This window comes from Enterococcus lactis, from assembly GCF_015751045.1.
GTDB classification, from domain to species: Bacteria; Bacillota; Bacilli; order Lactobacillales; family Enterococcaceae; genus Enterococcus_B; species Enterococcus_B lactis.
The window spans coordinates 1-57671 of the sequence record NZ_BNJW01000016.1 but is presented as its reverse complement, the minus strand read 5'-3'; the positions used below and the strand labels follow the sequence as shown (position 1 = coordinate 57671).

The following is a 57671-nucleotide window of genomic DNA, read 5'->3' as shown; positions in this document are numbered from 1 at the left end:
AGGCAAAACAGTCAGAAAAATTATTGTGGTACCAAACAAGTTAGTCAATATCGTTGCTAATTAAATAACCTGATAAAAGCAGTTGGCAGAATCTCTGTCAGCTGTTTTTTTGTAAAAAAACATGAATAGGGAAAATAGTTGACAAGAAAATAACAACGTCATATGATGTTCCATAGTATTTACAACCTGTCATAGTTGACTGTGAAAAATATAGAAATAAAAGTAAAAGAAAGGACGACAACAGGTGGGTTTTTATCAGTCTCTGCAACTAGATCCGTTTATTTTAAAACAAAAAATACGAGAAGCAACTTCTAGAAAAGAAAAGCGCATGTATATTTGTTCATTGTTTTTACGATCATTATTTATCGTATTATTTGCCATTTGTTTTATTATTTTCATTACAACATTGTTTGAATCGACGCATAAACCATACGCTGTGGTTTTATTCTGTATGTTGATGAGTATTCGTTTTGTTGATTTTGGTTATAAGATTTCTCATTCGATCATTAGTTTAGCCATCGTTATGCTCTCACTATTAACAGCGCCTTATGTCCAACTGATCAAATGGTCAGGTATGGGCGTGTTGATTCATTTTATTTTACTAAGTAGCATATTACTGGCAACTGCTAGTGACCCTAAAATGGGAAATGCTTCTTTGTACGGTTTTTCTTATCTTTTTATTGTTTATTCGTTACCTAAAGATTTGTTGAACAAGGATTTCTTTACACAAACAGGTAGCTTATTGTTTTTATTTTTTTGTTGGTTTTCAGTTATCCTTTATAGAAAACATCGAGAAAAGAACAGAGGCAAAAGCTTATTCAGAAAGAATTTTTTGAAAGATATTTATTCGCAACAAAAAATTTGGATGCTCAGCTATGCGTTTGGTATCAGTCTTTTGATTGTCGCAGGAGAATATGTCCCTTTTCAACGATTGATGTGGGCAGGGTTTGCATTTTCTTCTATTGTATCTAGCTATGGATTGATGTCGATTGGTTTTAAAGAACGAGCAGTAGACAGAATTATCGGCTCATTGATCGGATGTGCTTTATTTATTGGTATCAGCCAATTTATTCCGTTTGTGTGGGTCGGTATATTGGGTGGACTAGCTTTAGGTATTTGTTCTACCTATAGATATAAAACAATTTTTAATTGCTTTGGTGCTTTGACAATCGCTGCAAGCTTATTTGGTGTTCCAGGAGCAGTAACGATCCGCATTTTTGAGAATATCCTTGGGGTATGTTTAGGAATCATGTATATTGGGGTGACTGAGATACTTATCCGCAAAATAAGAGAAAAACACGGTTTGAATCATTAGATGAGATCGAATAAAAAAATAAGGAAAAAGTGAAGATACACATGGATGAAAAATTGCTATCACTCCATGTGTATCTTTTTTACGGTAAATCAGTGAAATGCTCTACGTTCATTATTCAAGAGATGATACACATTTTTTCCGTAATGCTACGGAAATATATATTTTGAATAGAAAACGCTTACAAGTTATGCTTGGTTTATAAAAATAAAAGGAGTGATTGATTTATGAAAAAAGCATTGATTATTTGTGCAGCAGGAATGTCATCATCGATGATGGCCTCAAAGACAACGGATTTCTTTAAGCAAAAAGGAGAAGAGATACTCGTAGATGCAGTTTCAGCTACAGAAGGCGATAATATGATTAAGAATAGTGATTTTGATTTATTTCTGATCAGCCCGCAAACGACGATGTTTTTGGATAAATTCAAAAAATTAGGAGAATCTGTTGGAAAGCCTGTTGTTAGTATCCCTTTCCAAGCGTATGTCCCAATCCCTACAGGCATCCAGAAGTTAGCAGAGGTGATCGAAGAGAACATATGATGGAATAGGAGTGGATGATAATGAAACAGAAGGAAAAATTGCTGTTGAGATATTTGATTGATCACAGGAAGGAGTATGTCACCAGTCAACGTTTAGCTTCTGAATTGTTATTATCTGATCGGACAATCCGTAATTACTTGCAGCGGATCAAAGAGTTAGTAGAAGAAAACGGAGGTAAGATCATTGCTAAACCAGGTTATGGTTACCAACTGCATATTTTACAAAGACTGACATTTGATCTGTTTTTGAGTCGGCAAGAAATAGTACCGGGATATGCTAGAGAGCCTCAAGGATTTTATGAGTCGGAAGACCGACAAAAGTATATATTGAACCAACTGCTTTTGGAAGATGCCATTCTTTTTATGGATGATTTGGCAGAAGAGCTTTATATCAGTCGTTCTAGTTTGACAAAGGACATGCAAGAAATCAAAGAGCGGTTGATTTCTTATTCACTAAAAATTGTTTCTAAGCATGGTCAAGGGATATGGATCGAAGGGGAAGAAAGAAATCGACGGCATTTTATCATGGATACTTTTTTCGGGAACCATTATGGGAATTCATTGAAAGAATATTTAGGACAAAGTCGCTTTTTCACAGACATCAGTTTTGAAGAGCTAGTAATCATCATTCTCGATGAAACAAGAGAAGCTAAGTTAAAAGTTTCTGATTTTATCATACAGAATTTGTCCTTACACTTGGCTTTGGGAATCAAACGTCTACGAGAAGGGTTTGAAATCAAGGAACTAGGTATCGAACAAGAAGTTTCTGATCGAGTAGAGTATCAAGTGGCGCAACGCATTGTTCAACGTATTGAGGTAATCGCAGATGTATCGTTTCCCCAAGAAGAAATTGCTTATTTGACTTTACACCTTATGGCTAAGTCAAATCATAGAGAAAATAAAAATGATCAGGAACTATCAAGGGAAGTAGCGAAAGTTTTGAAACGATTGTCTCAGGAATTTCGTTTTTCATTAATAGAGGATCACCAGCTTTTCAATGGTCTACTCGATCATTTGTCACCAATGATGATTCGATTGAGCCGAGGCATTCGCATTGAGAACCCTCTGACTGAAGAGATAAAGGAAGAAAATCCCAAAGTTTTTGAAGCAGTAAAAACGCATTTCAGCAACATGCCGGCTTTGAAAAACTATACCATCAATGAAGATGAATGGGCCTATTTGGCTTTGCATCTCATGGCGGCATTGGAAAAAGAAAGAGCTACGCATAAATTGCATGCGTTAATCATCTGCGCAACAGGTTATGGCAGTGCCCAATTATTAAAGAATCGTGTAGTCAGTGAATTTGGAAAAAATATTACAGTGGTAAATGTAAAAGGCTATTATGAGATCAATGAAACAACTTTAAAAGGAATCGACTTGATTATTTCTTCTATTGATCTTTCGACAATGTTTTTTAAAATTCCAGTTTTACATGTCAGTATTTTTTTGAATGAAGATGATGTTCATAAAATAAGAAAGGTAATTGGTGAATCTATACCTTATCATTCCTCAGATCAACCGATACCAGTATTTTCTCTACAGCAAAAAAAACAGATTTACACCGGACAGCTGTCTGAAAAGTTTTTCAAGACTTATACGTACGAACCGAAAAAAGAAGAAGTTCTTCATGATTTGTTGCAAAAGCTGAGCATAAATGAAGAAGAAGGATATATAAGAGAAATGCGAAAGCAGATCCAGCAACGTGAAAGTATGGGACAAATCATATTCAGTGATACAGTGGCAGTCCCACATCCCGCTGTTCCAGTTGGAATCGAAACAAAGATAGCCGTTGCTTTGATTCCTTCAGGGATGCAATGGAATCAGTATCAAGGAATCCATTTTGTTTTTCTAGTTTCGCCTTCTTATATCGAAAATGAAGGAATTACGGTCGTGACCAAAGCAATCGTTAGGTTAGTTGACCAGCTAAACGTGCAACAGGAAATCTTAGCTGAACCTATTTTTGAGAATTTCAGCAGTAAATTTATCAAACTGATCGAATAAGGAGGAAAACAGATGGCTGAAAAAATAAACAGTGAAACGCTACAAGTGACGTCTTTTGATATCATTTTTCATAGCGGAAATGCACGAACACTGATACATGAAGCATTTCGCTCGATGCGTAAGGAGATGTTTGAAGAAGTAGAAGAGAAGTTGCGACAAGCAAATGAAGAGATTCTTCATGCGCATCAATCACAAACTCAACTTCTGAAAGAATATGCTAGTGGGACAAAAATAGAAATGGAAATTATCATGGTCCATGCACAAGATCATCTGATGACGACGATGACATTATTGGAAGTTGCACAGGAAATGAATTATTTGTATCAAAAAAATAAATAGAAAGGAAGATTTATTGTGCAGGATACAGTAAAAAGGAAAATCGAATTAGAAAAAAAGCAACTTAGTTTGAAAAACATGTATTTCAATCGTTATCTGTTCGTACGCTATCTGACTGCCTTTTTCTTTTTCATGAACATGCAATGGATGATTCTGCTTCTATCAGCTAAAAGTTTAGGAAGCAGTTTACCAATGGTTCTACTTTTAGCTATTTTGCCTGCAGTAGGAGAACAAGTAAAGCTTTATCGAAAGCACCAAACGAATGTTCCATGGATAAAGCGGTATTTTTTGTTTCAGGGTGTCTGCAATATATTATTGATTCCAGTGTTGTTCACCTCAGGATTTACACTCTTGTATCCTTTTATGGCAATTAACAATAGAGGACAGCTATTTGTTTTCATTCTTATTGTAAGCGGTATTTTTGTCAGTGCATTTATCCAGTATCGTTTAAAGAAAATTTCGCTCAATCAAGATCAGCAGTATATCCGTATAAAACAATATGAAAAAGCGTTGTATTTAGGAAAGGAGAATAATTAATGTTTGATTTTTTGCAGAAATACCTGATGGGACCTATGGGGAAAATTGCGCAACTTAAAATCGTTCGGGCTGTTATGGCAGCGGGGATGGCTTCTATTCCTTTCACGATCGTAGGTTCGATGTTTTTGGTTTTGAATATTTTGCCATTACCGTTCCCATTTTTAGAAGGATTTTTTAATGCAACTTTTTTCAAAGTTAGTGACTTGTACATGATCGTCAATACAATGACGATGGGTATTTTATCTATTTACTTTGCCATTGTGTTTGCTTATGAATTAACGTCAATTGAACGAGATGAACAAAAGTTGAATGTTAATCCGCTCACGGGGGCATTACTATCTGTTTTTGCATTCTTTATGTGTATCCCTGAGTTGATCATGACCGATGGTAAAATCAGCTTGATTGCTTCTATCAATGAGACAGAAACTGTAGTAAATGGGATACGGATGGGCTCTTTTGTCGAACGTTTAGGAACTTCAGGAATCTTTACAGCTATTATTATGTCGATTATTGCGGTCGAATTGTATTGTATGTGTGTCAAGAGAAATTGGGTCATAAAAATGCCAGATGTTGTTCCGCCAGGAGTTTCTCGTTCTTTCACCGCTCTGATCCCAACATTTGTCATTGCGTTTGTGGTGATGATCATCAATGGATTATTAGTTGCACTAGGAACGGATATCTTCAAAATGATTGCTATCCCATTTGGGTTTGTTACGCAGCTGACGAATACGTGGCTTGGTGTCATGGTGATTTATTTCTTGATCCATGCATTGTGGATCGTAGGTATCCATGGAGCGAATATCATCACTTCTTTCTTGACCCCAATCGTATTAGCTAATATGGCAGCTAACGCACAAGGCGCAAATTATCCGTTGGCAGGAGAATTCAACAATTCTTATGTAACCGTTGGTGGATCAGGCGCGACCTTAGGATTGATCATCTTTATTGCATTCCTCGCGAAATCGGATCAGCTGAAAGTGTTAGGAAAAGCCTCTCTTGTACCAGGACTATTCAATATCAACGAACCAATTATTTTCGGGATGCCAATCGTCTACAATCCCTATTTAGCGGTTCCGTTTTTCTTAGCACCGATGGCTTCTGCTACACTCGCTTATTTTGCCATTCGGCTGGAAATCGTTAAACCGATGCTTGCACAGATGCCGTGGCCTTCGCCAGTTGGGATTGGCGCATTTGTCGGCAGTGGGGGTGATTGGAAAGCGGCTGTGCTAGCTGTCTTTTGTGCAATCATCGCATTCATTATCTGGTTCCCATTTATTAAATTCTATGATAATAAATTATTGAATGAAGAAAGAGAAAAGGCAGCAGAATTAGCTAGTGAAAAGTCAGCTAACTGATTTCTAAGAAAATAGAGCGTGGGACAAAAGTAAAGAACACTTTTGTCTCACGCTCTAAACACGTATAAACGGCGGAAGCAGAAGCAACTCCTTCGGAAATAAGCTGAAATTCACAAAAATTTAAAAAGCAATTTTCGTGAATTCCTTCTTATTTCTTGGAGTTAAACACTTCTGTCCCAGCCTCTATTTATTATAGTCAATATGATTCGAACTAAGTATCAAGGCAGAATACCGAGCGACTGAAGCAAACCTAGACATGTGAATATCAGATAAACGACTAGAAAAAATAGAGCAACCCTTCCGCCTAAGCGCGCGAAAAACTTAGTCTGATGCTTCCGACTCATCAAGTAAGAAAAAAGTAGCAGTAACCATCCAACAATCGATGCATCAACTGGCAAATGTAGATTTCTAAAAATAACATCCCCCATTTTGCCGCTTTGCAAATCCAAAGTTAGAAAAATGACAGAAAAAAGAGAAAGAAAAAAGATACTGTTTGCTAAGTTGAAAATTTTTTTCATAATAACCACCTTTATATTATTGAAAAGACAGGAATAATAAACTAAAAGCAACGATAGAAGAGCCAATAATCAAAAGAATTAAAGCGCTATCTTTAAGAGGCGTGATAAAGAAACAATAAAAATTATTGTAGTTCCGGCAACTTTTCTTGATAATTCCATAGACGGGACGCTATGAAAAGTTTTCTTTTCATGGCGTCCCGTCTACTAGAATATAAATAACATTACTCTTCAATCAACCGCTTCACGATTGCATAATCCCCTTCATAAGGTTCATCTACACCATTGATTTTTTGATAGGGATCAACCCCTTTTCCCGCAATGACGACTGAATCTTGCGAAGTACTTTCTGCTAAAGCACGCCGAATCGCTTCAGGACGGTCCATTTCATAATGAACGATCAATTCTGGATTAGTAATTGCTTCATTGATTTCTTCCGCGATTTTTTGCGGATCTTCAAATGCCGGGTCATCTGCCGTTAAAAAGGCGACGTCAGCTGTTTCTGATAGCACTTTTCCAAAATCATGTCGACGGGAGATTGCTTTGTTCCCTGGGCTGCCTAATACAACAATTACACGACCGTCTGGATGTTCATTTTTGGCAAATTCCAGCAATGTTTTCAAACTTAGATAATTATGTGCGTAGTCCACATAGACATGCGCCCCATTTGATTGGATCAATTGATCCATTCGGCCTGGTACACGAGCTTCTTTTAATCCGGCTTGTGCATCTTGACTGGAGGCACCTGTTAGTGCTGCGGCAATGATCGCACTGGCTGCATTTTCTTGATTGAATCCTCCGGCCAGCAAAATATCATAAGCGGTATCGCAGATAGCTAAGTGATCTTGACGAGAAGATAAAGTAAACCCGTGGGTACCTTTGTCTGAATGGATCACTTGATAATTGCTTTTTTCCGAACGACCATAAGTGATCGTTGGGATCTGGAATAGATCGGCGGTTTCTTTAAGCAAATCAAAATAGTCACTTTCGTGATTCAAAACAACTGTTTTTGAGTTTAAGATCAATTGACGCTTGCAATAGAAATAGTCATCAAATGTCGGATGTTCGATCGGACTGATATGGTCAGGCGAGATATTCAAGAAGATTCCTACATCTAAAGTCAACCCGTACACACGTTGTGTTTTGTAAGCTTGGGAAGAAACTTCCATCACTAGATGAGTCATACCATTTTCAACTGCTTCTGCCATCATACGATATAAATCTAATGACTCAGGCGTCGTTAAATGGGATTTGAAATACGTTTTGCCATCTAGCGTTGTATTCATCGTAGAAAGCAATGCAGTTTTTTTATTCGTTGTGTGATCCAAGATTGCTTTAGTAAAATACGCAGCAGTTGTTTTACCTTTTGTTCCAGTGAATCCAATCACTTTCAATTTATTTTGTGGATAGTCGTAAAAGGCCATAGCAAGAAGTGCCATTGCTTTACGGATATCCGTCACAATGATGCCTACTGCTGAATTTTCATATGGCTGCTCTGATACATAATATTGGATACCTTGTTCGATCGCTGAATCCAAATATTCTTCTTTGAAATTCATTCCTTTACAGAAAAACAGAGTAGAAGCATCAGCTTTTCTTGAATCATAACTTAACTGAAGAAATTCAGCTTTTTCTGGTACATCAAGATGCCAGCCTTTTATTGAAACAAATTCTTTTAATAGATGTTCTTTTAATAGTAAATGACGGATGTCTTCTAAAGAGAAGCTCATTGATTGATCCCTCGCTTCATTCAATTTCTTGATTTATTATAGCACACTCTTTTCAATATATCGTTTGATTCCGCTGTGACAAAATCCAGCTTTATTCAAATTTTCTTGACACAGGGGACAAGCGGATGAGTATTTTCATAAACAATGAACTGACTGTAATAGATAGGAGAACGAACAGTGTCTCCAACCATCCAAATACATAATAATTCAAAAAGATGATAAGGCTATTCGTAAGTAACAGTCCTTGCGGCATTGGAAGCCGAAAAAATTTGTGAAAAATAATTGGCGGTATCGTTATCCCGCCATTTGAGGCTCCGACGGTTTACAATGTGTAAACGCCAAGACTGAACAAAAGACTTCCTGAAATCAGTGAGAAGAAATGAGAGGAGAGCATTTCCACTTTTGGAACGATTTCTAAAACAACAGGAAAAAGCAGACTTCCCGCTACAGTTTTAAAAAATATTGATTTTCCTAATAGAACAGCGGCTAGAAGCAGCATCATAAGATTGATGCTCCAAACAGTAACTGAGCGTTGGATAGAAAAGGCCGTTTCAACTAAATGTCCGATTGCGCCCACTCCGGCGGAAGCTATATCATGAGGGAGCAAGAACCAATTCAATCCAACTGTGATAAAGAAAAGACCTAAAAATATAACGGGTAGTTTTTTTATTTCTTGTGTCATTGATATCTCCTATAAATGTTAGCCATAAAAGGCTGTATATTTCTTTACTTTACCAAAAAAACGAAACCGAATTCAAAAAAACAATCGTTCTTATAAAAGTTATATAAAATCGATTGCCAGTTTCTGTTTTACCAATTAAAATGATAGTAATGTTTTGTAGAAAGTTGGAATCTGACCGATGGATAATCAAAGAAAACCAGCATTAGATCAATTATCACCGCAAGAAAAAATGGCACGAGGCTCTGCTTGGATGACCGCCAGTAATATCATTTCAAGGTTGCTAGGAGCTGTCTATATCATTCCTTGGTATGCTTGGATGGGCGAAAATGCTAAGGCTGCCAATGGATTATTCAATATGGGGTACAATATATATGCATTGTTTCTACTGATCTCTACAGCAGGAATACCCGCGGCGATCGCAAAACAAACCGCGCGATATAATTCGTTGAATGAATATGGCACTTCACGACGATTATTCATCCGGGCATTACAGATGATGGGCGGGTTAGGTCTGTTATTCGCTTTGTTCATGTACATCGCCTCTCCTTGGCTAGCTCATGCTTCTGGTGGCGGAGAAGAACTGATTCCAACGATGCGCTCTTTGAGTATCGCTGTATTGGTTTTTCCTTGTATGAGTGTGATACGAGGGTATTTTCAAGGGAACCAAGAGATGATGCCTTATGCGCTGTCGCAGATCGTTGAACAAGTGGCACGTATTTTTTATATGCTGTTGGCTACATTTATCATCATGAAAGTCATGAATGGCGATTATGTGACGGCGGTCACGCAATCAACTTTCGCGGCATTTATCGGTATGCTAGCAAGTATCCTTGTCCTTTTGTATTTTTTGAAGAAACATCAAGCGTATACATCTGCATTTATCCACTACAGCGAAAACAAAGTAAATATTGCAACGAAGGAATTGTTGTTAGATACCATTAAAGAAGCAATACCGTTTATTATCGTTGGTTCAGGGGTAACAATCTTCAAATTAGTCGATCAATTCACTTTTATGAAGGTCATGTCTGCATCCACTGAATATTCCAATGCACAGTTGCTAGATCTTTTTTCGATTTTTAGTGCCAATCCAGATAAATTGACAATGGTAGTTATCGCATTGGCAACATCGATCGCGTCTACCGGGTTACCGTTGATTACAGAAGCTGTTACGTTGAAAGATCGAGTAGGACTGGCAAAATTGACGAGCGGAAATTTACAACTGTTTTCATTTTTTATGTTTCCAGCGACATTTGGTGTCATGTTACTTGCCTATCCGCTAAACACATTATTTTATACACCAGATTCTCTAGGAAGCAATGTACTGATCCAAGCAAGTTTTGTAGGACTCTTCTTAGGGTTATATATGCTAGTTTCCAACATGCTGCAAGGAATGTTTGAAAACAGGGCGGCAATCAGTTATTTGGTTGTTGGGTTTCTGGTGAAACTACTTCTTCAATATCCAGCCATTCGTTTATTTGAAGTGTATGGCCCTTTATTAGCGACAATGCTCGGGTTTGCTGTGTCTTGTACCTTGATCTTAAAGAGGATCCATGAAGTAGCTCGCTTTAAACCAAGTTTTGTCTGGCGTAGGACATTACTGATCTTTATTCTTACCTTGATTATGCTTTTTGCTTCGTGGATCACAAAGATGATTTTTGGGACTTTCTTAAATGAAGATAGCAAATTCCAGTCTCTATTATTGATTCTTGCAGTAGCAGGTATAGGGGCATTGGTGTACGGTTATTTAGCTTTGAAAATCCGTTTGGCAGAAAGACTACTAGGACCAGGAATAGCGCGTTTACGACACAAATTAAAAATAAAATAAGTGAATGGGAAGAGCAGAATCAATGCTCTTTTGAAATGGGGGAAACGCATGCGTTTAGATAAATTTTTAGCAGATATGGGACTTGGTAGCCGCAAAGAAGTCAAAGGATTGATCAAAAAAGGAACGATTGAAGTCAATGGACAAGTGGTCAAAAGCGATAAAGCGCAAGTAAACGAGTTTGAAGATACGGTTACTTATTTAGGAGAAATCATTGCGTATCAAAAAGATTTTTATTATATTTTGCATAAACCTGCAGGAGTCATTTCTGCTACTCAGGATAATCATGATCAAACCGTAATCGATTTGTTGGAAGATCAAGATTATCGGGAAGATCTTTTTCCAGTTGGCCGATTGGATAAAGACACGGAAGGCCTCCTGATTTTAACGAATGATGGGGTATTTGCCCATCAGTTATTATCACCAAAAAAACACGTGGAGAAAGAATATCTAGCTGAGGTTAGCGGTATAATGACAGAAGAAGATATCCGTTTATTTGCAGAAGGACTGATTATTGATGGCGATGAGCAGACATTGCCGGCAAAACTCCAAATTGATCAAGTAGATCAAGAGTCAGAAACTTCAATTATCCGTCTGATTTTGCATGAAGGGAAGTTTCACCAAGTCAAGCGAATGGTCAAAGCAGTAGGAAAAGAAGTCTTATATTTAAAAAGAATCCGTATGGGGAATTTTTGTCTTCCTAAAGATTTGAATAGAGGGCAGTATCGCCCCATGACCAAAGAAGAGCTAGAACAAGTGAGAGAAAAATAATTGAATGGACAGCTAAAAGAATAAGTAGCGTAGTTGTAGCGACATCTGAAAAGCAGACTTATCCGTCTGACTTTGGATGGCTTTTTTGTGAAATTTCGGCTTATTTCCGTAGAAGCTACTTCTGGAACACCGTTTGTTCGGAATAAGGGACTGTGACAAGACTTTTGTCACAGTCCCCATTGCTCGTTGTGACTCGGAGTTAGATAGCAAGGTCACGATCTGTCTAATACTCAGGACAAAACGCTGATTTCACAACCTCTGATAAACGGTGTTCTCCTGCCAACTCTTCGGTCACAAGTTATAATATTCATAAAATATAAGGAGCTATTTTTTGAAATTACTCCTTGTGACTCAGAGTTAAACGGCAGGCTCACGACCTCTTGGTAAACGGTGTTCAAAAACTTGCATCTTCGGCAATAAGCCCAACCAAACGAAAAATATGAGGAGCTATTTTGGTTTGGCTGTTCTTATTGCTTGATGCAAGGCAGCTTTTTCACAATCTCTGATAAACGGTGTTCAATCAGCTGACCCTCGGTATTAGCTCAAAAAACGGCAAAATATGAGAAACTATTTTTCCGTTTTTTTCTCTAATACTCAGGACAAAACGCTGATTTCACAACCCCTCCTATACTTTGTTTCATTTTCCCTATACTTTGTTTATTTATTCTCATTATTGAAAGCGCTATAATAACGTTGCGAATGAATCGAAAGGGGTTTTTAGATGAAAAAACGAAAGGGGTTCAATCATTTTTTTATGAATCTATGGCGTTATAAAGCACTTGTCCTGATGGCTGTACCGGGTATGCTTTGGATGATTTTTTTCTTTTACATACCTGTAATGGCGAATGTCGTAGCATTCAAAAATTTTCATATTTCAGCAGATGGGTTCTTGGCTAGCCTGAGGGAAAGTCCTTGGGTGGGTTGGGAAAATTTCAAATTTTTATTTTCTTCGGACCAAGCATTTCTCATCACTAAAAATACAATTTTATATAATGTGACATTTATCCTTTTAAATCTGCTCATTTCAGTCGTATTTGCAGTCATTATGAGCGAGTTGAGAAATAAACGACTTGTTAAAGTTTATCAAACGATGTCGTTGCTCCCTTATTTTCTATCTTGGGTCATTATCAGTTACTTCGTTTACGCCTTTTTAAGTCCCGACAAAGGAATATTCAACCAGTGGATTACTGGACACGGAGGAGAAGCTGTCAATTGGTATAATGAACCGAAATATTGGCCATTTATCTTAGTATTCATCGGTACATGGAAAGGGATTGGTTATAACAGCATCATTTACTTTGCATCTGTTATGGGAATCGATCCGACTTATTATGAAGCTGCTATGGTTGATGGAGCTAGCAAATGGCAGCAAATCAAACATGTGACGATACCACAACTGATTCCATTGATGACGATTTTAACGATTTTAGCCGTAGGAAACATTTTTCGAGCTGATTTTGGCCTGTTTTATAACATTCCTAGGAATTCCGGTGCATTGTACGATGTGACTCAAGTTTTGGATACGTATATCTACAATGGGCTGACATCCACAGGAGATTTTGGTATGACGGCTGCTGCAGGCCTTTATCAATCAGTTGTCGGTTTTGTCTTATTGATGATCACAAATACGGTCGTCCGTCGTTTTGATAGCGATTCTGCATTATTCTAAGGAGGAAAAAAATGAAAAAAAAGAAAGTGGAGAGAGTCCAAGTCCGTTCTTTCAATAAGACGACCAATTTTTTCTCTAATATAATGATTGCACTCTTTGCTATTTCCTGTGTTTTGCCATTCATATTTGTTATTGCCATCTCTGTTACCGATGAGTCCATATTGTCGACGCACGGGTACAGTTTTTGGCCAGAAAAATTCAGTCTATTTGGTTATACGTATTTGTTCGACCAGATGCAGGATAAAATTTTGCAAGCGCTTTTCGTAACTGTACTTGTTACTGTTTTAGGTACCCTGATCAATAGCACGGCTACTTCTTTATATGCTTATGCGATTTCGCGGTCAAACTTTCCATTCCGTCGTTTTTTTACCGTTTTTTGTTTGATTACGATGTTGTTCTCACCAGGAATGGTAGCCAATTATCTTGTTATGACAAATCTTCTCCAGTTAAAAGATACGATTTGGGCATTGATCTTGCCAATGGCTGTTAGCCCCTTCAATATTATTGTGATGCGCACATTCTTTAAACGTTCGGTCTCTGATTCGATTATTGAATCGGCGCGGATCGACGGAGCTAGCGAACTTCGAATATTCGTTCAAATCGTTTTACCGTTAGCTGTTCCTGGTATCGCGACAATCAGCTTATTTGCCGCATTGGGCTACTGGAATGACTGGTTCAATGCTTTACTATACATTCAAGATGATAAGCTAGTTCCACTACAGTATCTTTTGATGAAAATCCAAAGTAATATTCAATATCTGACGCAAAATTCAGGAGCAGGAAGCCAATTGACAGGTGGGCTAGCTTCAGTTCCAGGAGAATCCGCCAGAATGGCGATCGTAGTTATCTCTACGTTGCCTATTGCGATCAGCTATCCATTTTTCCAGAAACATTTTGTCAAAGGTCTAACGATCGGTGGAGTAAAAGAATAAAAAAATATAAATCATAAAACTAGGAGGAAGAAAAATGAAGTTATGGAAGAAACTAGCCTTTACAGGTGTTTCAGCATTATTGGTAGGTACATTAGCGGCATGCGGAGGTTCTGGTTCTAAAGAGCAAGCAGAAGCTAGTGATTCGGACACTTTGCAGATGTATCAAATCGGTGATAAACCGGATAATTTCGATCAATTGATGGAAGTGGCAAACAAACGAATCGAAAAAGAGATTGGTGCAAAAGTCAATATCAATTACATTGGTTGGGGCGATTACGAAAAGAAAATGAACGTCATCATTTCTTCCGGAGAAAATTACGATATCGCCTTTGCGAACAACTATGTTTCCAATGCTCAAAAAGGAGCCTTTGCTGATTTGACTGAATTAGCGCCTAAGTATGCTGAAAAAGCGTATAATGATTTAGATGAAGCTTATATCAAAGGAGATTTGGTGAATGGAAAATTATATGCCTTTCCAGTAAATGGAAATGTCTTTGCTCAACAAGTACTTACTTTTAACAAAGCTTTACTAGATAAATATGATCTTTCAATTGATGGAATCCAATCTTACGCTGATGCAGAAAAAGTTTTGAAGGAATTCCATGAAAAAGAACCAAACACGGCCGCTTTTGCCATTGGACAAGGATTCAAAGTCCAAGGAAACTTTGACTATCCTTTAGGGAACACTTTACCATTTGCTATTGATCTGGATGGAGATGATTCAAAAATCATCAACCAATACGACAATGAAACGTATATCGGACTGTTGCGTACGATGCATAGCTGGTACAAACAAGGACTCATTCCAAGTGACGCTGCAACGAGCAATAAGGACTATCCACTAGAAGGAAATACTTGGCTGATGCGTGGAGAAACACAAGGCCCCTATGATTATGGCGATACGATTTTGACAAATGCAGCAAAACAAGAACTAGTTTCAAAAGCAATTACTGTTCCATTGAAATCTACAGCTCAAGCACAAATGGCAAATTTTGTCGTATCCAATACTTCAAAAAATAAAGAAAAATCAGTAGTACTTCTAGGCCTACTTAACAGTGATCCAGAATTATTGAATGGACTTGTTTGGGGAATCGAAGGAGAAGCATGGGAAAAAGTCGATGGTTCAGAGGATAAAATCAAATTGCTAGATGGTTATCAGCCAAACACACATATGTCTGCTTGGAATACAGGAAACAATAAGATTCTATATACACAAGAGTCCATTACGGATGACATGATTGCCAAACGCGACCAATCGATTGCTGAAGCAGAAACTTCACCGATTTTAGGATTCAGCTTCAACACGGACAATGTAAAAACAGAATTAAGTAATATTTCAAATGTCATGAACCAGTATTTGGATGGATTGAATACAGGAACTGTTGATCCAGATGAAACATTGCCGAAATTAAAAGAAGCTTTAGATAAAGCTGGTTATGACAAGGTATTGAAAGAAATGCAAAAACAATATGACGAGTTTCGACAAGAACAATAATGAATAAAGACAAAGAGGTTGTGACAAAAACGTGTCGCAACCTCTTGTTCCGAATGAATGGTGTTCAAAACCTTGTATCTGCGGCAATCAGCCCAACCGAACGAAAAACGTAGAGAGCTATTTTTGTTCGGCTGTTCTTATTACTTGATGCAGGGCAGCTCTTTTACAACCTTTAATACTCAGGCCATGGTGCTGATTGCCCAACCTTTTTTTGTATAATGAGAAAGTATAAACTTAATGTTTGGAGGAGAAGATATGTTAGGGAAGGTTTTGGAAGAGTTGTTTATCCGGATCTGGGTCGTTATAAAACTAACCTTATATTTCTGGATATACACGTTTGTCGGCGGAATCATCTTTGGATTAGGTACGGCATGGAAAACAGTCAATGAGTTATTTTATTTATATGGATTCGAGTATAAAGAAATCACGTTAAAAAGAGGCTGGAATATATATAAAAGAAATTTTTTAAGAGGAAATCTGCTATTTAGTTTATTTTTATCTAGTACTGCTTTATTGAGCTACAATCTATATCTATCTGTTCAAATCAAAGGGCTCATTTTTTTAGCTATTGATTTTATTTTGCTTTTTGCCTTATTTTGCCTATTTGCTACTTATCAATACAGTATGATTTTAGACAGTGAATATACGATCTCTGTTCCTAATCTGCTAAAGATGAGTTTTATTTCGGTTTTTTCCAGCTTTTCGTCTTTTCTAAAAATAATTATTGGTAGCAGTGTAATTATAGCTGTGACTTGGCAATTCAAAGGATTGATTTTATTTGGTGTCATTGGTCTTTTGACGGTTTGGAATGATACGATGACGAAACAGTGGCGTGAAGAGTTAGATAAACAGTTGGAAAGTTATGAATAAGATCCGTATTCTATTTTCAAAAGGAACCTTACTGAATCGGCTATTACGGAAATATGCGGTTATCATGATTGGTGTAACGATGACTGCTACTGTTATTTTTAGTGTCCATACGTGGGATCAAAACCAAAAGCAGGCAGAAAACATGACAAGTGATGCCGTTCAAAGTACAAGCAGAATGCTGAATGACAAAACAACTTTGAGTAGGATCATTAAAAACCAGCTTGTAGGTGATTCCGAAAAAATCGAAAATGTCACTACCTACTTAACAAAACCCATAGATCAGTATTTGATGTATGTATATGAGCAGCAAAACAGTACCGACGAATTAGTTTCTTTCCCAAATCAAATCAAAGATCTTTATATAAATTATGAAGAACTAAGTGCGATATATATCGTGTTGAATCAGCTACCGGAGTACTATGAATCCTCTAGAGAAAACAAAGGCGGAGAAGTAAAAGCAGGAACGCCGAAATTACTAGATGCCTTTTATATCAAGTTGCCTATCACCCAAGGAGGAGCTGAGTCAGGCAGTATTTTTATCGGTTTCCAAAAGAAAGAGCTAGATACGATTTTAGAGAATCTAACGTCATTCAATGGACTCTCTTTATACATGATTTCTGGCACGACAAATCGCTTGTATACGTTCCATGATAATAAAATAGCTAAAGAAACATTTGGAAGACAAGAAACGATTATCTCAGAGAGTCTTCAGAAAAATTCACAATTGCCAATTGCTAATCTGAGAAAAAATAATTTTGTTCAGCATCAAGAACTGTCGGATGATTACCGAATATTAGCTGTATTAGATAAAAAAAGTGTAAAAACCGAAACGGGGAAAAACCTTGCCCCTCTGATTGTCGGTATCATTGTTTTAGACAGTATATTGCTTATCTTTCTTTATAAAACATTCAAACGATATTCACAGCAAATATCCGTCGTCATGCAGGCAATGGAGCAAACAGCAGCAGGGAATTTAGAAACACGGATTGATACAACAAAAACGGAATATGAACTAAAGGAACTTTCGATCGGTATCAACGAAATGTTGGATAGCATCAATCAATTTGTCGAAGACATCTACAAACTAGAAATCAAACAGCAAGATGCACATATGCGGGCGCTTCAAGCACAGATCAATCCGCATTTTTTATACAATACATTAGAATATATCCGAATGTATGCAATCAGCGAAGGAAGCGAAGAATTAGCAGATGTTGTATATGCTTTTTCTGCCTTGCTCCGAAACAACACAAATCAAGAGAAGACGATCACTTTGAAAGAAGAATTGGACTTTTGCGAAAAATATGTCTATTTATATCAAATGCGTTATCCTAATCGAGTGGCCTATCATTTTATGATCGATCCTGATTTGGAAAAGATTGAAGTACCTAAATTTGTGATTCAACCATTAGTTGAAAATTATTTTAAACATGGTATTGATTTTACTCGATTTGATAATGCCATAAGTGTCAAAGTCTTACAGGAAGACAAGCGGGTAAGGATCATCGTCAAAGATAATGGAAGAGGGATGACTGAAAAACGGCTAAAACAGGTGGAAGAAAAACTGTCTCATCCCAAAGTGGAACTTCACGAATCAATCGGTCTGCAAAACGTGAATGAACGTTTACGTGCCAACTTCGGCAGCAGTTATTACATGTCGCTTGAGAATAATGAGACAGGTGGACTGACTGTTTCTATTACATTCAAGGAGGGGTGAACATGTACCAGGTGTTATTGGTAGATGATGAATATATGATTTTGAATGGGTTAAAAAAGATAATTGATTGGAAAGGTTTAGGGTTCCAAATAGTAGCAACAGCGGAGAATGCCAAAGAAGGACTATCTGTCCTTGAACAACAACGGATTGATCTAGTGGTAACGGACGTGACGATGCCAGAAATAAACGGACTGGAATTTATTGAAGCAGCTCAAAAAGAACATCATAATTTTGAATTTATGATTTTGTCCGGGTACCAAGAATTTGATTATTTGAAAGGAGGCATGCAATTAGGTGCGGTGAATTATTTGATGAAACCCGTGAATAAGTTCGAATTGATTGAAAGCCTCAAGAAAATCAAAACACGGTTAGACCAGCAAAATGAACAAAAAAATCAGCAAGAAATCTATCAGGAACTATTATTCAGTCAATGGTTGAATGAAGAGTTAGATGAAGCAAGTGAAGAAGAAATAATAGGACAAATCAGTGAGAAACAGCATAGAATAGTATTGATCCAATTATCAAGAATTCATGATCCTCTTATCAATACATGGTTGAAAGAACACCAGCAAATCTTTTATTATCAAAGAAATTATGGAGACCGTATATTGATTACGCTGTTGTTGGAGGCAGATGAAGTTGATGGATTCTGCTGTTTTGTCCAAGAAAACGTCCCTGATCAGGAATGGCTGATCAGTATCGGGGAAGAGACAGATTCATTGGACAAGATCCCTGAAACATTCCAACAAGCGAAAGACAATCTACAATTACATCAATTTTATGGAGATAAAGACGAGCATGTTTTTTACGCAATACAAGCAACAATAAAAGAGCAAACCATCGATTTTTCAAGTTTCAGACGTGTGTTGCAAAATAAACGATTAGATGATGCCCAAAAAATGATCACTGATTTTTTCGAGCAATTTCAGTTAGCAGCCATGATGCCGGAAGACATCCGGTACTCCAGCTTTTTACTGTTTATGGAGATTCAACGGGAATTGATTGATCTAGAAGATGAGGAATATTTACAAGGAATCGAAAAAATTCATCAGGCAAAAACGGTGCAAGAACTCCATCAGCTTCTTCTGTCGTTCGTCCAAAAGCACCAGAGACAGAAAAAATACAGTGGCAATGTAGAAAAAGTAATTGAAATCCTGCATCAGCACTATCAAGAACCACTTACACTCAAAGAAGTGTCAGAAAGTTTGCATTTAAATGTCATGTATTTAGGGCAGTTGTTCAAAAAAGAAACGAAAAAAAGTTTTTCAGCTTATTTGAACCATTTACGTATGGAAAAAGCAAAGCAGCTGCTTTTGCACAGTAATCAAAACGTCAATGAAATAGCAAGTGAGATTGGCTACAACAATACCACGTATTTCTCTAAATTATTCAAGAAGATTGTCGGCAGATCCCCTAAGGAGTATCGGGAAAAAAGAGGAGAATCCTAAAAAAAGAAGCGTATGGAATGAATCGATATTCAAAAGTTTGCATCTGCGGTAATAAGCCCAACCAAACGAAAATAGGAGGAGCTATTTTTGTTTGGCTGGACTTATTACTTGATGCAGGACAGCTTTTTCACAACCACTGAATCAGCTAACCCTCAGTATTAGCTCAACAAACGGCAAAATATGAGGAACTATTTTGCCGTTTGTTTCTCTAACACTCAGGTCAAAACGCTGATTTCACAACCTCTCAATAAACGGTGTTCAAAAGCTTGCATCTGCGGTAATAAGCCCAACCAAACGAAAAATAGGAGGAGCTATTTTTGCTTGGCTGTTCTTATTACTTGATGCAGGACAGCTTTTTCACATCCTCTTGTTAGTTATCGTTTGATAAGGAAAAAGGTAGATCTTTTGATCGATACTTCTTAGGATGAGGGACGATACCTAATTGGTAAGAGATCTTGCCGCCTTTCAACAAATCTTGATGGGTAAAATATAATTTCGTATATTCTTTGTCCATCCGATTGATTTTATGGATAAATTGCTGTTGCGGCCGATTAGGAGTGGCTTCAATCGTCAATTCCTTTCCATTTGACAAAAGCACAACAGCCTTGTCCATTAAAGGCATACCGATAACATATTCACCGGTCCCTGGTGTGACAGGATAGAATCCCAGACTATTGAAGATATACCAAGCAGCCATACTTCCGTTGTCCTCATCTCCAGGGTAACCCGTTGAAGAATCGTCGAAAGTTTGAGTCATCAATTGTTTAAGCAATGGCTGTGCCATTTCGGGTTGTCCAATATAGCTGAACAAGTATGGGTAATGAAAACTTGGCTGATTGGAGATAGCTAACTGCCCAAATTCTATCGCAGCCATCTCGCTCATTTCATGAATCTCAAAACCATATCCTCCTGTTTCAAATGTCGGAGATTGATTGCACAAATCAATGAGTTTTTCTTTGAATCTCTCACTGCCGCCATATTTTTCGATCAACCCTGCAAAATCATGATAAACAGCAAAGCTGCTTTGCCAAGCACTGCCTTCTGCATAATCTTGTCCCCAACGATGAGCAGAAAATGGTTCTCTGAATTTGCCATTTTTATCTTTGGAACGCATCCATCCTGTCTCATAGTCAAAAATATGTTGATAGTTCAATGATCGTTGCTGATATTTTTTCACCGTTTCGTCCTCTGCTAGTACTTTGGCAACTCGACTAATACAAAAGTCGCTATAAGCATAATCTAGCGTATGATTGACCGATTCATGGTAGTGATTAGGAACATAGCCGTATGTCAAGTAATCCTCTGTCCCTTGTCGTCCATAATTTGAATGATTACTTTGAACTGTAGCGCCTTTCTTCATTGCTGTTAGAAATTCCTGCATCAAGTCTGGCCGAATATCTTTCACAGCAGCATCTGCAATGACTGCATCAATTAATGTCCCAGGCATTAGTCCACGTTCGTCAGGAGACAGCCATTTTGGCAAATAGCCACTTTCTCTATAGCTGTTCAAAAAACCTTCCAGCATTTCTTCATACTTTTCTACAGCAATCAAAGAATAAAGAGGATAAACCGTTTTATACGTATCCCAGAACCCGTTATTTGTATAGAGAACGCCAGGTTTCACAGATCGACTAGTCGTATCATAGTGGATTTTTTGCCCACTAGGATCCATTTCATAAAATGTCTGCGGAAATAAAAACACCCGATAGAAGTTATGATAAAACGTCCGCAATTGTTGTTGATCATGGTGTGTGAGCTGTATACGATCAAAATAGGATTGCCATTGTTTCTGGCTGTTAGCAAGGTAAGTCTCTTTGCTTTGGTTTTGTTCTAGTTCCAAGTTATAAGCTGCTTGTTCCGGGCTGATAAAAGATGTCCCGAATCGGATGGTTTGTTTTTTTGTCTGTTCAAAATACAACGGGATCGAATCGCTATTTTTGTTGGAAACAGCTAGCTCATCAGTTGTTAAAGGATATTCAAATCTCAATATGAAATAAAAAGAAAAATCAGGATCTTCTGAACCAGCAAAATGTGTGATTTTTCCTTCCACTGTGTAAGGATCTATAACAAAGAGCTGATGACGTCCCGGAAAGGATAAAAGTAAACCGCTATCATTTCTGCTGTAATCAATAGATAAGATTCCGCCATACATACTGGGTATCAATGTAGAGCGGATGCCATAACGCAATTGACGGATCGACAGATGAGTCGGACAAAATATACTTTCTTCTGGGCGGTAAGAACTTTGCGCATGAAAAAGGGTATTTTCCTGTAATTTACCATTGATTGGCGTGAGCAGCATATGACTGAAATCGCCCATCCAAGGACTTGGCTGGTGGGTAAGTCGATAACCTTGAAAAATACGATCCTCAGGATGAAACCACCAGCTGCCGTTTTGATCGGTCGTTTGCGGTGCAAAATAATTCATCCCAAAAGGAACGCCAGTGTAAGGCTGGCAGTTCCCGTTAGAGAAATTTGGCTGATTAGCTGTGCCATGTCTAGTATCTATTTGACCGATATTCATTTTATTTCTCCTTTGTTGATTGTCTTTTGATAAATGAAACTGGAAATTTGCTGTCGGAAGGACGTTCGTTTGTCTCTAACCAAGTGATCAAAGCCTCTCCAGCAAGCTTGCCTAACTGTTCAAAATCTTGTGCAATGGTTGTCAGCGGTGGATCAACAAGAGCAGCTGCTTGGATATCATCAAATCCGATGATTGAAAAATCTTCAGGAACATGATAATCATGCTGTCTCAAGAAATTCATCGTCTGGATAGCGACAACATCGTTTTCGCAAACAAAAGCGGTCACTTCATACTTAGTGATATAAGAAAGCAATTCATCGAATGTCGCGCTTTTGTCATCCAGCGAAGTGTGGAAAGCCAAACCAGCTTTGTCCAATGCTTCAAGGTAACCAAGGTAACGCTGACGTACGGATTGTGGATGAGTCTGTGCACCAAATAAATAAGCGATTTTTGAATGTCCCTGTTCGATCAAATGAGAAGTAGCGAGCACACCACCTTGGAAGTTGTCGGAAAGCACGGTAGGAAAAGGCAATTCATAGATTTTTTTATCCAATATGATGACAGGGAATTCTTTTAATGACAGCTCAAAAAGCAAGTCAAGATGCTGTTCTGTATCAAAGGCATAATAAATTAATCCATCAAATTCATGGATGAGTTCTTTTGCCGTTTTATTTTGTAAAAAATCATGTGTCGTCATCATGACATCCATCTGTTTATCCTGCATCACAGGATTCAATCCCTTGGTAAAGTCACCAACAGATAAATCAGCGACATATGGAAGAAGAAACAGAATCCGCCGTGTTTTTGTAGGAGAAGGAAGCATCTGCTCCGGAGAAGCTGATTTAACAAAACTGCCTTTCCCACGTACGCGATAAATCAGCCCTAATTGCTCTAATTCAGTCAATGCACGTTTGGAAGTGATTCTGCTTACTTTATAAGTATGGGAAAGTTCCTTTTCAGTTGGTAGTTGGCTATCCACAGGTAATTCACCAGTTAAAATAGCCGTTTGCAAATCATTAAATATTGTCTGGTACAATGGTTGATTCATATAAACACCTCTTAATGATATATCATATTTAAATAATACCATAATAGATGAAAAAGTAAATAAAAAGTTATTTTTTTGAAAGCGTAGACATAAAATGCTGCAAGAGGTATAATCTTTAAAGATATATCAAATGAAAAGAGGGAATTTGTATGGTTTATAAAGATATACCAAAATCGGTGCAAAAATTTATGGATGATATCACACAAAAATGCGGGAAAACCCATGCGGACTGGGCAACGAATTTTACAGCAGCATTTGCCAACACGCTATTGACAACAGTCAAAAAGCAAAATGACGGTACTACTTTTTTATTGACAGGAGACATTCCTGCAATGTGGTTGCGAGATTCTACTGCACAAGTTCGTCCTTATTTAGTGATTGCAAAAGAAGATGAGGAACTAGCTGACATGATTAGTGGGTTGGTCAAAAAGCAATTTTTTTATATCAACATTGATCCATATGCGAATGCCTTCAATGAAGAAGCGAACGGTGCGGGACACCAAACAGATCACACAAAAATGAACGATTGGATCTGGGAAAGAAAATATGAAATTGATTCTTTATGCTACCCGATACAGTTGGCCTATCTTCTTTACAAAAATACAGGAAAAACGGACCAATTCAACCCAACTTTTATTGAAGGAATCAAAAAAATCTTAGGCGTGTTCGAAACAGAGCAGGAACATGAACACTCTCCTTATACATTTGTACGAGATACGACAAGAAAAGAAGATACGCTGATCAATGACGGACGAGGAGCCAAAACAACTTTTACAGGTATGACATGGTCTGGGTTCCGTCCTAGCGATGATGCTTGCCGTTACGGATATCTGGTACCATCCAATATGTTTGCGGTGGTCGTGTTAGGTTATGTGGAAGAAATTTTCCAAACGATACTCGATGATAAAGAAATTGTACAGAAAGTACAAATATTGAAGAAAGAGATCCAAGAAGGTATCCAAAATCACGGACGGACGGTTAATCAAAAAGGGCAAACGATTTATGCATACGAAGTAGATGGAATGGGGAACGCGACGGTCATGGATGACAGCAATGTGCCCAATTTGATCGCGGCACCTTATTTAGGATACTGTTCGGAACAAGAGGAAGATTATCTTCAAACAAGAAGAACATTGTTGAGTAAAGAGAATCCATATTTTTATGAAGGAAAGTACGCAAAAGGAATTGGTTCTTCCCATACGCCAAAAGAGTATATTTGGCCAATTGCACTAGCTATGGAAGGAATGACAACACCAGATAAATCTGAAAAAGAACGGCTATTGAATTTGCTTGTAGCAACTGATGCAGGAACACATCTTATGCACGAAGGATTTGATGTGAACAATCCTGAAAATTATACGAGAGAATGGTTTTCTTGGGCAAATATGATGTTTTGCGAATTAGTTATGGATTACTTTGATATTCGAGTAGAAAAATAGGAGGTACTGTAAATGAAAAAGAAAGTATATATCATTTCTCATAGCCACTGGGATCGTGAATGGTACATGGCTTACGAACAGCATCACATGCGGTTGGTTGAATTGATAGACGATTTATTAGAGCTATTTGAAGTTGATCCGTCCTTCAACAGTTTTCATTTGGATGGGCAAACGATTATTTTAGATGACTATCTTCAAGTAAGACCAGAAAAAAGACAGGCGCTCCAACAAGCGATCAATGAAGGAAAATTGAGAATCGGACCATTTTATATCTTGCAAGATGATTTTCTGATCAGTTCGGAATCAAACGTGAGAAATATGCTAATTGGCATGGAAGAAAGCCATAAATGGGGAACCCCCGTCATGTTAGGGTATTTTCCCGATACATTTGGAAATATGGGACAGACGCCTCAATTAATGAAACAAGCTGGTATTTCAGCAGCGGCGTTTGGCCGTGGGGTAAAACCAATTGGTTTTGACAATCAAGTTCTGGAAGCAGAAAACTATTCTTCTCAATACTCAGAGATGTGGTGGAAAGGACCTGATCAAACAGAAATTTTTGGTCTGTTATTTGCCAATTGGTATAGCAATGGGAACGAGATTCCCGTAGAAAAAGAAGCTGCTCGTGTCTTTTGGAAGCAGAAATTAGCAGATGCAGAACAATATGCATCTACTGATCATCTATTAATGATGAATGGTGTTGATCATCAACCAGTACAAAAAGATATATCAAAAGCAATTCATCTCGCAAATGAGCTGTTTCCAGATTACGAGTTCATCCATTCTAATTTTACTGACTATCTGGAAGCAGTTCGACAAGAGTTGCCAGAAGACTTAGGTTCAGTAGAAGGAGAATTGACAAGTCAAGAAACGGATGGCTGGTATACTTTAGCCAATACAGCATCTGCTCGCGTTTATTTGAAACAATGGAATACCAAGGTCCAACGGCAGCTAGAAAACATCACGGAACCACTTGCGACGATGGCTTACGAAGTTACAGGGATTTATCCCCACGATCAATTAGATTATGCTTGGAAGACATTAATGCAAAATCATCCTCATGACAGTATTTGCGGTTGTTCAGTCGATTCTGTCCATCGAGAAATGATACCTCGTTTTGAAAAAGCAGATGAAGTCGGAAAGTATCTTGCACAAGATTCTTTAGAACAACTGGCCGCAGCGATCGATACAACTGGATTCCAAAAAGACAGCTTTCCATTTGTCGTTGTAAATACTGCGGGAATGGATAAAAGCGGTGAAGCAGAAATAACCATCGAATTAGCAAGAAAAAGATTCGCTGAAGGAATACCTGAACAACTATATCAAGAGTTAGAACAGTTGCCTAGACAGAAGTATCACGTAGAAACAAAAAGCGGGGCCACTATACCAGCTATTTTATCTGAAGAAACTGTCCAGTTTGGTTATGATTTGCCGAAAGATCGTTTCCGTGTACCATATATGGCAAGAACGATCAAGGTAACTTTACCAATAAAAAACATGCCAGCATTTTCTTGGGAAACATTCGCGCTTGTAGAAGGGGAAGCGAAAGCAGAAGAAAAGGAAACAATGATCCGTCAGAGTGGACGAATCGTCGAAAACGCCCACCTGCGTTTGACGATTGAAAAAAACGGTACCATTACAATGGAAGATCGCAAAAACAAACGAAAATGGAATAACCTGCATATTTTTGAAGATATCGGTGATATAGGAAACGAGTATATCTTTAAGCAACCTGTCTATGATCAACCAATCCTATCCAGTAATCAAGAGGGCTCTGAAGTAAAAGTATTAGTAGATACACCAGAAATAGCCAAAATAAGTATTCTACATGAAATGGAGATCCCAGTTTCTGCAGACGAGCGTTTAGAGAAAGAACAACGGATGGTTGTAGAATTTCGTTATCGAAAAGCAGAACGATCTAAAGAAAAACGGATCCTTCAAATAGAAACGATCATGACTGTCAGAAAAGATAGTAAAAAAATCGACTTTGAAACGACTCTTGACAATCAAATGAAAGATCATCGATTGCGTGTCTTGTTTCCTACAAAGTTACATGTGGAACATCACGAAGCAGATAGTATTTTTGAAGTAGTAAAGCGCCCAAACCATGTATCTAGGAGCTGGGAAAATCCCACGAATCCGCAACATCAGCAAGCATTTGTCAATATTCATGATGAACAGTACGGTGTAACAGTTGGTAACTTTGGCTTGAATGAATACGAAGTAACAGCAGATGGACAAATCGCGGTGACGCTACTTCGCTGTGTGGGAGAACTAGGAGATTGGGGGTATTTTCCAACACCAGAAGCACAGTGTTTAGGTAAGCATCGGTTCGATTACAGCGTTGAACTACATGGACCAGAAGAAACATTCTCTACTTATTTGCATGCATACGCGGCACAGATTCCTTTTTCCACTCAACAAATCAAACATCATGAAGGAACATTGGTATCAAAACAACAATATTTAACGATAAAAAGTGAAACGTTTGCAATTACAGCTTTGAAACGGAGTAAGTTTAGTGATAAAGTAGTAGTGAGAGGTTTCAATATGTCTAGTCATTTAGAAAAATTAGAAATAACTAAAGACAATCGAAAAACGGTCATATTGAATCTGCTTGAAGAACCAACGCAGCAATCGGTTGTCCCGATAATCCAACCGTATGAAATTCGGACAATCGGATTCGAGGAGGAAAACTAAATGTATGGCGGAATAGAAGCAGGCGGAACAAAATTTGTGTGTGCGGTTTCAGAAGGTGGAGAGATTTTGGAAAAAATAAGTATCCCTACCACAACACCAGAAGAAACATTGGATCAAGTATTTGAATTTTTTAATCGTTATGAACTGAAGGGAATCGGGATCGGCTCATTCGGCCCGATTGGTATCGACCAAACAAAAGATAATTACGGATATGTTTTGGCAACTCCCAAAAAAGGATGGGCACAATTTGATTTTCTCGGCACAATCAGGAAACGCTACCATATTCCTGTTGCTTGGACGACGGATGTCAATGCAGCTGCATACGGGGAGCTGAAGCAAGGGGCAGCACAAGGAAAAAATAGTTGTATTTACCTTACCGTGGGAACAGGAATCGGTGCAGGCGTCGTGATCAATGAGGAAATTTTTTCAGGAATCGCACATCCTGAAATGGGACATATTTGGGTAAAACGCCATCCAGATGATCAATATGAAGGCACTTGTCCTTATCATAAAGACTGTTTGGAAGGATTAGCAGCAGGTCCGTCTATTGAGGCACGTATAGGAATCAAAGGGCAAGATCTGCCACAAGATCATCCGATTTGGGATATTCAAGCTTTCTATATTGCTCAAGCACTGATCAACTATACGTTGACGTTAGCACCTGAAAAGATTATTTTAGGCGGCGGGGTAATGAATCAGGATCATCTCCTTCAAAAAATTCGTCAGCAATTTGTTGAATTGATGGGTGGCTACATGGAAACACCTCAAGTAAGTGAGTATATCGTTCGTTGGGGACTGCCGAATGAAAGTGGGATTATCGGTAGTTTGCTGTTAGCAGAACACGAACATCAAAAGTAAGCAGACAAGTTACACAAAAAGAACGTAGTCTTATCAGCAGATAATGATAGGACTACGTTCTTCTTTCTATTTCCACAATCCGGGTAAAGCTTTACCAACTATTTTTTCTTGAGTAAATGGATGAATCATGTGCAGTTCTAATGCATGGAGCATCAGTCGTTCAGCTGGTCTATTTTGGTAAAGAGGGTCTCCGACGATTGGATGCCCTATATGAGCTAAGTGAACTCTGATCTGGTGCGTACGACCGGTTTCCAAAACACAATACACTTGTGTTTTTCCAGAAAGTACTTTGTCGACAGTGACATGTGTCAAGGCGTTCTGACCATTTTTATCATCTACGACCCGTTTTCTCCGATCATGGCGATCGCGTCCGATTTTATTGGTAATGGTCCTATCTTTGGCGATTTCCCCCCATACGATGGCTTGATATCTCCGATAGATCATTTTTTGTTCCAACATTCTTCCAAGTATCGGCAAGACAAATGGGTTTTTTGCAAATAAAACAGCGCCGCTTGTTTCTTTGTCCAAACGGTGGACAACGTAAGGTCGTTGTTTTTTCGTATCGAGATAAGCAGCTAAGTGATTGAGCAAGGTACTGTTTTCTGTTGGTTCGTTTGGATGAGTCTTCATTCCTGCAGGCTTATCCACTATAATCAAATGTTCATCTTCATATAAAACACGGATGTGCTTCGCATCTCCTAATTGGACTTCTTGATAATTATAATCTGTTTCTTCGAATAACAATGTGATCTGGTCATTGCCTTTTACTTCATGATGGAACAAAGCAGGTTGTTGATTGATCCAAACGTTTTTACGTATACGCAAAAAGTGCCGAACCTTTCTAGGAACTAACCATTCCTTTTCAAGCAAGTCGCGAATCGTTGTTTCAGGATGGTTCATAGGTAAAGTGATCGTGATTTTCACAAGTGTACTCCTTTCGGTAAAATTGCAGACTAATTGTACCATTTTTAAAACATATTTAAGAAAAAACTTACATTTTTCTGTTCATTCTTATGTTACTCTACTTGCACTAACAAAAAAAACAAATCGAACTACAACTTAAGCAGGAAGAAAACACTCTTTCATTATGGTAAAATAAGACGATTGAATTGAATAGACAGGAGAAGAAGCGAATGGATTTTCAAAGCATTTTAGGAAAGATAAAAGCTGCTTTGATCAGTTTTTGGCGATGGATCAGACCATATCTCGGACAATTTCATCGATGGCGAAAGCGCATTTGGAAAAAATATCATGTGAACAAATTGATTTTGCTGATTGGTTTGATCTGTGTCTTAGTGACAAGTATCTACCTTTTTATTTTAGCCAAACAAGCAAATGTCGAAACGTTAAAATCTGGATTAAGCCAATCGACAGTCATTTATGACAAGAAAAATGAAGAAGCTGGCACACTGTACGCCCAAAAAGGGACATACGTAGAATTAAACGCGATTTCTCCCTATATCCAAGATGCGGTGATCTCGACAGAAGATAGGAATTTTTACGAACATCACGGATTTGATATCAAAGGAATCGCCCGTGCGGCTGTTCGGATGGTTTTGTCTGGCGGAACATCAGGAGGCGGAGGAAGTACGATCACTCAGCAGCTTGCCAAAAATGCTTATCTGACATTAGATCAAACATTTGATCGAAAAGCGAAGGAATTATTTTTGGCAATCGAGATCGAAAAGAAGTACAGCAAAGAAGAAATCTTGACCATGTATCTTAACAATGCCTATTTTGGCAACGGGGTATGGGGTGTCCAAGACGCTTCCAGAAAGTATTTTGGAGTAGATGCAACGAATGTTACGCTATCTGAGGCTGCTACTTTGGCAGGAATGCTGAAAGGTCCTGGTATTTATAATCCGATTGATCACCCAGAAAATGCGAATGATCGGAAAAACACAGTACTAAGCGTAATGGAAGAAAACGGAAAAATCACAAAAGAACAAGAACAAGCAGAAAGCCAGACAGACATCAGTGCTTATCTTCATGACACATACGACAATTCAGATTCTGGTTATCGTTATCCTTATTATTTTGATGCAGTGATCGATGAAGCAGTTAACGAGTATGGTCTTGATGAAGAAGATGTCATGAATAAAGGCTATAAAATCTATACAGCTTTAGATCAGGATTACCAAAAGCAATTAGAAGCTACTTATCAAAATAATGCATTATTCCCAGCAAATGCTTCAGATGGTGCCATGGCCCAATCTGCTTCAGTAGCTTTAGATCCGAATACAGGCGGTGTACAAGCATTAGTAGGACGAAGAGGAGATCATGTCTTTAGAGGATTCAGCTTTGCTACACAGATGCGCCGTTCTCCAGGATCAACGATCAAACCATTAAGCGTGTATACGCCAGCGTTGGAAGCTGGTTACAAGCCTTCTAGTGTCTTGAAAGATGAACCGCAAAGTTATTACGATGCGCATAATTTTGACGGGACATACCAAGGAGAAGTACCGATGTATCAGGCTGTTGCACAAAGTTTGAACTTGCCTGCTGTATGGCTTTTGCATGAGATCGGTTTACAAAAAGGATATGATAAAGCAGAAGAATTCGGCCTGCCTTTAGCAAAATCTGATAAGTATTATGGCTTAGCTCTTGGCGGATTAGAAAAAGGAGTATCTCCAATGATCATGGCGGGTGCTTACAGTGCATTTGCCAATGAAGGTCAGATGTATACGCCGCATCTCATCACGAAAATCGTTGATTCAACTGGAGCGGTGATCATCGATAATACAAACAAAAAGCCAAAACAGGTTATATCAAAGGAAACAGCTGATGAAATGACCAGCATGCTTCTTGGTACATTCTCAAATGGGACAGCAGCTGCTGCGAACCCTGCAGGTTATACGATAGCAGGTAAAACAGGAACCACAGAAACTAATTTCGATGCCACGAAAGCAAATGACCAATGGATGATCGGGTATACGCCAGATGTAGTGATTTCGACATGGATGGGGTATGAAGAATCCAGCAAGCTGCATTATTTGGAAGGGACAAGTGGAAATGTTGTCGGGAAAGTCTTCAAATCAGCGGCAGAAGGTATCCTTCCTTATACTTCCAAAACAGGATTTAGTGTAGCTGACGCCTATGCCACAGGAGGGCAAGTGGTAGCAGCAGATCAAGTTGGAAACACAGGTAATTCTAATGGAGAGTCTGGAAATTGGCAAGATAACTTGAATCAATACGGTGAACAAGCAAAAGAAGGATTGAAGAATTTCGGCGATATGGTGAAAGAAGGCGTTCAGGGAATTGGTGAAGCGGCTAAAGACCTCTGGCGGAAATATCAAGGAGAGTAGACCCTTTGAAAACGAATAACCCCATGTTACAATAGAGAGTAACTACTAAAAGAAAAGAGGGCATAACATGTCAAACATCTACGATAGCGCGAATCAGATCGAACGTGAGATCCGTGAATTACCAGAATTCAAAGCGTTGAAAGAAGCGTACGAGAAAGTACAAGCAAACGAAGAAGCACACAAGCTGTTCAAAGACTTCCAAGCGATGCAAATCGAATTACAAGAAAAACAAATGAGTGGACAAGAATTCAGCGACGAAGATGCAATGAAAGCACAAGAAATGGCTGTGAAAATTCAATCAGAAGAAGTAATCAATGATTTAATGCAAAAAGAACAAGGTTTCAGTACGATCATCAATGACTTGAACCGGATCATCATGACGCCAGTTCGCGACCTTTACAGCGAATAGAACTATTTTATGAAACAACAGAGGTTGTGAAAGAGACGTTCAGCCTTGAGCGATGACAAAATTGCTTCTTATTGCCGATAGACTGTCTCTTGAACACCGTTTACCAAGAGGACGTGAGCCTACCGTTTAACTCTGAGTGACAAGGAACAATTTCAAAAAACAGCTTCTCATGTTTGATGACTATTGTGATTTGTGACCGAGGAGTTGGCAGGAGAACACCGTTTATTCAGAAATAGGAGAGACGACAAAACTCTTGTCGTCTCTCCTTTTTTTGTCATTCATTTTTCAAACGGTAAAAATAGCCCTCTTGAGCTAACAGCTCTTCGTAAGTACCCATCTCAACGATTTTTCCTTCATCGATCACGACGATTTTATCTGCCTCTTTGATCGTTGAAAGCCGATGAGCCACAATAAAAGTAGTGGGTGTTTCTGTCAGGTAATTCAGGGCCTGCTGGATTTTTTTCTCTGACTGGTTATCTAAAGCTGAAGTTGCTTCATCTAGCAAAATGATTTTCGGCTGACGTATCAATGCTCGTGCAATGGAGATACGTTGTTTTTGGCCACCAGACAGCTTGTTGCCATGTTCGCCTACTAAGGTATCCAGTCCATCAGGAAGCTGGTCAATCAGTGAAGAAAGTTGCGCAGCTTCGATGACTTCATCTAAACGTTCTTTTGATACGTTTTTCAAGCCATAAGTGATGTTCTCTTTGATCGAAGCGGAGAACAACAAAGTGGTTTGAGGAACAACGGCTAAATAATTACGCACACTTCGCATATCCAATTCATCCAAAGGCTGATTATCTAGGAAAATCCTCCCTGAAGACGGCTGGATAAATCCAATCAATAAGTTAAGGAGTGTAGATTTTCCAGAACCAGATGGCCCAACAAAAGCAATTGTTTCTCCAGCTTTCACCTCTAGAGAAAAATGATCGATAATCGGCTTGAGTGAGTCCGGGTAATGAAAAGAAACATCCTCAAAGCGAAAATTTCCATCCAAATGTTGGATTTTTTTCTTACCGTGATAAGTTTCTACATCGCCAGCAATCAACAGTTCACCAATAGAAGTAATAGATTCCATGCCTTTTGAAATCGTAGGAATCAGTGTGATCATTCCAGAAACGGAATTGACGATCGTTGTGAAATATGTCTGATACATCACGCCATCACCTGGTTGAATACGCCCTTGTAAAGCTAATATCCCAGTGAAAATCAAACAAATCAGTTGAAATATCTGAAAACTAGCCCAGCTGACTGATCCGAAAACAGATTGCAGGATATCTAAGTGGAATCCTTTTTCATAGATTTGGGTAAAATGCTTATTTAAGCGAGTGGTTTCGTGTTTTTCTAACCCATGAGCTCGAGCAATCGGTGCTAATTCGATCACTTCGATCACTTTTGCAGAAGTCTCTTCCATTTCTTGCCGGAAATCTGAATTGGACTGTCTGATCCTTTTCCGGAAAAAAAGAGTAACTAACGCGGCGAGAGGGACAGTCAATAAGAAAAACAAGAAAACGACAGGACTTCTATAAAGCGTGATACCTAAAGCCACGAATAAATTGACAGCAATGTTCAATCCGCTGACAAATACTTGAGAGGACAACGTTTGGATGGCTTCTACATCACGGATGATTTTTGATTGGATCCGGCCAGATTGCAATTCTTTTTGATAGGGTATAGAAAGTTCTTGGATTTTCTTGATAAGAGTCGCTCTTAGTCCAGCTTCTACTTGCCGGATCGAAGTGCTATGGTATTTTACATGAAAATAATTCGTCAATATATTTTGACCGATCAGACAAGTCATCAAAAAAGCGTTGAAATAAATCGCCTGCAATTGAGAGGAATCTTTTGATGAAGCTGCATTGATTACATTGGCAATAGCAATCGGCATTAACCAAGATGGAAGATGTTTGATAATAAAAAAGAGTCCTGACATGGCAAAGCTCCAATAATTCCCCTGATAAAGATGCAGCAATGTCTGAAAAGCATTTGCATGATATTTTTGATAACTTTTCTGTATTCGTTCCTCCATAATCTTCTCCTTAACAATCTTGGTAAAAAAACTGCAAGTGTTCTATTGCTTCAGGAACATAAATCTCAGGAGTAGCTTCAAGAGTGGCGTACATTAGAGGACGCTCATATTTGATATAATGTAGTACCGGGCGGAAATCTAAACAGCCTTTACCAACAGGAACTATGCGGATCTTTCCATTTTCCATGATGTAGTCTTTGAGATGAAGCGCTGTAATACAACCCTGTAAATTGTCCAAGGCACCTCGGATCACTTTTTCCTGATCAGCATGATTTTCTTTGTGGATCAAATTCGCACAGTCTAAAATGATTTTTAAATTTGGTGAAGCTACTTCATCGACTAAACGTTTGGCTAACTGATAGTTATAGATCGGATGATTGATCCCTGCTTCAACAGCAACAGTTACGCCAAAATTTTCTGCATGAGCGACTAATTCAATGACAGAATTTCTAGCAATCTGATAAGCTTCTTCAGTAAAATTTTCTTTTGTGAAACCGACAGAGACACTACCGGTTTCCGTAGCAATCATCTTGGCTTGATAGGCAGAGCACAGAGCAATTTGCTGTTTGAAAGTTGCTAATGCTTGTGCACGAACTTCTTGATTTTTGCTGGATAGGTTGATATAGCAACCTAAAATGGAAAGTTCGATATTGTTTTTTTGGAAGTATTCACCAAAATAGGCAGCACTCCCAAGTGTCATGTCATTTAATTTAAGTTGTTCAGGAAATGCTTTTTGTGGTGCAAATTGGATATGGGACAAGTGAAGCTGTGATACTTTTTGAACGATTTCTTCACGATTTCGAACCTCTAGATCATGGGCACGAATGCCTAAATTTAATGGAAACATTTCAAACTCCTTTTTGTAAATAATCAGCAAGAGGCAGACGGGATTCTTTTATCAATTCAGCAATTATTCGGGCAACTTTATCAGCGCCTTCTGGACTAAAGTGGGTATTATCCTTTAGTCCTTTTGGGTAATTTTCACAACTATTAGGCATAAGATGCAGATAGAATTTTTTTGTCTCTTCTTTTGAAAAGGTCTGGAAATATTCTTGTGATCGTGAGAAAACATCTAAAAGTGGAATATGGTGTTTCTCAGCAAATGCACGCATCGCTTTTGGATAGTCTCCAAGTATATCTGGATTCAATGTTCCATTTTCTAAGTAATCTCGTCGCGTCACAGATGTCAGCAAGACCATGTGGACGTTCGCTTTTTTTGCGCATTCAAAAAATATCTGCAGATTTTTTAAATAGCTACCGAAGGGGAGCGTACCTCTTTCTTCTTGGATTTTCTGGTTGTTATGTCCAAATTGTACAAATAAGAAATCATTTGGCTGAAACTGTGAAGCTAAACGGGCTAATCTTCCTTCCTGGATAAATGATTTGGTACTGCGTCCATTCTTTGCTTGGTTATTGATCTGGATCTCAGGTGAAAAATAAGCAGAGATTTTTTCTCCCCAACCTGTCTCGGGACGCTTGTTTTCATCTTTTTCTGCCGCAGTAGAATCACCGGCAATATGGATAGTAGGCATGTTATCTCTTCTTTCATAAGGGTTTATAGGCAATGAAGCAGAACAGCAAGAGAAGAAGACGGAGCAAATTTGGTCCGTCTTCTTCTCTAAAACGTGGATAAACGGATTCCGTTATTTCGCTATCCTGTTTTTGATTCGTTACTGTTACTATTAATCAATTAGGCGAAAAAGCCAAAGTAATTTTTAGCATTTGTATAACTAATCGCTTGAACGAGACTTCCTAAAAGTTGTTCATCCTCAGGTGCTTCTCCTCGCATGACCATTTCGCCTAAAAATTCACAAAGAACACGACGGAAATATTCATGTCTAGTGTAGGAAAGGAAACTTCTTGAATCTGTCAGCATGCCGACAAAATTCCCCAAAGCACTACCATCAGCAAACTGTGTCAATTGATCGCGCATACCAGCTCGAGTATCGTTGTACCACCATCCAGAACCTAACTGCAGTTTTCCATTCTGTTCTTTTTGGAAACAGCCCATCAAAGCTAAAATCGCAGGGTAGTCATTTGGATTCAGTGAATAGAGGATCGTCTTTGGCAACTGATCCGTTTCTTCTGCACGATTCAATAATTTTTGCAGAGGAATAGTCAAAGAAAGATCATTCATTCCATCATAACCGGTATCGGGTCCTAATTTTTCCAACATTTGTGTATTACAATTACGATAAGCATGAATATGCAGCTGCATCGTCCAATTATGAGAATGATAGAAGTGGGTCAAACGTATCAGTGTTTCTGTACGATAAGCATCGATTTCATCTGAAGATAATAGTTTGTTAGCTCGTGCTTTTTGAAAAATCTCTTCTAATACTGTTTCATCCGCTTCTTTATAGTGTAAGGTGTCTAAAGCGTGGTCGGAAACACGACATCCATGTTGATGGAAGTATTCTATCCGCTGCCCTAAAACTTCGATCAGTTCTTGATAGGTGGTAATCGTTTGGTCAGCTGCTTCTTCCAGTAGTGTGATCCATGCATTAAATCCTTCTTTTTCAATATTGAGTGTTTTATCTGGACGGAATGAAGGGAGAACTTTCAAATCTGGTTCTTCATGAGCAAGCAATTGATGATAGTGTAAGTCATCTGCTGGATCATCTGTCGTACAAATCACTTCTACATTCGATTTTTTCGCGATTTCCCGCCGACGGAAATCAGGAGTTGCCAAAATTTCATTTGCTTGTGTCCAAATTTTCTCTGCGTTTTCTTCATTTATCAACAAGTCAATATCGAAGAAACGCTTCAATTCAAGATGTGACCAACTGTAAAGCGGATTTCCGATAATTTTTGGTACGGTTTGACACCAAGCTAAAAATTTTTCAAAATCAGAAGCATTTCCTGTGATTTTTTCTTCAGGCACGCCGCAAGCTCGCATCAAGCGCCATTTGTAATGATCGCCTCCTAACCAAGCTTCTGTCAGATTGCTGAAATTGTTGTTTTCGTAAATTTCTTTTGGATCTAAGTGACAGTGATAATCAATAATGGGCATATTTTTTGCGTAGGAATGATAAAGCTTTTTCGCCCAATCGTCTTTTAATAAAAAATCATCAGATAAAAACATAAATCTTCCTTCTTTCTTTTTATACTATTTTATGAAAATCAAAGTGTTACTCCGTTTTTAAAAATGGCAATTTCTCGAACGTCATTTTGTTCATTTTTCGTTTCTTCTCCACTAGCCACAGCGATGATTTTTTGAACAAATGATTCTAAGATCACTTCCATTGGTTGTTCTAATAAGACGCCTGCATTAAAGTCCATCCAATGACCTTTGCGTTCAAAAAGAGTCGTGTTCGTAGATACCTTGACCGTAGGGACATATGAGCCAAATGGAGTCCCTCTTCCTGTGGTAAACAAGACCAACTGGCAATCGGATGAAGCAAGAGCAGAGGCAGCTACAAGATCATTCCCGGGAGCTTGTAATAAACTAAGTCCTGGTTTTCTGATTTTTTCGCCATATTGCAGTACATCAACGACAGGAGAGCTTCCTGATTTTTGCGTGCAGCCTAAAGACTTATCTTCTAATGTAGTGATCCCACCTGCTTTATTACCAGGAGATGGGTTTTCGTAAACTGGTTCCCCGTAAGACAAGAAATACTGTTTGAAGTCATTGATCAAGTCAACGATTGAATCAAAAACTTTTTCATTTTCCGCTCGTGCCATCAATACTTGTTCTGCACCAAACATTTCTGGCACTTCTGTTAAGATCGTGCTACCTCCTTGAGCAATCAAGTAATCAGAAAATGCACCAAGCAAAGGGTTGGCAGTTATTCCCGATAGACCATCAGAACCGCCGCATTTCAAACCGACATTTAACTTAGAGAGCGGGACTGGTATGCGCTGGTCGTTTTCGACCGCGGTTAAAAGTTCTTCTAATAGAGCTACGCCTTGTTCGATCTCATCATAGACATCTTGAGCCACTAGAAATTTCACTCGTTCTTCATCATATTCACCTAAAATTTTTTTGAATTCAGGAACGGTATTGTTCTCGCAACCTAATCCAAACACTAAAACTCCGCCAGCATTTGGATGGTTTACCGCGTCTGCTAAGATTTCTCGAGTATTTTGATGATCTTTTCCAAGCTGTGAACAGCCGTAGGGATGCTTTAAAATCGTAATATGATCAAACTGTCCCAGATCCGGATGTTTTTCTTTGAACTGTTTGACGATCAGTTCAGCAATACCATTCACACACCCAACGGTAGGGACTAAGAACAAGTCATTACGAATCCCTACTTTTCCATTTTTTCGTAAGTAGCCTTGAAATGTTCGGTTTTCAAAAGGATAATGACTTGGATGGACATCTTTTTCATATCGATAATCCAATTCACCAGAAAGGTTGGTTTTTACATTATGAGTGTGCAGCCATTGACCGGCAGTTACGTCTGTCGTCACGTGCCCGATTGGATAGCTATATTTGATCACGTTGTCTCCAGCTTTCAAATCACTCAATGCAATCTTGTGACCTTGCGGGATATCTTCAAGAGTGGTGATCGTTTGCTGATCAATCGTCAGTTGTGTTTGCTTTGGGATAGGTGTTAATGCGACAACAACACTGTCTCGTTGATTTAATTTCATTGTTGGTTGCAGGGTTTCAAGCATGGACCATCGTTCCTTTCATTTCTTGTAATACTGCTCGGACACCTTTTTGATCGATTTTTGTAGCCATTTCTTGAACAGTATCTGCCACATTCGGTAATTGAGACAAATCTTCTCCCCAAAGCGCAGCGTTTTGCAATAATCGAAGAATAGCTGTTTCATTATCAGACCAAGCATCAACAAATTCGTTTATTGTCTTTTCATCATCATGGGGCTTTACTTGATCGCCTCGATACATAAGAAGTAACGCAGCTAGTGAAACAGAGATTAGCGGTGGTACTTGATTTTTTTCTTCGATATACTTCTTGAAGACCGGAAGCAGACGGGTGCTGAATTTTGAAACACTATTTAATGAAATCGCTTCTAATTTGTGATGGGCAAAAGGATTCAAGAAACGTTCTTTGATTTGATCAGCATAAATGGCTAATTCATCTTTAGGTAAAGAAAGCATAGGAATCAATTCTAGATCGAATAGCTGATCAACATAAGCGGAGAATAAAGGATCTTTCATTACTTCTTCTACAGTTTCCAATTCCGCCAACAAAGCAAGAGGGACCATCGCTGTGTGCGGTCCATTAAGCAAATGCACCTTACGTTCACGATAAGGAGTCATATCATCTGTGATGATGACATTCAAGCCAGCCTGTTTGAATGGTAGTTGATTCTCCAACTCTTTAGGCCCTTCAATCACCCAAAGCATGAATGGTTCCGCTTTGACCATCAATTGATCTTCATAGTTATGTCGTTGATTGAAAACAGCTGCATCCTCACGAGGATAACCTGGTACGATGCGATCAACTAAACTACAACAAAAAACATTTTCTTTTTCTAACCACTCAATAAAAGCAGGTTCTAAATCCCATTTTTCTGCATAGCGTAAAATGATTTCTTTTAGACGTTCACCGTTTCTCTCAATCAATTCACAAGGAATAATCGTAAAACCGGCTTTGTTTAATTCGAAACGTCGGTATAAAAAGGCTGTCAGTTTGCCCGGGAAGCTCTGTGGTGGCGTATCTGTTCGTTCATCAGTCTCCACAAATTGGATTCCTGCCTCTGTTGTATTGGAGACGATATAGGCCAAGTCGTCATTTTCTGCTAGAGAAAGATAAGCATCCCATTCATGATAAGGATTGATCATTTGTTCTACTATGGTGATAATCTCGGAAGTATCAACGATTTCGCCATTGCTGAGTCCTTGTAAAATGACCGTATATAAATTGTCTTGCTGGTTCATCGTATTCCCAAGACCTTGTTCTAAAGGCTGAATGATGGCGACATTTCCTTTAAACAATTGTTGGTTATTCAGTTGCTGAATCTGCCAATCAACAAATCCGCGCATAAAATTGCCTTCGCCGAATTGAAGAACTTTTACGGGAGCCTCGTTTTTTTTCACTAATTCTTTTGTCAGTTTATTCATAGATTATTCCTTTCTGTGTTATGCACACGTTAACATTTTTATATAAAATTACTTGCAGTTTACAAGTAATTGATCGACTCACGAAGCATCAGTAAGGTGGAGAGCTCCATTTTAGATTGTTCGATCGGCCTGTCTTCAATCAAATCCAATAAAAGCTTTGTTCCTACTTGACACATTTCTTTCAACGGTTTGTGTACTGTAGTAAGCGGTGGATTAAGATAGGAGACGACTGGAGAATCATCGAACCCAATCAGAGAAATGTTCTGGGGAACACGAAGACCAGCTGAATGTACAGCTCTCAATGCACCAATCGCTATATCGTCGTTGCCACAAAAAACCAGAGTAGGCAGGTCAGAAAGCGATAATAGGTATTCCATGTTTTTGAGGCCGCTTTCTAAGCTGTAGTCTCCTGTTAAAAAATAGGCTGGATTGGCAGGGATGCTTGCTTTTTTTAGACTGTCCAATACACCTTTTTCTCGTTCTTTTGTCGAACGAAAGTTTTTTTTCCCACCAATATAAGCGATTTTCGTATGTCCGCACCCAATACCGTAATCTACTGCCTGCATAACACCGGCCGCATCATCGGCAGTAACATTGATAACCGCTGGATCATTGATGTGACGATTGACAACGACGAAGGGAAACGCTTTTTCTTTTAGATAATCGATAAAAGGCTGATCTTCATCACTTTGACTCATAACGATTAGACCATCATAACGTTGCAAATTGATTTCTGTTAAATCAACAGCATCGATACTTTCGACAGATAAGCTGTAGTTTGTGTCCAATACTGAATGGATACCTGCAATGGAATCTGCTAGGAAATTTGATGAAGTTCCTTTATGCAAACTTGAGAAAAACAGTCCGATCAGATATTTTTTTTGATTTACTAAACCTTTTGCACTATAGTTCGGCGAATAATTCATTTCCTTAGCTAGTTGCCGTATTTTTTGTTTTGTTTCATTTTTGATTAAACTGCTGTTATTCAAAGCACGAGAAACTGTCGTATGAGAAACACCAGCTGCTTTAGCGATATCTTTGATCGTTACCATTCCATCATTTTCCTTACTTTTTCACTTTTTGTTAACGCATTCATCATATTACGATAACTACGATAAGTCAATAGATCTTTGGTATGAAAAGATTGCACACGTTAAAAATTACTTGGATTTTTATTTTTAATTATGCTATTCTTAAAAGCGGGGAATGCTCATTTAATTAGATGAGTATCAATTTTACAGAAAAATGAAAGCCTTTTATTTAAAGGAAAGAGAGGAAGAAAATGAAGAAAAGTACAGTGTTTTATAAAATATTTTTACCGATGTTTTTATTAGGAGCCGTACTTGTCATAGGATTTAGTTTATTTATTTATCAGAATACCTATGAGTCGATCGAATCGAGTTATTTAACAGATAAAAAGAACCTGCTCAGGCAAGTCAAAACGAACGTTGAATGGAAAATCAGAACGATCGAATATTCGTTTTCTACGTATGGTTCGACCAAAAATTTCTCGGATATATTCAAGCATCCACTGACATATACAAATTACTCCACTTATTCTGAAATCAGGAAAGAGCTAAACTTTATAGAAACAATTGTTATGGATGATAATAATTATGATTTACTCAGTTTAGCTGGTAAATGGGGAGTAATCAATGGATCGTTGACTCAACTGACTGAAGAGGAAGTTGAAAGGTATCAACAAAAGTACATAAATAACAAAGATAATTTATTTTGGCAAAAGAAAAATAAAGGAATCGAAATGGTGATTCCTTTACCAATGTTTGAAAAAGAAAAATATGCATTGGGAATTGCTACGATAGAGAAACATACAATAGAACAAGTTGTTGGGGAAAGTGGAGAAGATATACTTTCTATCGAAAACGAAGATGGAAAGCTTTTTTCTACACAGAAAGTAAAAGAAGAAGAGCAGCCAGATGCATTAGCGGATGTGGATCTAGATTACAACCAGTTGAAAGTGATAAGAGAAAATGGGACATCCTATATCGTACTGAAATCAGATTATAATAATTGGATTTACAGATTAGAAGTTGATTCTAGTGCAATTGGAGCAACGATTCGCAATCTGAGAATCGGGTTAGTTGCAGTGTCTTTGACGCTGGTAGGACTGATCGGTCTCCTTTCCTATTTATTTTCGGATAGATTTGCCCGTCCAATTTCTCAAATTCAGGAACGTTTGAATCTTAAATCAAAAGGATTCATTGGGAAAGAACTAGATTTGGTCGCTCAATCAGTCAGTCGGATCATAGGAGAAAAAGAAGCGTTAAGTGCACACTTAGTTACCCAAAAGCCGCAACTAGAAACGTTATTTGTACTTAGTTTATTTAGAAATCGAGTAGAAAGGCGAGAACTAGATCAGCGGTTGCAGCAATTTGGTTATAGTTCTCAAACTGACTGCTATTATACGGCCTTGGTTCAAATCGATCTGTTAGAAGATAGTCACGGTGGAGAGCGGGATTTGCTACTTTTAGCAATCAACAACATGATCACGGAAATTGTGCCAAAGGAAAATCGAATGCTGCCGATCGTTTTGAATGAAGAAATGCAAGCCACTATTTATCGAATGGATAAAGACGATGCAGAAGCAAGCAAAAAAGTCATGGAGTATTGCCGACTCATTCAAAAACGTGTAAAAGAATACTTGAAATTAACTGTGAGTATAGGTATCAGTAACCGGTTCGAAACGCTGAATGAAAGCAAGCAATCGGTTGACCGAGCAAAAGAAGCCCTATATTATCGTGTAAATACTGGTCCGAGTTCGATCATATTTTATCAGGAAATTGTTCCTGCTGCGCATGAAAAAACGCTTATTAGATATCCAGTAGAAGAACAGAATCGATTGTTTGAAGCTATTCGTTCCGGAAATCAGGAAGTAAGGAAGTTGGTACATGAGTTAATTAATGCATTGTTCGCACAAAATAAAAATCCTCTGAGCCGAGAAGTAGTTTCGGTCCGTTTGATCAATGAGCTCGTTCAATTAGGGCAGTTATTGGGAGTAGATTCAAAAAATTTTGATAACATGAAACAAATCTATGTAAAAGCATTGAACAATTATCATCCCAAAGAGCTAGAAAAACTTGTTTTAGAACAATTAGTCTTGCCAAACACAGAATGTTCTCAAGCAATCACTGATCATGAATTTAAAAATCTTTCGGAGAATATCATGCACATCGTCTATACAGAATATGACCGTGATCTATCTCTAGATGTGATTGCTGATAGGTTGCACTATAACCCTAATTATTTAAGCAATGTATTTAAAAAGGAAACAGGAGAAAAATTTGGTGATTTCGTTCAAAATCATCGTCTAGAGGTAGCGAAAAAGTGGTTGAAAGAAACCAATCTCTCTGTAAAAGAGATTGCAGAAAGACTGCAATATCGAAATCCGCAAAATTTTATTCGTTTCTTCAAAAAGAAAGAATCGATCACTCCGGGAGAATATCGAAAAAAATATTTGTGAAACAAGAGGCTGTTTTTCTTGTGGTCTGATTCAAGCAATAAAAGAAAGGAGAATAACCTTAGTATTTGTCTTTATGAATAGTTAAATTTCAAGGCTAAGCACGCAAAAAGGACTGTGACCAAAGCTTTGTCACAATCCTTTTTTGCGAATAAACGGTATTCAAGAGACAGCTTATAAAAATAAGGCTGAACGTCTCTTTCATAACCTCTATTTTATGTTCCATACATAATCAACCTTTGACAGAACCTACGAGTGCGCCTTTGACAAAGTATTTCTGAACAAAAGGATAAGCAATCAGCATAGGGACTGTGGCAATAACGATAACAGCCATTTTAACTGTTTGTGCTGGTGGAATCACATCAACGGCACTACTTTCTGCTTGCATCCCGCTTGATACAATGACGATCTGACGTAAAAGAATCTGTATCGGCCATTTAGATGAATCGTTGATATACAAAATAGCGGTCATATAAGTGTTCCAGTAAGTAACAGCATAAAAAAGTGAGATAGTAGCAATAGACGGTAACGCTAATGGCAGCATGATTTTGAAAAATACACCGAAATCTGTGCAACCATCCATTTTTGCCGATTCTTCCAAACTATCCGGCAAGGCTTGGAAAAAGTTTCTCATAATGATCATGTTCATTGCATTAACAGCTACAGGCAAGATCATTGCCCAATAAGAATTGACCAGTCCCAGAGAACGAACAACTAAGAATGTGGGAATCATCCCCCCGCTGAACAACATAGAAAATACAACAAGAAAGTTGACGAATCCTCGACCAAACAAGTATTTTCTGGAAAGCCCGTATGCCATCAGTGAAGTTGCGCACATGCTGACGATCGTCCCAACCCCGGTAACGCCAATCGAAACAGCAAGTGCTCTAAAAATAGTTGGCGTAGATAGAATATAACGATACGCGTCTAGAGAAAAGGTAGTAGGGAAAAGGATAAATTTTTTCGCGACGACTTCTTGTGTAGAAGCGAAAGATGTAGCGATGATATTTAAAAAAGGCACGATACAGATCAAAGCTAGCAAGATCAGAAACGTATTGTTGAAAAATGTAAAACTTCTTTCTCCTATAGAGACTTTCTTTTTCATATAGATAGGCTCCTCCTCAAAATAAATTAAATGTTCTGTTTCTATGTATTCAATTTATCATCGGTGAAAGATTACGTATATAATCATTTCCTACGTTAAGTGTCAGATAGAAAAAAATAGAATAGTTACTAGGCGTATCTTATTTGTGAAGAAATACACTTTTATATTTTGCAAGTATAAAAATCGCTGCTGTGTAAGCGTTTTTACATGCGATAAAAATGATTATATACGTAATTCGGATAGTTATCTATCATAAAGACATAAGCAGCAAACATTCATAAAACTAAGGAGGGGCTTATGGAAAGTGTAAAGAAACAAGAACCATTTCAACTGACGCTATCGAAAAAAGAAGAAAAGCTCAGAAGACGAAAAAAAATAATTGCAGGAATCAAAACGAATAAATTTTTATACGTGATGATTCTGCCGGGGGTCCTTTATTTCCTGATCTTTAGGTATCTTCCTATGGGAGGGCTCGTTATTGCTTTTCAAGATTATCAACCATTTTTAGGGATAATGGGCAGTCCTTGGGTGGGATTCAAACATTTCATTCGTTTGTTTACAGAGCCGACTTTCTTTACTTTATTAAGGAATACTTTGATCTTGTTCGGGTTAAATATCTTCGTATTTTTTCCGATGCCAATTATTTTGTCCCTACTATTAAACGAAGTAACGAACAAGCGACTGAAAAGTGGGATTCAAACGATCATTTACATCCCTCATTTCATGTCTTGGGTAATCATCGTTTCGATTACTTATGTATTTTTGAACGTTGACGGAGGGGTATTGAATGAATTCCTTGCAACGATGGGATTTGAAAAAATCAGTTTTCTGACATCTCCTGAGTGGACACGAACAGTCTATATTGGACAAGTAATCTGGAAAGAGTTGGGCTGGTCTACGATCATCTACCTTTCAGCGATCACTGCAGTAGATACACAGTTATATGAAGCGGCTGAAATGGATGGCGCAGGACGCTTGCGAAAAACATGGCATGTTACATTGCCGGCGATTCGTCCAGTAATCATTACCTTGCTGATTCTAAAAATCGGTCAGACACTGGACTTAGGTTTCGAACATATGTACTTGTTATTGAATTCATTGAATCGAAGTGTTGCAGAAATTTTCGACACCTACATTTATACAGCTGGATTGAAGAATGGACAATTAAGTTTCAGTACAGCAATGGGATTGTTTAAAGGGGTCGTAGGATTATTCATGGTAATTTTAGCTAACAAGATCGCCAAAAAGCTAGGAGAAGACGGCGTTTACTAATTTAGAAAGAGAGGAAAAGACATGCTGCAGTCATTAGATAAAATAAATGGAAGGCTAAATCGTATTTTACAGTTGGTTTATTTGAATTTTCTGTGGGGTGGTTTAGTCATTGCAGGTCTGGGGGTTTTTACTTTTGGTCCTGCATCTTATGCAATGGTTGCAGTGATTAGAAAATGGCTGCGCACAAAAGAATCATTTCCTTTGACGAAAACGTACTTCTCATATTTTAAAGAAAACTATCGTGAAACCTTGCTGATGAGCTGGATATACGGCGTCATCGGAGTTGTTTTACTTGTGGATCTTTCTTTCATACACAATTGGTATCTTAGAATCGCTTTGTATATTGCTGCGTTCTTGTATTTGCTCTCAGCACTCTATATTTTTCCAATCATGGCACATTATGATTGGAAAGGATATTTTTCCAAAAAATGAAAATGGCATTTTTGTTCGGATTCTCTCATCTTCATTATTCATTAGTATTAATACTAAGTCTGGTGGGGATTTACCTGATGATCATCCAAACAATGCCAGGTGTTTTAACCTTTATCGGTGGCAGTCTCTTCTTTTCCGCAGTCACGTGGACAGCAAATTCTATATTTTGCCATTTGGAATGGAAGAACTCATATACAGAAAAAACAGAAGAAAACAAAAATATCATTAAAACAGTGAAGGAGAAAATTTATGAAAAAAGCAACGCTCGTAAAATTAGGTCTTAGTTTTGCAGGAATTTTAGCACTTGCCGCATGTGGCAACAGTTCAAACAACAGTTCTTCAGAAACAGAAGATGGGAAAACCAAAATCACTTGGTTGAATATTTTACACCATGCTTCACCCCCAACTGACACAATCGTGAACCTAATAGAAGAAAAAACCGATACGGAACTTACATTCAATTGGATTCCTGATGCTTCAAAAGAAGAAAGACTGACAACTGCATTGGCTTCTGACGAACTAGGAGATATCGTTACACTTCAAATTGCTATGCTGAAAAACTCTTCTGTCCGAAGTGCGTTGAAATCAGGCGTATTCTGGGATGTATCGGAATATTTAAAAGACTATAAAAACTTAAGCCAAATCTCTGAGGATAGAATCGAAGCTGCAAGTATCGATGGAGCATTGTATGGTGTGCCAATGCAAAAGGACTATGCTCGTGCTGGTTTAGTCATTCGAAAAGACTGGTTGGATAATCTTGGATTAGATGTTCCAACTACGATGGATGAACTTTACGAAGTAGCTAAACAATTTACAGAAAACGATCCAGATGGAAATGGTGTGGATGATACAGTTGGTTTTGGTGATCGTGCGCCTAGTGATATTCGTTATACCAGCTTTAAGCTGTTCACTTCTTATTTTGGAGCACCGAATGGCTGGGCTGTAGACGATAATGGCAAATTTACTCCAGAATTTGATACAGAATAATACATGAAAGCGTTGAACTTCTCAAGAGATCTATTTGAGAATGGCTATTTGGCACAAGATTTTGCGGTTACTCAAAAGACTGACCAGCAAGAACAATTTGCACAAGGAAAAACAGGAATCTACACTGGGATGGTGGATATCAAGAACCTGAAAACAATGGGACAAGGCATTCAAGATGGTATGGAGTTAATTCCTGTAAACAAGATCTCAGATGGTGAAGGCGGCGGTTATCATGTTTGGTCAGAAGGAAATGGTATTGGCGGTTTGTTAGCATTCCCTAAATCACAAGTAAAAGACGAAGCACAATTGAAGAAATTACTGCAATTTGTTGATGATCTTCTAGAAGAAGATATGTATAAATTGATGACTGGTGGTATTGAGGGAACACATTATGAATTGAATGATGATGGTTCTATTGAATTTATCGATATGGATCTTTGGCAACAAGAAGTGCAACCGCTATCAAGTTCTCGCCCTAGTGAAGTAACGTTCTCTTTCAAAGACGCAGATCCTGAAAAAGAATTGTCGAATCAATTGATCAAAGAAAACGAAGAATTCGCTGTAATGGATCCTTCTGTGCCATTGGATTCACCGACGAACAATGAAGTAGGATCGGAAATCGAAAAAATCGTTATTGATGCTACAGTGCAATACATCATGGGACAGCTTGACGAAGACGGATTCAAGAAAGCTGTAGAAGACTGGAAAGCACAAGGTGGCGACCGAATCACACAAGAGTACGAGGAAGCATACAAAGCCGCACAATAGTATAGATGATTGGGACAAATACTGCTTGGTATTTGTCCCACATCCTATTTTAACTTTTAAAGGAGAGCAAATAATGGAAAACTGGTCAAAGAAATTAGCAAAAAGCATCATGGAAAGAACACCTCGCTTATATGAAGAAAAGTGGTATAAAGGAAAATGGTCTTATGACTATGGCGTCGTACTTAAAGGGTTCCAATTACTTTGGGAACAAACCCAAGAAAAAATTTATTTTGATTTCATAAAAGACAATATCGACTATTTCGTGCAAGAAGATGGAACGATCCGTGGCTACAGCGTTGAAGAATACAATATCGACCATGTAAATACAGGAAAGCTTTTCTTTTTATTGTACAAAGAAACAGGCGAAGAAAAATATAAAAAAGCAGCAGAACTCCTTTCCCAGCAGTTGGCAAACCATCCGCGTACATCCGAAGGGGCTTTTTGGCATAAAGAAATTTATCCTTATCAAATTTGGTTAGATGGATTATATATGGGCTCACCTTTTTATGCTGAATTTATCCAGAATTTTAGTGAGGAAAAAGATTACCAAGATGTCTTGAGACAGTTTGAAATCAGCTATAAACATTTATTCGATCCAAAAACAAATTTATTAATCCATGCATGGGATGAAAAGAAAGTCCAACCATGGGCTGATCCAGAAACAGGTTTATCTCATCATTTCTGGAGTCGATCGATTGGCTGGTATCTGATGGCTGCGGCAGATACCTATGAATTGCTTCATGCGGAAACGGATTGTTCTTTGCTGAAGGAAATTTTAGAAAAGACATTGACCGCATTACTTCCGTATCAAGAAGAAAACAGTGGGACATGGTATCAAGTAACAACAGAAACAAAACGGAAAGGAAATTATCTGGAAGCTTCTGGCAGCAGTATGTTTGTTTACGCAATGGCTAAAGGGATACGCTTAGGCTTGCTGAACAAAGAAGAGTGGCTGCCGCAAGTGAAAAAATCTCATCAAGGACTACTCGATGAATTTGTTCTTGAAACAAAAGAAGGCTGGTTGAACTTGAACAAAAACTGTCAAGTAGCAGGGTTAGGCGGAGCAGAACAGCGAGATGGTTCATACGCTTACTACATCAGTGAGCCGATTATTTGTAATGATCAAAAAGGTGTCGGTGCATTCTTGCAAGCATTGATCGAAGTGGAGGCATTATAAACATGTATGATATTTTGACATTTGGCGCATCAATTGATGAATTGAATACTGAAGCAATACAACAAGCGATTGATGCAGCAGCAAGCGCAGGAGGCGGAACCGTAGTTGTGCCAGCAGGTGAATTTTTAACAGGGGCTTTATTTTTATAAAGCAATGTAGAACTTCATTTGAGCGCAGGGGCGGTTTTGAAATTCTCTGACGATCCAAAAGATTATCCTGTTGTTCATTCACGTTGGGAAGGAGTCCATCGAAAAGTCTATGCTTCCTGTATCTATGCACAAAATGTAGAGAACATCTCTGTCACTGGTTTTGGTACATTAGATGGAAATGGAAAAAAATGGTGGCATACTTTTCGAAACGAACCAGATAATCTGGCTTATCCTCGTCCTAAATTGATGAGCTTCCATAACTGCCATCGAATCACTGTGAAAGATATCAAACTGATCCAGTCACCAAGCTGGACGATCAACCCAATTCTTTGTAGCAACGCGACGTTTGACAACTTGACGATTTTGAACCCAGCGGATTCACCAAATACAGACGGCATCGATCCAGAATCCTGCAAAAATGTGCGTATTAGTAATTGCCATATTGACGTGGGAGATGACTGTATCGCAATCAAAGCAGGGACTGAAGATACGTACGAAAGAATTGCTTGTGAAAATATCACGATTACAAACTGCACGATGGTCCATGGACACGGAGGGGTCGTGTTAGGAAGTGAAATGAGTGGTAGTATACGTAATATTACCATTTCAAATTGTATCTTCCAAGAAACTGATCGAGGAATACGATTGAAATCTAGACGAGGTCGAGGCGGGATCGTTGAAGATATTCGAGTATCCAATATAGTCATGGATAATGTGATGTGTCCATTTATACTGAATCTTTATTATTTCTGCGGTCCGCGAGGAAAAGAACCATATGTATGGGAAAAAACGGCTTATCCGATAGATGAGCGGACACCAGCATTCAGAAGGACCCATTTTTCGAATATCACGGCAAGGAATGTCCATGCTTCTGCAGGATTTATTTATGGATTAGCAGAACAGTTTATACAAGAAATCACATTTGATAATATTGATGTTTCAATGGCCCAAGATGCAGTTCCCGGTGTCCCTGCTATGATGACAGGGATAGAGGAAATGAGCAAGCAAGGATTTTACATTGGTTTTGCGGATAAGGTTACCTTTAATCAAATGACGATTGAGAATCATGAAGGACCAGCATTTCTATTAGAAAATACGAAAGAAATCAGTATTGAGAAATTCCGATCAACTCAATCGGAAAATATGGATGAGCTGGTTGTTCGTAAAAACTTTGCTTATGCAGTTGAATGACTTTTTAGGTGATCCATCTAGCAGACTTACTCCTAGTGGAAAGCGATTATACAGAGAAAAACAAAATGGGTTTATGCTTGAATATTATCAACTGTACTTAAATGAATTGGAAACAGTACCAGCACTTTATGCTTACCCGGAGAAAGAAGGACCGTTTCCGACGGTCCTTTACCTGCATTCTCACGGCGGAGATTTTTCAGTCGGGAAAAGTGAATTGATCCATGGTGCTCCTTACTTAGCTTCTCCATCTTTTGCAGAAGTACTGACAGGAATGGGATATGCTGTTTGGTCGATTGATGCTTGGGGATTTGAAGAACGCGGAGGTATTTCCGAAAGCGAGTTGTTCAAACAATTTTTATTAACAGGAAAAACGTTATGGGGAATGCGTATTTATGATGTGATCAGCTTGATCGATTATTTGGAGACAAGGGAAGACACAGATACTCAACGGATCGCAACGATTGGTCTTTCTATGGGAGGCTTATTAAGCTGGTGGGTGGCGGCATTGGATTCTCGTGTCAAAGTTTGTATTGATCTAGCGGCACAGGTGGACATCGAAACACTTTTGCTACATCGTCGCCTAGATCATCATGGGTTTTATTACTATGTGCCAAACCTACTGACAGCTTATACAACGTTAGCAATCCAAGAAAAAATCGCTCCGCGCCCTCGTCTTAGCTTAGTTGGAAAAAACGATACGATGTGCTTGGACGAAGGCGTACTGAAGCTGAGAAAAGGACTGGACAAGAAGTATCGATCAATGGGTAGTCCAGAAAACTTTTCTTCTTTTTCTTTAACAGGCGGGCATATGGAAACACAAGAAATGAGAAACATTTGGAAACAATTCATAAGGGAGCATTTATGAGGATGAAAGACAAACTGATAATTGGAAAAAATTCTATAGATACCCCGACGGATTTTGAAACTATCCAAGAAGGAATCGATTATTTGGCAGACCTGCCGGATAGCCATCCAAAGGTCTTGATAGTAAAAGAAGGAAGATATGATGAATATATAGAAAGCAGATTATCCAATTTTAAACTTGTGGGAACAGGAACAGTAGTGATCTCCGGTAATCGTTTTGCAAAACAGGAGTATCTTGACGGTAGCCAGTTAGGGACTTTCCGAAGTGCTACTTTTTTCTTAGAAGGATCGAATGTCGTATTAGAAAATCTTCACATCGAAAATACAGCAGGTCCAGGAGAAAAAGTAGGTCAAGCTGTTGCTTTATTCAATTCAGGAGATCGCGTATTGTTAAAAAACTGTCGACTAACTGGTTATCAGGATACTTTATGCACGGGTCCGTTGCCTGACTTGCAAAAAAATGGTACACCTTTTTGTACACCGGCTTCTGCCAATCCTGATTATTGTCGTCAGACCTATGAATATTGTTGGATTGAAGGAACGGTGGATTTCATATTTGGTGGGGCAGATGCAGTTTTTCGCCAGTGCCGTATCCATAGCTTAGCCAGTAAAAATCCTGGATACATCACAGCAGCATCTACGCCGAAAAATCAAAAATCAGGGTATCGTTTTGAAAGCTGTACCTTGACTGCAGAGCCTGATACTAGAAACGTCTATTTAGAAAGACCGTGGCGTCCGTATGCAAATGTCGTGTTTGAAGCGTGTAAGATAGGTGGGCATGTTCACCCAACTGGTTGGGACAATTGGGATGACAAGAAAAATGAACAGACTGCCAAATTCTCTGAACGAAATAACAATTATGAAACACCAATCAAAAGACCTGAATGGATCCATTTAGAAAAGCAGGGGGTTCTGAAATGAAAAGAAAATGGGAACTATTGCTAGGAATGATCGGTGGCAGCCTATCTCTGATTTTCTTTGGCGGGTTAGCAGTTACTTTAAGTAATATGTCTGCGTCAGAGTTTAAAAAAAGTTATCAGTCGCTTGCTGTCGATCATCCAACTTTGTCTTTAGAAAATACATTTGAGCTATTACAGGACATGACTGGTCTGTTTGCCGTTGTATTGTTTATTTCACTTTCTTTTTTAGCAGTAGCACTATTTTTGACGGCTAAAGGAAAATACTTAACAACTGCCACTGGCTTGTATTTTATAACGGGAGTTATATTGTTGGTCGGCACTCAGTTTATTGCGTTTCCTTTTGCATTTTTTTATTTTGCCGCTGGGGCATTCAGTTTGTATCGAGTAAGAATAAGAAAGGAAGCCTGAATCATGCAGACTATCAAAGTGAAAAATCCTATTTTAAGAGGGTTCAATCCAGATCCTAATATTTTAAGAGCGAAAGACCGATATTACATTATTGTCTCCTCTTTTGAATGGCTTCCAGGAATTCGAGTATATGAGTCGAAGAATTTAGTCAATTGGTCACATACAACGGATATTTTGACCACTCAAGTATCTTTGCAAGGAAATCCTACAAACGGAAGCATATGGGCACCGCAAATCAGTTATGCTGATGGATTGTTCTATCTTGTTTACACAGATGTCAAAAGTGCAGGCCGTCCGTTTAAAGATGTCCACAATTACTTGATTACTGCATCTGAGATCACAGGACCTTGGTCCGAACCGATTTATTTAAATAGTAACGGCTTTGATCCTTCTTTGTTTCATGATTTGGAAACAGGAAAAAAATGGCTTGTCAATGAATTATGGGATTATCGTCTGGACACACCGAATAAATCCAGCGGTATCGTATTGCAAGAATATGATGCAGAGAAGAAGAAGCTTGACGGTCCCATCTATAAAATATTTGCAGGTACAGAATTAGCGAAAACAGAGGCACCGCATTTGTATTTTCGTAACGGGTATTATTATTTGATGACAGCAGAAGGCGGTACAGGAAGAGGACATTCAGTCACAGTCTGCCGAGCAAAGAAGATTACTGGTCCTTACGAGCTTGATCCTGGTTTTCCTATGCTGACAGCTAGTGACAAACCTGCTTCTACATTGCAATGTACAGGACATGGGAGCTTAGTACAAACCCCGTCAGGAAAATGGTACATGACATATCTTTGTACCAGACCATTAAACGGTGCGGCTATTTTGGGAAGAGAAACCGCTATCCAAGAAGTGTATTGGACGTCCGACGATTGGTTAAGGCTTAAAGATAACCAGACAACTCCGATGGAAGAAATAATGATTGAGACGAATGAAGAGGTACAACAAGAGAGAGATCATCAGTTTATGGATACATTTGAAGGAGAGCTAAAAAAGAACTGGAATGCCAGACGTATTTTGCCAAGGGCTGATTGGTGTGATACAAAAACTAGACCTGGTTTTTTACGACTGATTGCCGGTGAATCTCTTCAATCTACCTTTGACCATCACTTATTAGCTATTCGGCAAACGGATTTTACTTTTGATGCGGAGACAGCATTTGAATATGCACCTAATAATTTTAATCAGATGGCTGGACTGGTATTGTACCTAAATGAATCCAATTATATTTATTGCTATGTTACTTGGGATGAGAACAAGGGAAAATGTCTTCGTATGATAGAATCAGAAAACGGAGTTGCACAAATAGAAGATTGGAGGATTCCATTCACAGAAAAGAAGACTTTCTTGAAAGTAGCCGTAAGGAAAGAGACAGCACAGTTTTATTTGAAAGACACACCATCTGAAGAATGGAAGGAAGTAGGTCTACAAAAAAACATGTGTATACTCTCAGGTGGATTTACCGGGAATTTTATCGAGATAGTCGTACATGATTTGAATAGAAAAAGAGGAAGTTATGCGGACTTTGAATTTTTTAAGTACGAAGGAAAAGATCTTGAATAATCTAACTCTCTAATAAATAGAGATTCAATAACTTGTTTTTGCTAGTTAGTGAATCTTTTTGTTTATCTATGATGTTATGAAAATAATATTAATGCCCTTTTCTGACAATGTTTTTAAACGTATTTTTGTTTTTTTCTGTCAAGATAATGCAATAAAATGTCAATATTGTGAATATAAAAACAAGAAAAAAAGAGTTATGATTTTGAAAACGTTTACTAGAAGAGGTAGGAGGAATTCAAATGCTTTCACAAAATGCTGTTACAGCAAATACAGTAAAAAAAGAAAAAAAGGAATTTGGGATTTCCGATAAGATAGGCTACATGTTCGGTGATTTAGGTAACTGTTTTATTTTAGGTTTGGTCAATAGTTTCTTGATGATTTATTATACGAATGTTCTTGGTGTTTCAGGAGCAATTGTAGGTACGTTATTCTTGATTTCAAGAATTTTGGATGCGTTTGCTGATGTGATGGTTGGAAGATTATGCGATGTCTCAGAGTTAACAGAAGCTGGCCGATTTATTCCTTGGATCAGAAAAATGAAATATCCATTTTGCTTAGTGACAGTCATTTTGTTTTTACCATTCGTCCAACATCTTCCAATGACGGTGAAGATTGCATATATTTTTGTTTCATATATTGTTTATGGTATTTTTCTGTCAACAATCAATATCCCTTATGGAGCAATGGCAGCAGCCATTAGTTCAAATCCTAATGACCGCACCTCGTTATCCACATTCCGAAGCATTGGTTCTGCGATTGGCGGGTCAACTACAGGGTTCTTTATCCCGATTTTGATGTACACCCATAACAAGAATGGGCAGCAAGTCGTTTCGGGGAATCATTTCTTTTGGATTTCCATCGGATGTGCGGCAATTGCATTTGTCGCATACATGCTGACTTGTAAATTGACTACTGAACGAGTAAGAGTTGTCAAAAACGAAAAAGTGTCTGCTTCTCAGTTGGTAAAAGGTTTGTTGGCTAACCGAGCACTGATTATTTTAGTCATTGTTGACATTTTCATTGTGATCAATCAGATTTTAGCTGGGACGAATATGACTTATTTATTTAATGATTACTTCCATAATAAACAAGCAATGTCTGTTGCTCTTTTATTTACTTACGGAACAGTAGTAGTTTTAGCACCATTTGCTACAAAGCTGACAAAATTATTTGGTAAAAAGGAAGCAAGCGTATTTGCGTTACTCGCTTCTTCATGTATGTACTTGCTGATGTATTTCCTTCATATAACAAATGCATGGGTATATCTGATTCTTTTATTTATTGCTACTTTAGGATCTGGTTTATTCAATTTGATGGTCTGGGCATTCATTACTGACGTGATTGACTATCATCAATATAAGACAGGCTTAAGAGAAGATGGAACAGTATACGGAGTGAATTCTTTTGCGAGAAAAGTAGGACAAGCGTGCGCAGGAGCAGTCGGAGGATTTATGCTAGCACTCATTGGTTACCAATCGTCTACAACAGGTGGAGCCATCCAATCAGTTTTAGTACAAGAAAGAATTTATACGATGGCAAACTTGCTACCAGCATTCTGTTTATTTGTATCCGCAATCATTTTGTTAGTAGGGTATCCGCTGAATCGTTCGAAAACTGTGTTTATTGGTGAAGAATTAAAAAAAATCAATGAAAGATAAGGAGAAAAGTATTGCAGACAAAAAAAGAGTTCATCAATGCTTTAGACTTTAAAACAAACGACATTCAACAAGATGATACAGTAATGCTGCAAAAGGCAATCAATCAAGGTGCAAAAGAACACTTGCCCGTATTTATTCCAAAAGGTATTTATTTAGTCGGTGCACTTTTTTTAAAAGATAAGAGCCATCTCATCTTCGAAGAAGGGGCTGTTCTCAAGGGGAAAACAGAGATCGAAGCATTTCCAGAGATTGATACACGAGTTGCTGGAATAGAAATGAAATGGCCAGCAGCGATTTTGAATGTTCTCTCAGCAAAAGATATTCTTATAGAAGGAAAAGGAATAATCGACGGTCAAGGAGAGCATTGGTGGGAACTATATTGGGGGAAAGACCAAAAAAGCGGAACAAGAGCTGAATATGATCGAAAGGGACTGCGTTGGATTGCAGATTATGCTATTAAGCGTCCGCGCGCGTGTTTACTGTATCATGCAGAACATGTTGTCATTCGTGATTTGATTTTTCAAAAATCAGGTTTTTGGAACCTGCAAATCACTTATTCTAACGATGTATTAGTAGAAAAAGTAATCATCCGTCATAATGATGGGCCAAGTACAGATGGGATTGATATTGATTCTTCAACAGATGTGCGTATCTATGAATGTGATTTGGCCTGTGGTGATGATTGTATCGCTATTAAATCTGGTAGGGACGGTAACGGTGCAAGAGTCAATCGAAAATCATCAAGAATCGAGATTGCGAGATGTAACATTCGTTCAGGTTACGGTGTAACTATTGGTAGCGAAGTTAGTGCTGGAATTAGTGATGTGTATATTCACGATATCGATTTTTTTCAGTCAGACTGTGGTATTCGAATGAAATCTTCAAGAGAAAGAGGGGGAGTGATTGAAAATATCAGGGTAGAAAACCTGAATATGATGGATGTACAATTTCCGTTTTCTTGGATAATGGACTGGCATAATGAATATAATAGAAAAAATAGCAATGATCTTGAACGAATGCCAGAAAGTTGGCAAGCAGTGGCTGAAGAAATACCTGAATCAAAACAAATGACAAAACTCAGAAACATACATGTCAAAAATGTACAGGCAAGTCTTTCTCCAGGCTATCCACTTCCTTCTCGGGCTTTTGACTTGGTAGCATTTCCTGAAAAACCTATAGAAGATGTCTGCTTTACTCATTGTACAATAACTGCAAAAGAATTTGGACGAATCGAAGCAGTTCAAAACTTATGTTTCGAAAGCTGTATTCTATCAATAGAAACAGGGAACACAGTTGCAAACAATACTTTTGACAATCGTTGAAATTATAATAAGGTCAAGCTAAAATATTATTTTAGCTTGACCTTTATTTTTTTTAATGATATATTAAACAACGTTGTCGCATCTGATTGAAACATTTTGTTAAAATTCCAAAAAAGAGTTGACACATGTTTTTAGACGTGATAAGATAACTGAGTCGTTAAAAAAGAACAGCTTACGAAGCTTGATTCTATCGAAAAAAACTTCGAAAAAGTTCTTGACAAATAACAAACGATAAGTTATGATAAATGAGTTGCTGAAAGATTTCGAAAAACGAAATCGAAAAAAA

General features: G+C 38.2%; 42 protein-coding genes and 4 pseudogenes (1 of these 46 running past the window's edge). 32 read left to right on the top strand and 14 right to left on the bottom strand.

The annotated features are described in order from the left end of the window. The 7 genes from leuS to celB form a co-directional block, all read left to right on the top strand. On the top strand, window positions 1-64 hold the 3' end of the coding sequence (gene leuS, locus KFO35_RS09540) for a leucine--tRNA ligase (RefSeq protein ID WP_156272375.1). Its footprint begins 2351 nt before the window's first position; only the last 64 of its 2415 coding nucleotides appear in the window; its start codon lies off the left edge, out of view; it ends in the stop codon at window positions 62-64. Between the two features lie 180 nt (window positions 65-244). Then, window positions 245-1315: an FUSC family protein gene (locus tag KFO35_RS09535; RefSeq protein WP_002316104.1), complete on the top strand. Its 1071-nt coding sequence runs from the start codon at window positions 245-247 to the stop codon at window positions 1313-1315. A gap of 224 nt (window positions 1316-1539) precedes the next feature. Next, complete coding sequence (locus tag KFO35_RS09530; protein ID WP_002292257.1) at window positions 1540-1854, top strand: PTS cellobiose transporter subunit IIB; 315 nt, start codon at window positions 1540-1542, stop codon at window positions 1852-1854. 20 nt (window positions 1855-1874) lie between these two features. Then, window positions 1875-3854, top strand: coding sequence for a BglG family transcription antiterminator (locus KFO35_RS09525; protein ID WP_025477393.1), 1980 nt, complete (start codon window positions 1875-1877; stop codon window positions 3852-3854). Between the two features lie 12 nt (window positions 3855-3866). After that, window positions 3867-4193 carry a PTS cellobiose transporter subunit IIA gene (locus KFO35_RS09520; RefSeq protein WP_002285954.1) on the top strand — a complete coding sequence of 109 codons (327 nt, stop codon included), beginning with the start codon at window positions 3867-3869 and terminating at the stop codon, window positions 4191-4193. 15 nt (window positions 4194-4208) lie between these two features. Beyond that, window positions 4209-4727, top strand: a complete 519-nt coding sequence (locus KFO35_RS09515; protein ID WP_167513749.1) for a hypothetical protein — start codon at window positions 4209-4211, stop codon at window positions 4725-4727. After that, window positions 4727-6082 (top strand): PTS cellobiose transporter subunit IIC, encoded by a 1356-nt coding sequence (celB, locus tag KFO35_RS09510; RefSeq protein WP_002310822.1) that lies wholly within the window; start codon window positions 4727-4729, stop codon window positions 6080-6082. The genes KFO35_RS09515 and celB overlap by 1 nt, the downstream gene beginning before the upstream one ends. 218 nt (window positions 6083-6300) lie before the next feature. On the opposite strand, the gene KFO35_RS09505 is transcribed toward celB, so the two are convergent. The 3 genes and pseudogenes from KFO35_RS09505 to KFO35_RS09495 all read right to left on the bottom strand — a co-directional run bounded on the left by KFO35_RS09505 (window position 6301) and on the right by KFO35_RS09495 (window position 9009). Then, entirely contained in the window at window positions 6301-6600 is a 300-nt protein-coding gene (locus tag KFO35_RS09505) for a hypothetical protein (protein ID WP_025477394.1), read from the bottom strand. Window positions 6601-6821: 221 nt separating this feature from the next. After that, complete coding sequence (locus tag KFO35_RS09500; protein WP_025477395.1) at window positions 6822-8327, bottom strand: UDP-N-acetylmuramoyl-L-alanyl-D-glutamate--L-lysine ligase; 1506 nt, start codon at window positions 8325-8327, stop codon at window positions 6822-6824. Window positions 8328-8418: 91 nt separating this feature from the next. Next, a pseudogene (locus tag KFO35_RS09495) lies at window positions 8419-9009 on the bottom strand (YitT family protein). Between the two features lie 178 nt (window positions 9010-9187). Between KFO35_RS09495 and KFO35_RS09490 the strand changes: the two are divergent. From KFO35_RS09490 to KFO35_RS09455, 8 genes are all read left to right on the top strand, one after another. Continuing rightward, on the top strand, window positions 9188-10834 hold the full coding sequence (locus KFO35_RS09490) for a putative polysaccharide biosynthesis protein (RefSeq protein WP_002316108.1): 1647 nt from the start codon (window positions 9188-9190) through the stop codon (window positions 10832-10834). 48 nt (window positions 10835-10882) lie between these two features. Next, window positions 10883-11602, top strand: a complete 720-nt coding sequence (locus KFO35_RS09485; RefSeq protein ID WP_025477396.1) for a pseudouridine synthase — start codon at window positions 10883-10885, stop codon at window positions 11600-11602. Window positions 11603-12323: 721 nt separating this feature from the next. Beyond that, a complete protein-coding gene (locus KFO35_RS09480) occupies window positions 12324-13271 on the top strand; it encodes an ABC transporter permease (RefSeq protein WP_002316110.1) in 948 nt (315 codons plus the stop codon). Window positions 13272-13282: 11 nt separating this feature from the next. Next, window positions 13283-14203 (top strand): carbohydrate ABC transporter permease, encoded by a 921-nt coding sequence (locus KFO35_RS09475; RefSeq protein ID WP_002316111.1) that lies wholly within the window; start codon window positions 13283-13285, stop codon window positions 14201-14203. A 34-nt stretch (window positions 14204-14237) separates the two neighbouring features. Further along, a complete protein-coding gene (locus KFO35_RS09470) occupies window positions 14238-15698 on the top strand; it encodes an ABC transporter substrate-binding protein (RefSeq protein WP_002316112.1) in 1461 nt (486 codons plus the stop codon). Window positions 15699-15953: 255 nt separating this feature from the next. Beyond that, the gene (locus KFO35_RS09465) at window positions 15954-16568 is read left to right on the top strand and encodes a YesL family protein (RefSeq protein ID WP_002316113.1); all 615 of its coding nucleotides are present in this window, start codon (window positions 15954-15956) and stop codon (window positions 16566-16568) included. Next, window positions 16561-18285 (top strand): sensor histidine kinase, encoded by a 1725-nt coding sequence (locus KFO35_RS09460; RefSeq protein ID WP_002316114.1) that lies wholly within the window; start codon window positions 16561-16563, stop codon window positions 18283-18285. The genes KFO35_RS09465 and KFO35_RS09460 overlap by 8 nt, the downstream gene beginning before the upstream one ends. A 2-nt stretch (window positions 18286-18287) precedes the next feature. After that, on the top strand, window positions 18288-19733 hold the full coding sequence (locus tag KFO35_RS09455; RefSeq protein WP_002316115.1) for a response regulator transcription factor: 1446 nt from the start codon (window positions 18288-18290) through the stop codon (window positions 19731-19733). Window positions 19734-20103: 370 nt separating this feature from the next. Here KFO35_RS09455 and KFO35_RS09450 read toward each other — a convergent pair whose 3' ends face one another. Together KFO35_RS09450 and KFO35_RS09445 are read right to left on the bottom strand one after the other, a co-directional pair. Continuing rightward, complete coding sequence (locus KFO35_RS09450; RefSeq protein ID WP_002316116.1) at window positions 20104-22257, bottom strand: GH92 family glycosyl hydrolase; 2154 nt, start codon at window positions 22255-22257, stop codon at window positions 20104-20106. 1 nt (window position 22258) lies between these two features. After that, window positions 22259-23305, bottom strand: coding sequence for a GntR family transcriptional regulator (locus tag KFO35_RS09445; protein WP_002316117.1), 1047 nt, complete (start codon window positions 23303-23305; stop codon window positions 22259-22261). 149 nt (window positions 23306-23454) lie between these two features. On the opposite strand from KFO35_RS09445, the gene KFO35_RS09440 reads away from it, so the two are divergent. Genes KFO35_RS09440 through KFO35_RS09430 form a run of 3 tightly spaced genes read left to right on the top strand, consistent with a single transcriptional unit; the run spans window position 23455 to window position 28302 of the window. Then, the gene (locus tag KFO35_RS09440) at window positions 23455-24744 is read left to right on the top strand and encodes a glycoside hydrolase family 125 protein (RefSeq protein ID WP_002316118.1); all 1290 of its coding nucleotides are present in this window, start codon (window positions 23455-23457) and stop codon (window positions 24742-24744) included. A gap of 12 nt (window positions 24745-24756) precedes the next feature. Further along, complete coding sequence (locus tag KFO35_RS09435) at window positions 24757-27444, top strand: alpha-mannosidase (RefSeq protein ID WP_156272281.1); 2688 nt, start codon at window positions 24757-24759, stop codon at window positions 27442-27444. Further along, entirely contained in the window at window positions 27445-28302 is an 858-nt protein-coding gene (locus tag KFO35_RS09430; RefSeq protein WP_002316120.1) for an ROK family protein, read from the top strand. 66 nt (window positions 28303-28368) lie between these two features. On the opposite strand, the gene KFO35_RS09425 is transcribed toward KFO35_RS09430, so the two are convergent. Further along, on the bottom strand, window positions 28369-29226 hold the full coding sequence (locus KFO35_RS09425; RefSeq protein WP_002316121.1) for an RluA family pseudouridine synthase: 858 nt from the start codon (window positions 29224-29226) through the stop codon (window positions 28369-28371). A 209-nt stretch (window positions 29227-29435) separates the two neighbouring features. On the opposite strand from KFO35_RS09425, the gene KFO35_RS09420 reads away from it, so the two are divergent. Then, a complete protein-coding gene (locus tag KFO35_RS09420) occupies window positions 29436-31607 on the top strand; it encodes a PBP1A family penicillin-binding protein (protein ID WP_002316122.1) in 2172 nt (723 codons plus the stop codon). A gap of 67 nt (window positions 31608-31674) precedes the next feature. After that, window positions 31675-32016: a YlbF/YmcA family competence regulator gene (locus tag KFO35_RS09415; protein WP_002285994.1), complete on the top strand. Its 342-nt coding sequence runs from the start codon at window positions 31675-31677 to the stop codon at window positions 32014-32016. Window positions 32017-32290: 274 nt separating this feature from the next. Here KFO35_RS09415 and KFO35_RS09410 read toward each other — a convergent pair whose 3' ends face one another. The 7 genes from KFO35_RS09410 to KFO35_RS09380 all read right to left on the bottom strand — a co-directional run bounded on the left by KFO35_RS09410 (window position 32291) and on the right by KFO35_RS09380 (window position 41134). Beyond that, the gene (locus KFO35_RS09410) at window positions 32291-34045 is read right to left on the bottom strand and encodes an ABC transporter ATP-binding protein (RefSeq protein WP_002316123.1); all 1755 of its coding nucleotides are present in this window, start codon (window positions 34043-34045) and stop codon (window positions 32291-32293) included. Between the two features lie 10 nt (window positions 34046-34055). Next, window positions 34056-34892: a sugar phosphate isomerase/epimerase family protein gene (locus KFO35_RS09405; RefSeq protein WP_002316124.1), complete on the bottom strand. Its 837-nt coding sequence runs from the start codon at window positions 34890-34892 to the stop codon at window positions 34056-34058. Between the two features lies 1 nt (window position 34893). Beyond that, window positions 34894-35577, bottom strand: coding sequence for a rhamnogalacturonan acetylesterase (locus KFO35_RS09400; protein WP_002316125.1), 684 nt, complete (start codon window positions 35575-35577; stop codon window positions 34894-34896). A gap of 158 nt (window positions 35578-35735) precedes the next feature. Next, window positions 35736-37130 (bottom strand): glucuronate isomerase, encoded by a 1395-nt coding sequence (uxaC, locus tag KFO35_RS09395; RefSeq protein WP_130624886.1) that lies wholly within the window; start codon window positions 37128-37130, stop codon window positions 35736-35738. Between the two features lie 38 nt (window positions 37131-37168). Continuing rightward, window positions 37169-38668, bottom strand: coding sequence for a UxaA family hydrolase (locus tag KFO35_RS09390; protein WP_156272277.1), 1500 nt, complete (start codon window positions 38666-38668; stop codon window positions 37169-37171). Further along, window positions 38661-40082, bottom strand: coding sequence for a tagaturonate reductase (locus KFO35_RS09385; RefSeq protein ID WP_070703825.1), 1422 nt, complete (start codon window positions 40080-40082; stop codon window positions 38661-38663). Before KFO35_RS09385 ends, KFO35_RS09390 begins: the two co-directional genes overlap by 8 nt. Window positions 40083-40141: 59 nt before the next feature. After that, window positions 40142-41134, bottom strand: a complete 993-nt coding sequence (locus tag KFO35_RS09380; RefSeq protein WP_002329936.1) for a LacI family DNA-binding transcriptional regulator — start codon at window positions 41132-41134, stop codon at window positions 40142-40144. Between the two features lie 230 nt (window positions 41135-41364). Here KFO35_RS09380 and KFO35_RS09375 point away from each other — a divergent pair, with 230 nt between their 5' ends. After that, window positions 41365-43563, top strand: a complete 2199-nt coding sequence (locus KFO35_RS09375; RefSeq protein ID WP_070703823.1) for a response regulator transcription factor — start codon at window positions 41365-41367, stop codon at window positions 43561-43563. A 229-nt stretch (window positions 43564-43792) separates the two neighbouring features. Here the strand turns inward: KFO35_RS09375 and KFO35_RS09370 are convergent, their stop codons facing one another. Beyond that, window positions 43793-44665, bottom strand: a complete 873-nt coding sequence (locus KFO35_RS09370; protein WP_002329939.1) for a carbohydrate ABC transporter permease — start codon at window positions 44663-44665, stop codon at window positions 43793-43795. A 297-nt stretch (window positions 44666-44962) separates the two neighbouring features. On the opposite strand from KFO35_RS09370, the gene KFO35_RS09365 reads away from it, so the two are divergent. The 11 genes and pseudogenes from KFO35_RS09365 to KFO35_RS09315 all read left to right on the top strand — a co-directional run bounded on the left by KFO35_RS09365 (window position 44963) and on the right by KFO35_RS09315 (window position 57385). Continuing rightward, entirely contained in the window at window positions 44963-45937 is a 975-nt protein-coding gene (locus KFO35_RS09365; RefSeq protein WP_002320509.1) for an ABC transporter permease, read from the top strand. Between the two features lie 21 nt (window positions 45938-45958). After that, a pseudogene (locus tag KFO35_RS09360) lies at window positions 45959-46653 on the top strand (YesL family protein). After that, window positions 46619-48124, top strand: a pseudogene (locus KFO35_RS09355) (extracellular solute-binding protein). The pseudogenes KFO35_RS09360 and KFO35_RS09355 overlap by 35 nt, the downstream one beginning before the upstream one ends. 73 nt (window positions 48125-48197) lie before the next feature. Continuing rightward, window positions 48198-49301, top strand: a complete 1104-nt coding sequence (locus KFO35_RS09350; RefSeq protein ID WP_002310857.1) for a glycoside hydrolase family 88/105 protein — start codon at window positions 48198-48200, stop codon at window positions 49299-49301. A 2-nt stretch (window positions 49302-49303) separates the two neighbouring features. Further along, a pseudogene (locus KFO35_RS09345) lies at window positions 49304-50641 on the top strand (glycoside hydrolase family 28 protein). Next, window positions 50628-51506 carry a dienelactone hydrolase family protein gene (locus tag KFO35_RS09340; RefSeq protein WP_002373242.1) on the top strand — a complete coding sequence of 293 codons (879 nt, stop codon included), beginning with the start codon at window positions 50628-50630 and terminating at the stop codon, window positions 51504-51506. Before KFO35_RS09345 ends, KFO35_RS09340 begins: the two are co-directional and overlap by 14 nt. Next, window positions 51503-52426: a pectinesterase family protein gene (locus tag KFO35_RS09335; protein ID WP_002316127.1), complete on the top strand. Its 924-nt coding sequence runs from the start codon at window positions 51503-51505 to the stop codon at window positions 52424-52426. Before KFO35_RS09340 ends, KFO35_RS09335 begins: the two co-directional genes overlap by 4 nt. Then, window positions 52423-52833, top strand: a complete 411-nt coding sequence (locus KFO35_RS09330; RefSeq protein ID WP_002316128.1) for a DUF4064 domain-containing protein — start codon at window positions 52423-52425, stop codon at window positions 52831-52833. Before KFO35_RS09335 ends, KFO35_RS09330 begins: the two co-directional genes overlap by 4 nt. 3 nt (window positions 52834-52836) lie before the next feature. Further along, window positions 52837-54405: a glycoside hydrolase family 43 protein gene (locus tag KFO35_RS09325; RefSeq protein ID WP_002316129.1), complete on the top strand. Its 1569-nt coding sequence runs from the start codon at window positions 52837-52839 to the stop codon at window positions 54403-54405. Between the two features lie 239 nt (window positions 54406-54644). Next, a complete protein-coding gene (locus KFO35_RS09320; protein ID WP_002316131.1) occupies window positions 54645-56063 on the top strand; it encodes an MFS transporter in 1419 nt (472 codons plus the stop codon). A gap of 11 nt (window positions 56064-56074) precedes the next feature. Continuing rightward, on the top strand, window positions 56075-57385 hold the full coding sequence (locus tag KFO35_RS09315) for a glycoside hydrolase family 28 protein (protein ID WP_025477399.1): 1311 nt from the start codon (window positions 56075-56077) through the stop codon (window positions 57383-57385). Window positions 57386-57671 lie beyond the last annotated feature (286 nt).

Coding starts and splice junctions, on each gene's coding strand:
- KFO35_RS09530 (WP_002292257.1), top strand. CDS start 1,540: ATGAAAAAAGCATTGATTATTTGTGCAGCAGGAATGTCATCATCGATG.
- KFO35_RS09525 (WP_025477393.1), top strand. CDS start 1,875: ATGAAACAGAAGGAAAAATTGCTGTTGAGATATTTGATTGATCACAGG.
- KFO35_RS09520 (WP_002285954.1), top strand. CDS start 3,867: ATGGCTGAAAAAATAAACAGTGAAACGCTACAAGTGACGTCTTTTGAT.
- celB (WP_002310822.1), top strand. CDS start 4,727: ATGTTTGATTTTTTGCAGAAATACCTGATGGGACCTATGGGGAAAATT.
- KFO35_RS09505 (WP_025477394.1), bottom strand. CDS start 6,600: ATGAAAAAAATTTTCAACTTAGCAAACAGTATCTTTTTTCTTTCTCTT.
- KFO35_RS09500 (WP_025477395.1), bottom strand. CDS start 8,327: ATGAGCTTCTCTTTAGAAGACATCCGTCATTTACTATTAAAAGAACAT.
- KFO35_RS09490 (WP_002316108.1), top strand. CDS start 9,188: ATGGATAATCAAAGAAAACCAGCATTAGATCAATTATCACCGCAAGAA.
- KFO35_RS09485 (WP_025477396.1), top strand. CDS start 10,883: ATGCGTTTAGATAAATTTTTAGCAGATATGGGACTTGGTAGCCGCAAA.
- KFO35_RS09480 (WP_002316110.1), top strand. CDS start 12,324: ATGAAAAAACGAAAGGGGTTCAATCATTTTTTTATGAATCTATGGCGT.
- KFO35_RS09475 (WP_002316111.1), top strand. CDS start 13,283: ATGAAAAAAAAGAAAGTGGAGAGAGTCCAAGTCCGTTCTTTCAATAAG.
- KFO35_RS09470 (WP_002316112.1), top strand. CDS start 14,238: ATGAAGTTATGGAAGAAACTAGCCTTTACAGGTGTTTCAGCATTATTG.
- KFO35_RS09465 (WP_002316113.1), top strand. CDS start 15,954: ATGTTAGGGAAGGTTTTGGAAGAGTTGTTTATCCGGATCTGGGTCGTT.
- KFO35_RS09460 (WP_002316114.1), top strand. CDS start 16,561: ATGAATAAGATCCGTATTCTATTTTCAAAAGGAACCTTACTGAATCGG.
- KFO35_RS09455 (WP_002316115.1), top strand. CDS start 18,288: ATGTACCAGGTGTTATTGGTAGATGATGAATATATGATTTTGAATGGG.
- KFO35_RS09450 (WP_002316116.1), bottom strand. CDS start 22,257: ATGAATATCGGTCAAATAGATACTAGACATGGCACAGCTAATCAGCCA.
- KFO35_RS09445 (WP_002316117.1), bottom strand. CDS start 23,305: ATGAATCAACCATTGTACCAGACAATATTTAATGATTTGCAAACGGCT.
- KFO35_RS09440 (WP_002316118.1), top strand. CDS start 23,455: ATGGTTTATAAAGATATACCAAAATCGGTGCAAAAATTTATGGATGAT.
- KFO35_RS09435 (WP_156272281.1), top strand. CDS start 24,757: ATGAAAAAGAAAGTATATATCATTTCTCATAGCCACTGGGATCGTGAA.
- KFO35_RS09430 (WP_002316120.1), top strand. CDS start 27,445: ATGTATGGCGGAATAGAAGCAGGCGGAACAAAATTTGTGTGTGCGGTT.
- KFO35_RS09420 (WP_002316122.1), top strand. CDS start 29,436: ATGGATTTTCAAAGCATTTTAGGAAAGATAAAAGCTGCTTTGATCAGT.
- KFO35_RS09415 (WP_002285994.1), top strand. CDS start 31,675: ATGTCAAACATCTACGATAGCGCGAATCAGATCGAACGTGAGATCCGT.
- KFO35_RS09410 (WP_002316123.1), bottom strand. CDS start 34,045: ATGGAGGAACGAATACAGAAAAGTTATCAAAAATATCATGCAAATGCT.
- KFO35_RS09405 (WP_002316124.1), bottom strand. CDS start 34,892: ATGTTTCCATTAAATTTAGGCATTCGTGCCCATGATCTAGAGGTTCGA.
- KFO35_RS09400 (WP_002316125.1), bottom strand. CDS start 35,577: ATGCCTACTATCCATATTGCCGGTGATTCTACTGCGGCAGAAAAAGAT.
- uxaC (WP_130624886.1), bottom strand. CDS start 37,130: ATGTTTTTATCTGATGATTTTTTATTAAAAGACGATTGGGCGAAAAAG.
- KFO35_RS09390 (WP_156272277.1), bottom strand. CDS start 38,668: ATGCTTGAAACCCTGCAACCAACAATGAAATTAAATCAACGAGACAGT.
- KFO35_RS09385 (WP_070703825.1), bottom strand. CDS start 40,082: ATGAATAAACTGACAAAAGAATTAGTGAAAAAAAACGAGGCTCCCGTA.
- KFO35_RS09380 (WP_002329936.1), bottom strand. CDS start 41,134: ATGGTAACGATCAAAGATATCGCTAAAGCAGCTGGTGTTTCTCATACG.
- KFO35_RS09375 (WP_070703823.1), top strand. CDS start 41,365: ATGAAGAAAAGTACAGTGTTTTATAAAATATTTTTACCGATGTTTTTA.
- KFO35_RS09370 (WP_002329939.1), bottom strand. CDS start 44,665: ATGAAAAAGAAAGTCTCTATAGGAGAAAGAAGTTTTACATTTTTCAAC.
- KFO35_RS09365 (WP_002320509.1), top strand. CDS start 44,963: ATGGAAAGTGTAAAGAAACAAGAACCATTTCAACTGACGCTATCGAAA.
- KFO35_RS09350 (WP_002310857.1), top strand. CDS start 48,198: ATGGAAAACTGGTCAAAGAAATTAGCAAAAAGCATCATGGAAAGAACA.
- KFO35_RS09340 (WP_002373242.1), top strand. CDS start 50,628: ATGCAGTTGAATGACTTTTTAGGTGATCCATCTAGCAGACTTACTCCT.
- KFO35_RS09335 (WP_002316127.1), top strand. CDS start 51,503: ATGAGGATGAAAGACAAACTGATAATTGGAAAAAATTCTATAGATACC.
- KFO35_RS09330 (WP_002316128.1), top strand. CDS start 52,423: ATGAAAAGAAAATGGGAACTATTGCTAGGAATGATCGGTGGCAGCCTA.
- KFO35_RS09325 (WP_002316129.1), top strand. CDS start 52,837: ATGCAGACTATCAAAGTGAAAAATCCTATTTTAAGAGGGTTCAATCCA.
- KFO35_RS09320 (WP_002316131.1), top strand. CDS start 54,645: ATGCTTTCACAAAATGCTGTTACAGCAAATACAGTAAAAAAAGAAAAA.